The 57299-nt window shown below is 72.3% G+C and carries 48 protein-coding genes and 3 pseudogenes (1 of these 51 only partly in view); 23 read left to right on the forward strand and 28 right to left on the reverse strand.

Annotated features, from left to right (window positions below; translation table 11 throughout):
- Window positions 1–6 precede the first annotated feature (6 nt).
- Window positions 7–672 (reverse strand): TetR/AcrR family transcriptional regulator, encoded by a 666-nt coding sequence (locus QIS96_RS14370; protein ID WP_282542941.1) that lies wholly within the window; start codon window positions 670–672, stop codon window positions 7–9.
- Between the two features lie 68 nt (window positions 673–740).
- Between QIS96_RS14370 and QIS96_RS14375 the strand changes: the two genes are divergently transcribed.
- Window positions 741–2192, forward strand: coding sequence for a purine-cytosine permease family protein (locus tag QIS96_RS14375; RefSeq protein WP_282542942.1), 1452 nt, complete (start codon window positions 741–743; stop codon window positions 2190–2192).
- A gap of 253 nt (window positions 2193–2445) precedes the next feature.
- Entirely contained in the window at window positions 2446–4548 is a 2103-nt protein-coding gene (locus QIS96_RS14380; RefSeq protein WP_282542943.1) for a SpoIIE family protein phosphatase, read from the forward strand.
- Window positions 4549–4585: 37 nt separating this feature from the next.
- Here QIS96_RS14380 and QIS96_RS14385 read toward each other — a convergent pair whose 3' ends face one another.
- Window positions 4586–6607 carry an ATP-binding protein gene (locus QIS96_RS14385; RefSeq protein WP_408907185.1) on the reverse strand — a complete coding sequence of 674 codons (2022 nt, stop codon included), beginning with the start codon at window positions 6605–6607 and terminating at the stop codon, window positions 4586–4588.
- Window positions 6608–7039: 432 nt separating this feature from the next.
- On the opposite strand from QIS96_RS14385, the gene QIS96_RS14390 reads away from it, so the two are divergent.
- Together QIS96_RS14390 and QIS96_RS14395 are read left to right on the forward strand one after the other, a co-directional pair.
- A complete protein-coding gene (locus QIS96_RS14390) occupies window positions 7040–8239 on the forward strand; it encodes an acyltransferase family protein (protein WP_282542945.1) in 1200 nt (399 codons plus the stop codon).
- Window positions 8240–8391: 152 nt separating this feature from the next.
- Window positions 8392–9168: a mechanosensitive ion channel family protein gene (locus QIS96_RS14395; RefSeq protein ID WP_282542946.1), complete on the forward strand. Its 777-nt coding sequence runs from the start codon at window positions 8392–8394 to the stop codon at window positions 9166–9168.
- A 164-nt stretch (window positions 9169–9332) separates the two neighbouring features.
- Here QIS96_RS14395 and QIS96_RS14400 read toward each other — a convergent pair whose 3' ends face one another.
- From QIS96_RS14400 to QIS96_RS14415, 4 genes and pseudogenes are all read right to left on the reverse strand, one after another.
- Window positions 9333–9644 carry a DUF6401 family natural product biosynthesis protein gene (locus QIS96_RS14400; RefSeq protein ID WP_282542947.1) on the reverse strand — a complete coding sequence of 104 codons (312 nt, stop codon included), beginning with the start codon at window positions 9642–9644 and terminating at the stop codon, window positions 9333–9335.
- Window positions 9645–9739: 95 nt separating this feature from the next.
- Window positions 9740–9976: pseudogene (locus QIS96_RS14405) on the reverse strand (RidA family protein); the annotation flags it as partial.
- A 186-nt stretch (window positions 9977–10162) separates the two neighbouring features.
- Window positions 10163–10333: pseudogene (locus QIS96_RS14410) on the reverse strand (RidA family protein); the annotation flags it as partial.
- Window positions 10334–10392: 59 nt separating this feature from the next.
- A complete protein-coding gene (locus tag QIS96_RS14415; protein WP_282542948.1) occupies window positions 10393–10671 on the reverse strand; it encodes a hypothetical protein in 279 nt (92 codons plus the stop codon).
- 194 nt (window positions 10672–10865) lie between these two features.
- Here QIS96_RS14415 and QIS96_RS14420 point away from each other — a divergent pair, with 194 nt between their 5' ends.
- The gene (locus QIS96_RS14420) at window positions 10866–11513 is read left to right on the forward strand and encodes a TetR/AcrR family transcriptional regulator (RefSeq protein WP_282542949.1); all 648 of its coding nucleotides are present in this window, start codon (window positions 10866–10868) and stop codon (window positions 11511–11513) included.
- A gap of 17 nt (window positions 11514–11530) precedes the next feature.
- On the opposite strand, the gene QIS96_RS14425 is transcribed toward QIS96_RS14420, so the two are convergent.
- Both QIS96_RS14425 and QIS96_RS14430 read right to left on the reverse strand, forming a co-directional pair.
- Complete coding sequence (locus tag QIS96_RS14425; RefSeq protein WP_282542950.1) at window positions 11531–12001, reverse strand: hypothetical protein; 471 nt, start codon at window positions 11999–12001, stop codon at window positions 11531–11533.
- Window position 12002: 1 nt separating this feature from the next.
- Complete coding sequence (locus QIS96_RS14430) at window positions 12003–12542, reverse strand: nitroreductase family deazaflavin-dependent oxidoreductase (protein ID WP_282542951.1); 540 nt, start codon at window positions 12540–12542, stop codon at window positions 12003–12005.
- Window positions 12543–12746: 204 nt separating this feature from the next.
- On the opposite strand from QIS96_RS14430, the gene QIS96_RS14435 reads away from it, so the two are divergent.
- From QIS96_RS14435 to xylA, 3 genes are all read left to right on the forward strand, one after another.
- The gene (locus tag QIS96_RS14435; RefSeq protein ID WP_282542952.1) at window positions 12747–13262 is read left to right on the forward strand and encodes a MarR family winged helix-turn-helix transcriptional regulator; all 516 of its coding nucleotides are present in this window, start codon (window positions 12747–12749) and stop codon (window positions 13260–13262) included.
- 47 nt (window positions 13263–13309) lie between these two features.
- The gene (locus QIS96_RS14440; RefSeq protein WP_282542953.1) at window positions 13310–13741 is read left to right on the forward strand and encodes a VOC family protein; all 432 of its coding nucleotides are present in this window, start codon (window positions 13310–13312) and stop codon (window positions 13739–13741) included.
- Window positions 13742–14329: 588 nt separating this feature from the next.
- A complete protein-coding gene (xylA, locus tag QIS96_RS14445) occupies window positions 14330–15499 on the forward strand; it encodes a xylose isomerase (RefSeq protein WP_282542954.1) in 1170 nt (389 codons plus the stop codon).
- Between the two features lie 113 nt (window positions 15500–15612).
- Here xylA and QIS96_RS14450 read toward each other — a convergent pair whose 3' ends face one another.
- Window positions 15613–16923, reverse strand: coding sequence for an ROK family protein (locus tag QIS96_RS14450; protein WP_282542955.1), 1311 nt, complete (start codon window positions 16921–16923; stop codon window positions 15613–15615).
- Between the two features lie 113 nt (window positions 16924–17036).
- Window positions 17037–17471, reverse strand: coding sequence for a MarR family winged helix-turn-helix transcriptional regulator (locus QIS96_RS14455; RefSeq protein ID WP_282542956.1), 435 nt, complete (start codon window positions 17469–17471; stop codon window positions 17037–17039).
- A gap of 87 nt (window positions 17472–17558) precedes the next feature.
- On the opposite strand from QIS96_RS14455, the gene QIS96_RS14460 reads away from it, so the two are divergent.
- Complete coding sequence (locus QIS96_RS14460) at window positions 17559–17924, forward strand: antibiotic biosynthesis monooxygenase family protein (protein WP_282542957.1); 366 nt, start codon at window positions 17559–17561, stop codon at window positions 17922–17924.
- A 34-nt stretch (window positions 17925–17958) separates the two neighbouring features.
- Here the strand turns inward: QIS96_RS14460 and QIS96_RS14465 are convergent, their stop codons facing one another.
- The 4 genes from QIS96_RS14465 to QIS96_RS14480 form a co-directional block, all read right to left on the reverse strand.
- A complete protein-coding gene (locus QIS96_RS14465; protein WP_408907186.1) occupies window positions 17959–18414 on the reverse strand; it encodes a hypothetical protein in 456 nt (151 codons plus the stop codon).
- 113 nt (window positions 18415–18527) lie between these two features.
- The gene (locus tag QIS96_RS14470) at window positions 18528–20399 is read right to left on the reverse strand and encodes a serine/threonine-protein kinase (RefSeq protein WP_282542958.1); all 1872 of its coding nucleotides are present in this window, start codon (window positions 20397–20399) and stop codon (window positions 18528–18530) included.
- Window positions 20400–20471: 72 nt separating this feature from the next.
- Complete coding sequence (locus QIS96_RS14475) at window positions 20472–20909, reverse strand: MerR family transcriptional regulator (RefSeq protein WP_282542959.1); 438 nt, start codon at window positions 20907–20909, stop codon at window positions 20472–20474.
- Window positions 20906–21427: a hypothetical protein gene (locus QIS96_RS14480; protein WP_282542960.1), complete on the reverse strand. Its 522-nt coding sequence runs from the start codon at window positions 21425–21427 to the stop codon at window positions 20906–20908. Before QIS96_RS14480 ends, QIS96_RS14475 begins: the two co-directional genes overlap by 4 nt.
- A 273-nt stretch (window positions 21428–21700) precedes the next feature.
- On the opposite strand from QIS96_RS14480, the gene QIS96_RS14485 reads away from it, so the two are divergent.
- A complete protein-coding gene (locus QIS96_RS14485) occupies window positions 21701–22531 on the forward strand; it encodes an endonuclease I family protein (RefSeq protein ID WP_282542961.1) in 831 nt (276 codons plus the stop codon).
- A 130-nt stretch (window positions 22532–22661) separates the two neighbouring features.
- On the opposite strand, the gene QIS96_RS14490 is transcribed toward QIS96_RS14485, so the two are convergent.
- Entirely contained in the window at window positions 22662–23279 is a 618-nt protein-coding gene (locus tag QIS96_RS14490) for a GNAT family N-acetyltransferase (RefSeq protein ID WP_282542962.1), read from the reverse strand.
- A gap of 144 nt (window positions 23280–23423) precedes the next feature.
- On the opposite strand from QIS96_RS14490, the gene QIS96_RS14495 reads away from it, so the two are divergent.
- Window positions 23424–25460 (forward strand): hypothetical protein, encoded by a 2037-nt coding sequence (locus QIS96_RS14495; protein ID WP_282542963.1) that lies wholly within the window; start codon window positions 23424–23426, stop codon window positions 25458–25460.
- On the forward strand, window positions 25460–27049 hold the full coding sequence (locus QIS96_RS14500; protein WP_282542964.1) for an ABC transporter substrate-binding protein: 1590 nt from the start codon (window positions 25460–25462) through the stop codon (window positions 27047–27049). The genes QIS96_RS14495 and QIS96_RS14500 overlap by 1 nt, the downstream gene beginning before the upstream one ends.
- A 185-nt stretch (window positions 27050–27234) precedes the next feature.
- Here the strand turns inward: QIS96_RS14500 and QIS96_RS14505 are convergent, their stop codons facing one another.
- Window positions 27235–28161: an aminoglycoside phosphotransferase family protein gene (locus QIS96_RS14505; RefSeq protein ID WP_282542965.1), complete on the reverse strand. Its 927-nt coding sequence runs from the start codon at window positions 28159–28161 to the stop codon at window positions 27235–27237.
- A gap of 56 nt (window positions 28162–28217) precedes the next feature.
- Here QIS96_RS14505 and QIS96_RS14510 point away from each other — a divergent pair.
- Window positions 28218–29368 (forward strand): annotated as a pseudogene (locus QIS96_RS14510) (winged helix DNA-binding domain-containing protein).
- A 115-nt stretch (window positions 29369–29483) separates the two neighbouring features.
- Here the strand turns inward: QIS96_RS14510 and QIS96_RS14515 are convergent.
- Window positions 29484–30449 (reverse strand): TIGR01777 family oxidoreductase, encoded by a 966-nt coding sequence (locus QIS96_RS14515; RefSeq protein ID WP_282542966.1) that lies wholly within the window; start codon window positions 30447–30449, stop codon window positions 29484–29486.
- An 87-nt stretch (window positions 30450–30536) separates the two neighbouring features.
- A complete protein-coding gene (locus QIS96_RS14520) occupies window positions 30537–33197 on the reverse strand; it encodes a type 1 periplasmic-binding domain-containing protein (RefSeq protein ID WP_282542967.1) in 2661 nt (886 codons plus the stop codon).
- Between the two features lie 48 nt (window positions 33198–33245).
- On the opposite strand from QIS96_RS14520, the gene QIS96_RS14525 reads away from it, so the two are divergent.
- Entirely contained in the window at window positions 33246–33452 is a 207-nt protein-coding gene (locus QIS96_RS14525) for a hypothetical protein (RefSeq protein WP_282542968.1), read from the forward strand.
- A 225-nt stretch (window positions 33453–33677) separates the two neighbouring features.
- Window positions 33678–35834, forward strand: coding sequence for an NAD-dependent DNA ligase LigA (ligA, locus tag QIS96_RS14530; RefSeq protein WP_282542969.1), 2157 nt, complete (start codon window positions 33678–33680; stop codon window positions 35832–35834).
- Between the two features lie 62 nt (window positions 35835–35896).
- On the opposite strand, the gene QIS96_RS14535 is transcribed toward ligA, so the two are convergent.
- The gene (locus QIS96_RS14535) at window positions 35897–37036 is read right to left on the reverse strand and encodes a PQQ-dependent sugar dehydrogenase (RefSeq protein WP_282542970.1); all 1140 of its coding nucleotides are present in this window, start codon (window positions 37034–37036) and stop codon (window positions 35897–35899) included.
- Between the two features lie 464 nt (window positions 37037–37500).
- Between QIS96_RS14535 and QIS96_RS14540 the strand changes: the two genes are divergently transcribed.
- Window positions 37501–38106 (forward strand): dienelactone hydrolase family protein, encoded by a 606-nt coding sequence (locus QIS96_RS14540; RefSeq protein ID WP_282543048.1) that lies wholly within the window; start codon window positions 37501–37503, stop codon window positions 38104–38106.
- Between the two features lie 102 nt (window positions 38107–38208).
- Here the strand turns inward: QIS96_RS14540 and QIS96_RS14545 are convergent, their stop codons facing one another.
- The 3 genes from QIS96_RS14545 to QIS96_RS14555 are packed head-to-tail and all read right to left on the reverse strand — an operon-like array spanning window position 38209 to window position 41650.
- A complete protein-coding gene (locus QIS96_RS14545; RefSeq protein ID WP_282542971.1) occupies window positions 38209–39114 on the reverse strand; it encodes a polysaccharide deacetylase family protein in 906 nt (301 codons plus the stop codon).
- A 50-nt stretch (window positions 39115–39164) separates the two neighbouring features.
- Window positions 39165–40328 carry a maleate cis-trans isomerase family protein gene (locus QIS96_RS14550; RefSeq protein WP_282542972.1) on the reverse strand — a complete coding sequence of 388 codons (1164 nt, stop codon included), beginning with the start codon at window positions 40326–40328 and terminating at the stop codon, window positions 39165–39167.
- Complete coding sequence (locus QIS96_RS14555) at window positions 40325–41650, reverse strand: MFS transporter (RefSeq protein ID WP_282542973.1); 1326 nt, start codon at window positions 41648–41650, stop codon at window positions 40325–40327. Before QIS96_RS14555 ends, QIS96_RS14550 begins: the two co-directional genes overlap by 4 nt.
- 177 nt (window positions 41651–41827) lie before the next feature.
- Between QIS96_RS14555 and QIS96_RS14560 the strand changes: the two genes are divergently transcribed.
- Complete coding sequence (locus QIS96_RS14560; RefSeq protein ID WP_282542974.1) at window positions 41828–42502, forward strand: GntR family transcriptional regulator; 675 nt, start codon at window positions 41828–41830, stop codon at window positions 42500–42502.
- 73 nt (window positions 42503–42575) lie between these two features.
- Here QIS96_RS14560 and QIS96_RS14565 read toward each other — a convergent pair whose 3' ends face one another.
- Window positions 42576–43610 (reverse strand): questin oxidase family protein, encoded by a 1035-nt coding sequence (locus tag QIS96_RS14565; RefSeq protein WP_282542975.1) that lies wholly within the window; start codon window positions 43608–43610, stop codon window positions 42576–42578.
- A gap of 165 nt (window positions 43611–43775) precedes the next feature.
- Here QIS96_RS14565 and QIS96_RS14570 point away from each other — a divergent pair, with 165 nt between their 5' ends.
- A complete protein-coding gene (locus tag QIS96_RS14570) occupies window positions 43776–44696 on the forward strand; it encodes an MBL fold metallo-hydrolase (RefSeq protein ID WP_282542976.1) in 921 nt (306 codons plus the stop codon).
- A gap of 19 nt (window positions 44697–44715) precedes the next feature.
- Here the strand turns inward: QIS96_RS14570 and QIS96_RS14575 are convergent, their stop codons facing one another.
- A complete protein-coding gene (locus tag QIS96_RS14575; RefSeq protein WP_282542977.1) occupies window positions 44716–45567 on the reverse strand; it encodes a transporter substrate-binding domain-containing protein in 852 nt (283 codons plus the stop codon).
- A 208-nt stretch (window positions 45568–45775) separates the two neighbouring features.
- Here QIS96_RS14575 and QIS96_RS14580 point away from each other — a divergent pair, with 208 nt between their 5' ends.
- The 4 genes from QIS96_RS14580 to QIS96_RS14595 all read left to right on the forward strand — a co-directional run bounded on the left by QIS96_RS14580 (window position 45776) and on the right by QIS96_RS14595 (window position 51094).
- Window positions 45776–46762 (forward strand): LacI family DNA-binding transcriptional regulator, encoded by a 987-nt coding sequence (locus QIS96_RS14580; RefSeq protein WP_282542978.1) that lies wholly within the window; start codon window positions 45776–45778, stop codon window positions 46760–46762.
- Window positions 46763–46856: 94 nt separating this feature from the next.
- Complete coding sequence (locus tag QIS96_RS14585) at window positions 46857–47861, forward strand: 2-hydroxyacid dehydrogenase (protein ID WP_282542979.1); 1005 nt, start codon at window positions 46857–46859, stop codon at window positions 47859–47861.
- Window positions 47862–47953: 92 nt separating this feature from the next.
- Window positions 47954–49381, forward strand: coding sequence for an MFS transporter (locus QIS96_RS14590; RefSeq protein WP_282542980.1), 1428 nt, complete (start codon window positions 47954–47956; stop codon window positions 49379–49381).
- A gap of 327 nt (window positions 49382–49708) precedes the next feature.
- Window positions 49709–51094: an NAD-binding protein gene (locus tag QIS96_RS14595; protein WP_282542981.1), complete on the forward strand. Its 1386-nt coding sequence runs from the start codon at window positions 49709–49711 to the stop codon at window positions 51092–51094.
- A gap of 414 nt (window positions 51095–51508) precedes the next feature.
- Here the strand turns inward: QIS96_RS14595 and menC are convergent, their stop codons facing one another.
- Both menC and QIS96_RS14605 read right to left on the reverse strand, forming a co-directional pair.
- Window positions 51509–52612, reverse strand: coding sequence for an o-succinylbenzoate synthase (gene menC / locus QIS96_RS14600; RefSeq protein WP_282542982.1), 1104 nt, complete (start codon window positions 52610–52612; stop codon window positions 51509–51511).
- A 1-nt stretch (window position 52613) separates the two neighbouring features.
- Window positions 52614–53516, reverse strand: coding sequence for a chorismate synthase (locus tag QIS96_RS14605; protein WP_282542983.1), 903 nt, complete (start codon window positions 53514–53516; stop codon window positions 52614–52616).
- Window positions 53517–53721: 205 nt separating this feature from the next.
- Here QIS96_RS14605 and QIS96_RS14610 point away from each other — a divergent pair, with 205 nt between their 5' ends.
- Window positions 53722–55314 (forward strand): PucR family transcriptional regulator, encoded by a 1593-nt coding sequence (locus QIS96_RS14610; RefSeq protein WP_282542984.1) that lies wholly within the window; start codon window positions 53722–53724, stop codon window positions 55312–55314.
- A 260-nt stretch (window positions 55315–55574) separates the two neighbouring features.
- On the opposite strand, the gene dapE is transcribed toward QIS96_RS14610, so the two are convergent.
- Window positions 55575–56660 carry a succinyl-diaminopimelate desuccinylase gene (gene dapE / locus QIS96_RS14615; protein ID WP_282542985.1) on the reverse strand — a complete coding sequence of 362 codons (1086 nt, stop codon included), beginning with the start codon at window positions 56658–56660 and terminating at the stop codon, window positions 55575–55577.
- On the reverse strand, window positions 56657–57299 hold the final stretch of the coding sequence (locus tag QIS96_RS14620) for an APC family permease (RefSeq protein ID WP_282542986.1). It continues 863 nt past the right edge of the window; the window shows 643 of its 1506 coding nt (coding positions 864–1506); its start codon lies beyond the right edge, outside the window; the stop codon is at window positions 56657–56659. The genes dapE and QIS96_RS14620 overlap by 4 nt, the downstream gene beginning before the upstream one ends.

The raw sequence follows: 57299 nt of genomic DNA on the forward strand, positions 1-57299 counted from the left end.
CACGACCTAGGAGCGAGCCAGGTCGGCCTCGGTCATGGTGTCCGCGAGGTCGCTCAACGTGCCGCTCTCCAGGCCGAGTTCACGCTCGGCCGTCGTCACGGCCATCGACGTCACGGCCTTGGGGCGGTCCACGGTGCCGGTGTTGGCGTGCGCGCCGAGTCCGTCGAGCACGACCAGGATGTGAATGGCCGTCAGAAGCGGGTTGTCGGTGCGGAATCCGTCGTCCCGCACGCCGTCCCCGATGACCGAGGCGAACCGCTCGCGCCAGGCGGCCTCCTGCACCTCGACCCGCTCGCGCAGCGCCGGCCGGTAGCGGCTCAGATGCCGCGCGTTGATCCAGAGCCGGGAGACGTCGTCGTATGCGGAACCGGTCGCGAGCGCGAAGAAACGGGCCAGGTAGTGGGCGGGGGAGCCCTCGGAACGCTGGTCCGGCAGGAGGGCGTCGAGCTCGCGCCCCGCGGCCCGCCCGAAGGCCTCGGCCACCAGTTCCTCGGCCGACGGGAAGTAGTGGCTGATGAGCCCCGGACGTACGTCGAGGTCGTCGGCGATCCGGCGGAGGGTGATCGATTCGAGCCCCTCGGCCAGGGCCACGTGGGCGGCTGCGTCGACGATTTCCGCACGTCGGGCGGCAGGAGATTTTCTGACTCGCTTGCGCTGAACGCTTGACGGCATACCCCGAATACTATTGAGTACCCGACCAATAAGCAAGCAGGTGGGTAGTACGAGCACCCGGAGGGGCCATGGCGTCCACACTTCCCGAACCACAGCCGACCGCGAGCGAGGCCGCTGATCCACCGAGAACCGAGCGCGCCACGCACGTCGAGGCGCACGGCATCGACCACATTCCCGAGGGCGAACGCTACGGCCGGCCACGGCAGTTGTTCTCCGTCTGGGCCGCCGGCGGCGTGACCTATCTGAGCCTTGTGGTCGGCGGCGCTCTCGTCCTCATGGGCCTGAACATCTGGCAGGCCCTCGCGGCGATCGTCGTGGGCAACCTCTTCTGGCTGCTCACCGGATTCCTCGCCGTCTCGGGGCCCGCGGCGGGCGCGCCCAGCGAGGTCATCACCCGCGCCCTCTACGGCGTCCGCGGCAACCGCGTGAACAACGCCGTCACCGGCTGGACGATCTCCGTCTGCTACTTCGCGCTGAACCTGGCCGCCGCCGCGACCGCCGGCTTCGCGCTCGTCGAGTGGGCCGGCATCCGGGCCACGACCGGCGTGCAGATCGCCGTCGTGATCGCCATCGCCGTCCTCACGCTCACCATCAGCGTCTACGGCCACGCCATGATCATGAAGCTCTACCTGCCGATCACCCTGGCCCTCACCGCCGTGTTCGCCGCCGTCGCCATCGCCGTCGTCCAGCACACCGACTTCTCGTACGCCCCCGCCGAACCGCTCACCGGCACACAGCTGTGGGCCGTGCTGCTCGCCGGCGTCACCCTCATCGCCTCCGGCCCGCTCTCGTACACCACCAGCGCGGACTTCTCCCGCTACCTGCCGCGCACCAGCTCCGCCAAGGCCGTGCTCGGCTGGACCGCGCTCGGCGCGTTCGTGCCCGGCGTACTCGTGTCCGGGCTCGGCGCGATGGCCGCCACCACCCTCGACATGAGCGACCCGCAGACCGCCCTCGAATCGATCCTGCCGAACTGGTTCTCGCCCGTCTTCCTCATCGCCCTCGTCCTCGGCACCATCGCCATCAACGCCCTGACCGCCTACAGCGCGGGCCTCGCCCTGCAGGCCGTCGGCATCCGCATCCGCCGCTCGTACAGCGTCGTCGTCGACGGCGCGGCCGCCGTCTCCCTCACCCTCTACGCACTGCTCGTCTCCAACTTCCTCGACACCGTCAGCAACGTCCTGCAGCTCACGGTCGTCCTGCTCGGCCCGAGCATGTCGATCTACGCCGCCGACATCGCGCTGCGCCGCAACCGGTACGACGGCCCCGCCCTCACCGACGAGTCCCGGCAGAGCCCCTTCTGGTACCACGGCGGCGTCAACTGGGCCGGCGCCTGCGCCCTGGCCGGCGGCGTCACCGCGTCCGCCCTCAGCGTCAACACCGTCTACACCGGGCCGATAGCCGAGGCCCTCGACGGCATCGACCTCGCCCTGCCCGCCGGCCTCGTCGTCTCGCCACTCCTCTATGTCCTCCTGATGCGCACCCCGCTCGGCGGCCAGGGCCCCCTCGGCCGGGCCTGACCGACCCGCACTCCCGGACCGGCCGGCGGGGTCCGCCGACACCCCCGCCGACCGGCCCGCACCACGCCCCGCACCGCTCCCGCGCCTCCCACCGGCGGCTCCGCCCGACTTCCCGTACGCGAATGGCGACACCCCCACCCGATGGGGATGATGGAGAGATCTTCGGCCGCGTCGGAGGGCAGACAGAACACGCGACCTCGGGGGAGACTCGGGAGGCCAGGTGCGGCGGCCGACGGGAGAAGGGAGCGCACCGATGAGCGCTGCGGACGCGCTGCCTTCCGGCCTCGACCCCGAAGACCTCGACCCACTCCTGGAACCCGGGGGCCTCCTCGACGTGCTCGGCGTCGCCGCCGTCGTCCTCGACTCCGACGGCCGCATCGCCCTGTGGAGCCCCCAGGCCGAGACCCTCTTCGGCTACACCGCCGCCGAGGCCCTCGGCCGCCCCGCCGCCCGCATCCTCGTCGACGAGGACCACCTCGACCTGGTCCTCTCCCTCTTCACCGAGGTCATGGCCAGCGGCGAACCCTGGGCCGGCGTCTTTCCCGTACGCCACAAGGACAAAGGCACCCGCCTCGCCGAGTTCCGCAACATGCGCCTGGAGGACACCGAGGGCAACATCTACGCCCTCGGGCTCGCCTCCGAACGCGCCACCCTGCAGCGCATGGAACGGGACCTGGCGCTCTCCCTCCGCCTCGTCAGCCAGTCCCCGATCGGCCTCGCCGTGATGGACACCGAGCTGCGGTACGTCATGGTCAACCCCGCCCTGGAACGCATCAACGGCATCCCCGCCGCCGAGCACCTCGGGCGCACCGTCACCGAGGCCCTGCCGTTCCTGAACGCCGAGAGCATCCTGTCCGCGATGCGCGAGGTCCTCGCCACCGGCACCCCCGCACTCGACACCTTCACCGTGGGCCGCACCCCCGCCGACCCGGACAGCGACCACGCCTGGTCCGTCTCCCTCTACCGCCTGGAGGACCCCGGCCAGGAGCGGGTCATCGGCCTCGCCGTGTCCGTCGTCGACATCACCGAACAGCACCGCTCGGCCTCCGCCGCCGCCCGCGCCCAGCGCCGCCTCGCGATGATCGCCGACGCCACCGAGCGCATCGGCACCACCCTCGACCTCGACCGCACCGCCCGCGAACTCGCCGACTGCCTCGTGCCCGAGTTCGCCGACATCGCCGCCGTGGACCTCCTCGACAGCGTCCTGAAGTTCAGCGGTCCGGCCCGGCCGCCCGCCTCCGGAGGCGCCCTGTTCCGCGCGGTCGCCGTCGCCGCCGCCCACCCGGACTTCGCCGAGCGCGCCTCCGAACCCCCGGGCCGGACCTCCCGGTACGAGTCCAGCCGCCTCGTCGCCCAGTGCGTACGGTCCGGCCGGCCCACCCTCATCGCCCACGTCAGGGAGCAGGACCTCGCCAGGATCGGCCGCGACCGCGATGTGTCCGCCCTCCTCGAAGAGGCCGGCACGCACTCGTACATGGCCATCCCGCTGAAGGCGCGCGGCACCGTCCTCGGCGCCCTCACCCTGGCCAGAACCGGCAACCCGCTGCCCTTCGACCACGACGACCTGCTGCTCGCCGGGGAACTCGCCGCCCGCGCCGCCGTCTCCATCGACAACGCCCGCGGCTACCAGCAGCAGAGCCACGCCGCGCTCTCCCTGCAGCGCCATCTGCTGCCGCACCGGCCGGCGAAGCCCCCCGGCCTCGACATCGCGTACCGCTACCAGCCCGCCACCACCGCCGGTGAGGTCGGCGGCGACTGGTTCGACGTGATCCGGCTCGCGGGCGAGCGCTCCGCCCTCGTCGTCGGCGACGTCATGGGCAGCGGCATCAACGCCGCCGCCTCCATGGGCCAACTCCGCACCGCCACCCGCACGTTGGCCGGGCTCGGGCTCGCACCCGCGGACGTCCTCACCCACCTCGACCGGATCGCGAGCGAACTCGACGAGACCCTCGCCACCTGCGTCTACGCCGAGTACGACCCGCACACCGGGCTGTGCCGCATCGCCACCGCGGGCCACCTCCCGCCCGTCAGGTGCCGCCCGGACGAGCGCCCGCAACTGCTCTCCCTGCCCAGTGGCGCGCCCCTCGGCGTGGGCGGAGTGCCGTTCGAGGCCGCCGAGTTCACCCTCACCGACGGCGACGAGCTGCTGCTCTACACCGACGGCCTGGTGGAGACCCGCGACCAGGACATCGGCGACCGTCTCACCACCCTCATCGACATCCTCGACCAGCCCCGCCGCTCCCTCGAGGAGACCTGCGACCTGCTCCTCACCCAACTCCGCCGCCACGGCGACCCGGACGACGTAGCAGTCCTCATCGCCCGCACCCACCCACTGCCTCCGGTGGACGGCAGCTGAGCCTCCACGCTTCCAGCGCACGGACCGCCCACGGGCCTCAACGAGGTCGTGCCGCGCGTCGGGTGAGGGGGTCTTCGCCGCCGAGTTCTGCGTAGCGGGTCGGTGTGGTGGGGCGTTTGCGGGGGATGCGGCGGCGGTCGGGGAGGGGTGGGGCCGAGGCCGGGATGTGCTGGATCTCCGCGAGGAGGCGCTCGACGACCACCGTGCCCAGCGGGTTGCCCAGCGCCTCCGCGTCCCGCAGCGCCCGCCGCGCACGTCGCCAGGCCCGCGCCGGCCGCCCGCCCAGGTGGTCCACGAAAGCGAGCGCGTAGCCCGTCATGCAGCGCGCCCACCGGTCGTCGCGGGTGCGCCGCAGCGCCACCGCCGTACGCACCGAGCGGCGGGCCGCGGCGATGGACGTGTGCGCCTGGTTGCAGGCGAGTACCGCCCAACTGTGCGCCACCGAAGGCCCGTAGAACACGTCCTCGGGAATCAGCTGCACGGCCTCCTCCAGGCAGGCCAGCGCGAGCTCCCGGTCGCCCGCGTACGCGGCGAGCACCCCGGAGGCGTCCGCGACGTGCCCGAGCGTGGTGTCGTCCCCGACGAGCACCGCCACCTCGCCCGCCTCGCGCAGCGCATCCGCCGCGTCGCCCTCACCGCAGCGCACCGCGATCCACCCGGCCAGCCACAGCGCCCGCGCCCGCAGCAGCGAGACCTCGGGGAACAGGGGCAGCAGCCGCTGCAGATACGAGCGGCCCTGGCCGGTGTGCCCGCACACGCCCCACCAGAACCAGAGCGCCACCACGGCGTACAGCGCGGTCTCGGCCTGCGCCGTCGTCTGCGGCGGCCGGACGAGCGCGGCCCGCAGATTCGCCTCTTCGGCGCGTACGAGAGCGATCGCCTGCTGCTGCAGCCCCACCTGCCACAGCCGTTGCGCGGACTCGGCGGCGTCCCGGCACCACAGCAGATGCCGCTCGACCGCCTCCGCCGCCTCGCCCGCGTCCCGCAGCCGCCCGAAGCCGAACTCGCGCGCGGCGGTCGTCATCCGGTACCGGCCCGGCCGTACGCCCCCGGGGTCGCGCACCGGCTCCAGGACCGAGGCGAGCGTGAGCCGGGCCAGGCAGGCAGGGATGTCGAGCGCCCGCAACTGCCCTCCGGCGGCCACGTGCACCGCGGTGTCCTCGTCGAAGTCGCCGCCGAGGACGCTCAGCCGGGCCCAGGCGATGCGGTCGGCCCGCTCGCACAGGGTGTAGCTCGCGCCGAGCGACGCGTGCAGCGAGCGGTGCCGCCACGTCCCGGCGGCCTCCCCGGCGAGGCGGCACTGCGCGGACTCGACGAGCGTCGCCACCTCCGCGAGCGGCCGCCGGCCCACCTGCTCGGCGGCGAGCCGCAGCGCGAGCGGCACGCCCTGGACCCGCGCACAGATGTCGAGCACGGCCCGCCCCGCGGCGCCCGTCCCGACCAGGTGCGCCGAGCGCGCAGGCAGCCGCGACAGGAACATCCGGGCCGCTGCGCTCGGCGTGCCGTCCCCCGACGGCACGAGGGAGAGCGGGCCGAGCCGGAGCACCTGCTCGTCGCCGAGACCGAGCGGCTGCCGGCCCGACGTGAGGACCCGCAGCTCGGGCAGCGTCTGCAGCAGCCGCTGGACCAGGGCGAGGCAGTCGCGGCGTACCGGATCCACGTCGTCGAGGAACAGCAGCCGCGGCCGGGCGCGCAGCTCGTCGACGACCTCCTCGAAGCCGGCTGTGGCCGGCAGGCCGAGCGCCGTGGCCACCCCGGTGAGCGCGTCGGGGCCGCCGGCCGGGCCCTCGGTCCACCAGCGCGCCCGGCTCACCTGCGCGCCCTGCCGCTCCGCCGCGGCACGGGCCAGCCGGCTCTTGCCGATCCCGGCCGCACCGGTCACGGTGACGAGCCGGTGCCGGGCGAGCAGCCCGTCCAGGTGCGCCAACTCCTCCTCCCTGCCGACCAGTTCGCCGGGTCCTGCAGTCGCCGCCGGCCGCTGCCGATGCTGCCTCTGGCCTCGGCCGTGCCGAACGGACGAGCCACGAAGGCGGTCAAACACTGTCCTGCTCCTGATCACATCCGTGCGTCGGCGTGAGACGACCTGCGTCCCCCGGGCCGAATCCGGCTGCAGGAGCGTTCCTGCAGTGACCGACCACAGAGGGAACTAGTTCGGACCGCGTGGGGTAGCGACCCCGAGCCCCCCATCACTCACGACGACGACCCCGGGAACGCGTGTACGGACAACGCCCGCCCCCCGCCCGTCCGTTGGGAGGGTGTACGCGCGCCCCATGGGGGAGGGGCGTGCGCGCGGCCGCGTTGGTGTTTCTGGCGCAATCGGCGTCCGGAACTGAATACGTGTGAGTGATTTCTTACGCATGCGCAGAGCACCGGCGTTCGTACGGCTTGGTTTCGATGACGCTGTGACTTCGCCGTTCCCGGTCGCTCGTGCCTGCGACCCGATGTGTGAGAGGTCGATCCCTTAGTGCGGAGCAGTAACCGTCAGTACCTCGTGTCGGTGGACCACCTGCGGGCCTTCGCCGCCCTCCTCGTGCTCCTGTACCACGGCACGTATGAATTGCTCAACGAGATCGACAAAGGACATGCGGGCAGGCTCTACGCGGACAATCCCTTCGGCGCGCTCGTCGTGGAAGGGCATACCGCGGTCACTCTTTTCATGGTGCTCTCCGGATTCATCTTCACGATCGGCACCCTGGGCAAGGACATCCATTACGGCCGCTTCATCGGCAACCGCGTCCTGCGGATCTTCCCGCTCTATCTGGTCCTGATCGTCATGGGCGTCGGCGCCTACCGGGCGGACGCGGATCTGCTGTCCGTCGTCCAGTCGCTCGTCGGCCTCGGCAATCTGTCGGGCGCATTGCACCTCGGCAGCGTCTCGCACATGTGGTGGGCGATCGCCGTGGAGCTGCAGTTCTATCTGCTGTTCCCGCTGCTCAGCAGGATCCTCACGCGCCGCGGCCCGCTCGCCCTGATCCAGTTGACGGCCGCGGTCGCGGTGATCCGCGCGCTCGTCTGGTTCTCCGGCGGCGGCAAGATCTCCGCGCAGGATCTCGTCTACTACAGCCTCGCCGGCCGTATCGACCAGTTTCTCTTCGGCATGCTGGCCGCCTGGCTCTTCGTCCATCACCGTGAGCGGTTCCGGAGCCCGGCGAAAGTGCTCGTCGCCTCGGCGCTTGCCCTCGTCACGATCTGGGCGTTCAACCGCAGCCACGCCTATGCGGAGGGCCGCACCGTACGGCTCGTCTGGGTCGACGTCGAGGGATTCGTGTGGGCGCTGCTCGTTCTCACTTATGTGGCCACGGTCACGTCGACGTGTCTGGTCTCACGGGCGGTCGCGAAATTCGGCGAGATGAGTTTCTCCGTCTATCTGCTGCACTTTCTCGTCATCACGGTGTTCCTCGCCCGGAACCGCTGGATCGAGCCGACCGGAAATCCCGTATGGGACGCCTTCCTCACGACGGTGCTCGGCGTGCTTCCGGTCAGTCTGGCCATCGCCGTCGTGACCTTCCACGGCATCGAGCGGCCTTTCCTGCGCTGGCGCCGCGCCTATCTGGGTACGGACGACCGGCCGAGGATCGCGGCACAGCCCGACGGCGGCAGGCCCGTCCCGGACGCGGCTCCGCCGGAGCAGCCGGAGCCCGCACTCCGGTCCCGGAGGGCGGCCGGGGCCGTGGAGACCGCCGACCGGTAGGCGCGACGGTGCGGTGCCGAGCGGAGCGGCGGACGAGCCCGTCGAGGGCCTCGGAGCCCGGCCCGTCATCCATATGGGTCACCATCGCGCGGCGCGCGGCGTGGGGGCTTGCTCATGATGTGGGAAGGGGACCGCACCGACGAAGGGCTCCCATGAACACACTCGCCGTAAATTTCACCCAAGGCCTCAATGACGCGTGGTCCAAGATCGCGCAGTTCGTACCGAAACTCCTCGGCTTCGTCATCATTCTGGCGATCGGCTGGTTCGTGTCGAAGCTGATCGTCCGGGTGCTCGACCGGGTCCTGCGCAAGGTGGGCTCGGAACGGCTCGCGGAGCGGGCGGGCGCGGCACGGATGCTCGAAGGGTCGAAGTTCGACCTGACAGGCCTCGTCTGCAAGATCGTGTACTACGCCCTGATGCTGATCACGCTTCAGCTGGCGCTCGGCGTCTTCGGACCCAACCCGGTCAGCGCGATGATCAACGGCATCGTGGCCTGGCTGCCGCGCGCGATCGTCGCGGTCGTCCTGATCGTGGTGGCCATGGCCATCGCCAACGCCGTCCGCTCCATCGTCACCAGCGCCCTGTCCAGGGCCTCGTACGGCGAGACCGTGGGCAAGATCGTCTGGGCCTGCATCGTGGTGCTGGGCGTGATCGCGGCCCTGGGCCAGGCGGGCATCGCCACCTCGGTGAGCCAGCCGATCCTGTACGCGGCGCTCGCGGCGGCCGCCGGCATCCTGATCGTCGGCGTGGGCGGCGGCATGATCACGCCGATGCGGCAGCGCTGGGAGCGGTGGATGGACACCGCAGAGCAGGAGACGGCCCGCGCTCGCGGCGGCGTCTCGGACTACCAGGCCGGGCGGGAGGACGCCATGGCCAACCAGCCGGTGCAGGAGCGCGAACAGCACCGGGGCGGCGGCTCACAGATGTGAGGCGACCGCGCGCCGCGCATCCGTGAGCGCGCGGCCGGCGGAACGACCCGACCCCGTCCGCTTGCGGCCCGGCACAGTGCCGAACCGCGAGCGGACGGGGTCGATCGCGTCTGTCACGTCTGTCACGTCTGTCGCTATGGTGCGTCGGTTGCGTCCGCCGCGTCTCAGTCCCGGACTCCGGGCAGCAGGCCGTGGGAGTGCACCAGCCAGCTGATCGCGGTCAGCCGGCACACCGCATAGTCGTGCCCGACCGGCTCGCGCCAGTCGTTCTCGGCCAGGGCGTCCACGAATCCGAGGGCGTAGTCGGCCAGCCTCTCGGAGTCGGGCGCCGCCGGTTCGAGCTCGGGGCCGTCGGCGTCGAGGCGCGTGCGTACGTCAGCGACATGCTGATCGACCATGGCGACGAACGCGGGCTCGAATGCGAACTCCGCGAACCGCGTCCGGTACGCACTGCTGATCTCGGCCAACGAAAACACCCTTCAACGGTATGCCTGGGCAGGACCGGGAATCACCCAAAACTGCCATGAGGTGCGTCACTTCGGAGAGATAGGGACCTTCGGCCCCCTGCCGGCTAGGGCCGAACGGCCACCGCGTCCACCTCGAACAGCATGCCCGGCAGCGCGAGGGAGGCGACGCCGCTCAGCGTCTGGGCGGGCAGCCGGTCGCCGAAGCGCGCGTGCAGCGCCTTGCCGACGATCTGCAGCTTGTCCAGGTCGTGGTCGACGATGAACGTGCCGAGCCGCACCACGTGCTCGTACCCGAGCCCGACCCCCCCCCGCAGGGCCGAGAGCAGATGGTCGAAGGCTAGGGCCTGTCGTTTGGATCAGGCCGGAACTGGTCGGCGGTGACTGCCGGTCGAGTTGAGCGGGGTGTGGTGCGTGCAGCTGCAAGGCGGAGGAGGGCGTCAACGCGGAGCGTTGGCAACCGACGACAACGCCGCAGATGTGCGTGCCACACCCCGCGACCCCGGCAAGATCCAAACGACAGGCCCTAGCTCCACCTGCTCGGCGAAGGAGCCGTCGACGACGGCGCCGGTGGCGTCGGAGGCGTACTGCCCGCCGATGAAGACGAGCTCGCCGGGGGCGGAGGCGGCGTGGCTGTAGCCGAACAGGGTCGGGTCGTGGAGCGTGGGCGGGTTGGTGAGCGTGCGCTGATCGGTGCTCATGCCGCTCTCAACGCCCGCTTCCGGCCCGGCGATTCCCTCGTGGGCCGATGAGGGGCACCTCAACTCCAGTGTGAACCTGGGGAGTTGGCGGGCCAGATCAGGTGTGTGGCCGCGTTCCTGGCCGTGATGCCGATCCGGCTCGCCGGGATGAGCAGCGCGGTCGCGCCGACGGCCCGCTGCTCGGGCGCTGCCGAGCGCCGGTGCTCCGTCTCGTAGCGGCGGAACGCGGCCTCGTGGTCCGTGCGCGTCGCGGCCGGCGCCTCGGCCGGCGTCGACGCTCCGGCGAGGGCCAGGGACGAGCCGTCCCTTTCCGTGGCCGGGGGGCAGGGCCACGGCACGGCCGGGTGCGTTGTGCTGGAGCACTCGGCGGCGGTCGAGGTCGAGGCCGTCCACGGGCAGGGGGGCGGCCCAGACCCCCAGGTGCCGGGCGTACGCCTGCTCGGGGCCGAGGGCGAGTCGCCGGGTCCGCGACCCCGGCAAGATCCGAACGGCAGGCTCTTGGTCGGACCGGGGCGGCTCGACGGCGTCTCCGGTGGACTGCGTCGGTAACCGGCCCACTTCGCACCGTGAGCGCAAACGCGAACGCACCCGGCAGGCGATCCTGGACGCCGCCGACCTCTTCGAGCGCCGCGGCTACGAGGGGACGACGATCGCCGACATCGCGGCGGGGGCCGAGATCGGGACGCGGACCTTCTTCAGCTACTTCGCGAGCAAGGAGGCCTTGCTCTTCCCGGAGAGCGACGCCCGCGTCGCGGCCGCCGTCGCCGCGATCGACGCGTGCGAGCCGGGGGACCACCCGGCCGACCTGCTGCCGCGGGCGCTGCGGGACGTGCACGAGACCGACACGGAGATGGCCGGCTCGATGGCCCGCCTCCGCCTGCGGTTGGCGCAGTCCGTTCCCGTCGTACGGGGCAGGGCGCTGCGGGAGCAGCTCGACGCGCAGGTGCAGATCGCCGAGCGGCTGCAGGCCGCGTTTCCCGACGAGTTGGACGCGGTGCAGGCGGCCGCCCTGGTCGGGGCATTCATCGGCGCGGTCGCCGGTGCGTCGCAGGTGCTGCTCGCCGAGCCGGACGCGCTGGCCGATCCGCGGCGGCTGCAGCGGCGGATGCGGGAGGCCACGGAGAGGGCGCTGCGCCCCTTCCTCAAGGAGTTCAAGGAGTTCAAGGAGTTCGAGGAGTAGGGCGCTGTGCCCTTTCCTCAAGGAGTGCTGAAGACCGCGGGGGACGGGGACGCCTCGGCCGTGGGCTGTTCCGTCGGAGCGGGCTTCGGTTCCTGCAGGACGATTCCGGGGCGGTCGACCGGCGAGGGCGAGCCGCCGTTCGGCAGGAGCGAGACCAGGGCCAGGGCGGCTGCGAACACCGCCGCCGCGCCCAACACCCGTACGGCGCGGCGGAGTCGGCCCCGGCTGTCGAGGTCGCGCCAGTGCGCCGCCTCGCGTTGCGGGCGGGGGAGCCAGAGTTCGCCGATGGCGTCCGGGTCGGGCGGTGCGGGTTCCGCAGCGCGCGCGGGTTCCGTCGGCGTGAGGGCCGCCGCGCTCGCCGCTGCCTTGGCTGCGCGCTCACGGGCGGAGGGTTCGCGTGGCGCGGTCCGGCGTATCTCGGCCTCGCTGTCCCGCAGGAACTTCTGCCACACGTCGTCCGGCAGGCCCGGCTGCTCGTCGCGGCGCATGTCAGCCGCCCCCGGGGGAGGAGTCGAGCCGTACGAACGGGATGCGGCGGCCCGCGGCGCGGTACGAGTCCGCGCTGCCGTCCACGTCGAAGCCCATGAAGGCGCACAACCGGCGGGCCGTGCGCGGGTGTCGGGGTGCGTACCGGGCGAGGATCTCGCCGCCCTCGTCCGCGGTGAGGAAGTGCGCGGTGACCGCGTGGCGGCGGTTGCCGACCTGGACGGTGGCCGTCGGGGTCCTGCGGAGGTTCTGGTACCAGGCGGCCTTCGGGCCGAAGCCGGAGGCGAGGGTCCAGCTGCCGCGCTCGCGGTCGTGGGCGACGACCTCCAGGACCACGCGCCGGTCGAGCCCGGTGCTGCGGCCGACGTGGTGGAGCAGCAGCAGTCGCCCGCCGAACAGCGGTCCGAGGCCCGCGCGGTAGAGGGCGATGGGCAGCCTGGCGAGCAATCGCCGTACGCCGCGCGGCAGTTGAGGGCGGTTCGGGCCTGCGGCTCGGCTCGGGTCCGCCGGTGGGTTGTGGTCCGCGGGCAGTTCGGGTGCCATCGACGTCCCTTCCCCCGACAGGTCGTTGGCCGGACGGGAACGGGTGACGAGCACCCGGCGTCCGCAATGGTTCCACGCAATCTTTGCATAGTCTAAATGCGGGGGAGGCTGCCCGCCATAGGCGGAGGAACGTGCGTACGGGAGAGATTTCGGGTCCGGTGACGCGTGCTGTCGGGGGTGCGGGGCCGCGAGGTACAAAGAGGTATGGCTGAGCGAAGCGGTGCGGGCGAGGGCGCGGTCGACGTGGACGAGGTCACGCGGGCCGTGCTGACCGCGTCGCGTGTGCTTGTCGCCGTCTCCGCGCGCTCGCTCGCCGCCGTCGAGGACCGGGTGACGCTCCCGCAGTTCCGGATGCTGATGGTGCTGTCGAGCCGCGGGGCCACCAAACTCGTCGACCTGGCCGAGCTGTTGGGGGTCGCGCCCTCGACCGCGATGCGCATGGTGGACCGGCTGATCGCGGCGGGACTCGCGGACCGGCGGGTGAACCCCGACAACCGCCGCGAGACGCTCCTGCAGCTCACCGGCGAGGGAAGCCGCACCGTCGCGGACGTCACCACGCGCCGCCGGCAGGAGATCGCCGCCATCGTCGAGCGCCTCACGCCCGAACGGCGCGCCGACCTCGTCACCGCGCTCACCGCGTTCAGCGAGGCGAGCGGCGAACCGCCCGCCCCGGCGGCCGGCGAGGCGTCCGGCCCGCACCCCTTGGGCTGGGCCCAGTGACGGCTCGCCGCCCCGACCCCGTGACCGGCTCACAGAAAGGCACCGTCATGACCGAACTCGGCGCACGGATCCCGCGGTTCCACCTGGCCATGCCCGTCGACGACCTGACCGCCGCCCGCCACTTCTACGGCGAGGTCCTGGGCCTCGACGAGGGGCGCAGCGCGGACACCTGGGTCGACTGGAACCTGCACGGCCACCAGTTCGTCACCCACCTCGCCCCCGCACGCCCGCAGCGCGTGCACAATCCGGTCGACGGCCACGACGTCCCCGTACCGCACTTCGGGCTGATCCTGACGATCCCCGACTTCCAGAAGCTCGCCCAGCGGCTACGGGACGCGGGCACGCAGTTCGTGATCGAGCCGTACGTCCGTTTCGAGGGGCAGCCGGGCGAGCAGTGGACGATGTTCCTGCTCGACCCTGCGGGCAACGCGCTGGAGTTCAAGGCGTTCGCGGACGACGGGCAGGTCTTCGCGGTGTGAGGCGTGCGCGCCGCGCGCGGACGGCGCCAGCGTGACGACGTTCGCGTGCGGCCCACCGGACACCTCGACGCCGCGCGGCCAACTCGGCCCGCCCTTCGGGACGTTGGCGTCGAGCTGCACCGCGCGCACCGCCTCGCCGTTCTCGCTGAACACCCAGAGGGAGGGGCCGGAGTAGGACGTCGCGGAGACGGTCCACTCGACCGGATCGCCCACCGCGTCGGAGACGTCGCCGCTGTCCGTCCCGTGCGCGAAGACCTGCACCCGGTCCCAGTCGAACCCGGTGAGCCCTGACAGCGGCACGGGCTCCGGTGTGCGCACGGCCGCGTTCAGTTTCGCCTGGAGGGCCTTGTCCAGCGTGCTGGGCAGAGGTTTCTCCCGGAGGAGCAGATAGCAGACGACCGCTGCCGTCAAGGCCATGAGAAGTGCCAACACCCTTGCTGCCGTGGCCCGTCGGACGCCCTGCGACCCGGTCATGCAGTCCCCCTCTTCCGTACCTCATCCTGCCCCGCACTGTTGACGGGAGTGGCTTCCGGAGTATTAGTAAGTGCAGAAAACAAATTGGTCTCGCGCAGCGACGAAGGGGCGATCATGGCGGACCGCTTCATCCCGACCCCCGACGACAAGTTCACCTTCGGCCTGTGGACCGTGGGCTGGCGGGGCGTCGACCCGTTCGGCACGGCCACGCGGCCCGCGCTCGACCCGGTGGAGTCCGTCGAGCGGCTCGCCGGGCTCGGGGCGTACGGGGTGACGTTCCACGACGACGACCTCGTGCCGTTCGGGTCTTCGGACGCCGAGCGCGAGGCGCTCGTCAAGCGGTTCCGCACCGCGCTCGAGGCGACCGGCATGAAGGTGCCGATGGCCACCACCAACCTGTTCACGCACCCCGTGTTCAAGGACGGCGGCTTCACCGCCAACGACCGTGACGTACGCAGGTACGCGCTGCGCAAGACCATCCGCAACATCGACCTCGCCGTCGAACTCGGCGCCACCACCTATGTCGCCTGGGGCGGCCGCGAGGGCGCCGAGTCGGGCGGTGCGAAGGACGTGCGCCTCGCCCTGGACCGGATGAAGGAGGCCTTCGACCTGCTCGGCGAGTACGTCACCGGGCAGGGCTACGACCTGCGCTTCGCCATCGAACCCAAGCCGAACGAGCCGCGCGGCGACATCCTGCTGCCCACCATCGGCCATGCCCTCGCCTTCATCGAGCGCCTCGAACGCCCCGAACTGGTCGGCGTGAACCCGGAGGTGGGCCACGAGCAGATGGCCGGCCTCAACTTCCCGCACGGCATCGCGCAGGCCCTGTGGGCGGGCAAGCTCTTCCACCTCGACCTCAACGGCCAGTCCGGCATCAAGTACGACCAGGACTTCCGCTTCGGGGCGGGCGATCTGCGGCAGGCGTTCTGGCTCGTCGACCTGCTGGAGGACGCCGGGTACGCGGGGCCGCGCCACTTCGACTTCAAGCCGGTCCGCACCGACGGCTTCGACGGGGTGTGGGAGTCCGCGAAGAACTGCATGCGAAACTACCTGATCCTGAAGGAGCGCGCCGCCGCCTTCCGCGCCGACCCGGCCGTGGCGCAGGCGCTGCGCGACTCCCGCCTGCACGAACTCGCCGAACCAACAGCGTCCGACGGCCTTTCGGGGCTGCTCGCCGACCGCGGGGCGTACGAGACGTTCGACGTGCACGCGGCCGCCGAGCGGTCGATGGCCTTCGAGCGGCTCGACCAGCTGGCGATGGAGCATCTGCTCGGGGTGGGGTGAGTCGGCCGTCAGGCAGCGGCCGGCCGGTCCGGGGGCGGGCGGTCCGGGGGTAGGCGGTTCGTGGGTGGGCGGTTCGTGGGCGGGCGGGCAACTCCTCGCAGGCGTACGGCGGTTCAGGGCCGCGCCGTCCGTTCCGCGTACGCCAGCGGGTCCGCGAGGACGTCCCGTACGACGAGGGCCGCCGAGCCTCGGGCCGCGTCGCCGGCCGCGGACGAGGCGTGCAGGCGGCCGCTGCCCTCGGACCACAGGCCGGACACCACGCGCCGCGCCAGGCGCTCGGCGATCGGCGGGCCGAGCCAGGGCAGGAGCGGGCGGTAGGCGCCGCCGAGCACGATCGCGTCCGGGTCGATGAGGTTCACCGCGTTGGCGAGGACCAGGCCGAGCGTGCGCCCCGCGGCGGTGAGGGCGGCCAGGGCGGACTCGTCGCCGTCGCGCGCTCTGCGCTCCAGGTCCGTGACGCCCGGCGGGCCCGCGTCCTCGGGGAGACCGGCGGCGCGCAGCAGCGCCGCCTGGCCTGCGTACTGCTCCAGGCAGCCGTGCGAGCCGCAGCGGCACAGCGGGCCGTCCTCATCCACGACCGTGTGCCCGATCTCGCCCGCGAACCCGTGGGCGCCGGGCAGCAGTTCACCGTCGACTACGAGCGCGCCGCCGATGCCGATCTCGCCCGTCAGATACAGGAAGGTGCGCAGCCCGCGCCCGCCGGTGTCGGTGCGGCCGCCGAACCACAGCTCGGCCAGGGCTGCCGCGTCCGCCTCGTTGCCTGAGCTCACCGGCATCGGGAGGAGTGCCGGGTGCGACGCGTCCCTGGATCTGGGGCGGCCTTGTGTGCCGACCGGTTCGTCCAACTGCACGTCGGACAGGGCCTGTTCGAAGAGCTCAGCCGCGCGCACCTGGGTCCAGCCCAGGTTCGGGGCCTGCCGCACGGTCCCGCCGGACACCAGACCGGGCAGCGCCAGATGCGCACCGGCCGGGTGCAACTCCTGCGCGGCCGCCGACTCCAGGGCGCGCGCCGTGATCCGCGCGGCCCTGGCGAGCACGTCGGCGGGCGGCGCGCCCCGGTTGTCGTGGTGCTCGGTGAGGCGGACGCGGTCGACGCCGGAGAGGTCGACCACGCAGACCGTCGTGCAGTCGACGTTGATCTCCACGCCCACCCCGGCGGGACCCGTCCGCGCCACCTTCAGGACCGTGCCGGGGCGCCCGGCCTGGCCGCTGAACGACTTGCCGGACTCGCTGAGGAACCCGCCCCCGAGCAACTGCTCGACCAGCGAGGACACGGCCGCCCGGGTCAGGCCCGAGCGCGCGGCGACGGCCGCCCGGGTCGTCTCGCCCTCGTCATGCACGGAACGCAGCACAAGGCTCAGGTTGTGCCGCCGCACGGCTGCCTTGTCGGCCTTCGGCTCCAGGGGCGCGAGGTGATTGCTCATCGTGCCGCCGAGCCTAACCGGCGGCTCTGACAACGGAGATGGCCGTGCTTGTCGTGGACCTGGCCGGGCCGCGCGCGCCGGGCACGGTCGCTGTCTGCGGGCCGCCGCCTCCGTCACGTCAACTTGCGCGCGCAGTCCGCGAGCAGGGTCGCGAGCCGGCCTACGTCGTCGGACGGCAGGTCCGCGATCATCCGTTCCTCCACGTCGAGGACGATCCGGTCGGCCCGGTCGAGCAGCGCCCGTCCCTCGGCGGTCAGCGTGACGGGCAGAGCCCGGCCCGACGTGGCCTGTGCGGCGACGGTCACGAGCCCCGCCGCCTCGATGCCGGCGAGCACCCCGCGCAGCGACTGCCGGGTGACGAAGGTACGGCGGGCCAGTTCGGCGGCCGGTGCGCCGGGGGCGTCGGCCAGGGCGCGCAGCAGGGCGTACTGCGCCATGGACAGACCCTGGCCGCGCAGCCGCTCCTCGCATGCCCTGCGGAACGCCTGGTCGACCTGCTTGACGAGATAGCCGATGCGGCGGCCGACGGCTTCCTGGACCTGGTTCATGTAAGGAACCTTACACAGGCCGGCCGTATATGTAAGGTTCCTTACTCAAGGTTCCTCGTGCAGCTTCCCTACTGGAAAGGGCCGCCCATGTCCTCAACTCCCGCCAGTCACAGTGCAGATGGACTCGCCGTCACCACGATCGCGGCCGGTGCGCCGGTGGCCACGCTCATCAATGTCTTCACCGTCGACCCGGGCCGGCAGCAGGAGCTGGTCGACCTGCTCGTGCACGCCACGGAGGAGGTCATGCAGCACATGCCGGGCTTTGTCGCGGCCAACATCCACGTGTCGGACGACGGCACGCGGGTCGTCAACTACGCCCAGTGGGAGTCCGAGTCGGCGTTCCGCGCGATGCTCGACGACCCTGGGGCGCAGGTGCACATGCGCCAGGCGGCCGCCGTCGCGGAGCACTTCGACCCGCATCTGTACAGCGTGGCGTCCGTGCACCACCGCTGAGAGGGGGCGCCAGGCACCCGTACCGCCCCGGCGGTCAGGACGTCAGCCAGCGGTGCAGTGCCTCGTGGACGCTGTGCGGGAGGGCGCTGAGCTGGTCGATGGCCTCGCGGTCGCCGGGCAGCGGTGCGATCCCGGCGGCGGTGAGCGCCGCGTTGAGCTCGATGCGGCGCAGATCGCGCGGGTCGAGCACCGAGGCCGCCGGAGCCTCGGGGTTCGTCGAGTCCGCCGAGTCCGCCGAGCTCGCCGAGGGAACGGAGAGGCCGCAGGGCACCGGCACGGCGGGCATGCACGGGACCGTGGGCGCGTCGGACGAGGCGGACCAGGCGGACCAGGCCGAGGGCGCGGGGGACGCGGAGGCCGAGCGGGACGCGGGCGCGGCGGTCGTGGCGTCCAGGCGGTGCGCCGGGTTCGGCGGCGGGAGGAGGAAGTCGTCCTGCGGCCAGGTGCGGAACGTCGAGTCGGCTACGTGAGGGGTAGTCATCGTGTGCACAACGCTCTCCTTCGCTACGGGGCGCCGTCGTCGACGGCACCGCATGAGAGGCGCTGGAGGACCCTCACGGTTGCAGGATCGGCCGAGGACCACACGGTGGATGCAATCCGGCTTTAATCGCACAGGTCCCGGGCCGTGAGGTCGGTCATCTCCGCCTCGCTGAACCCGAACGGCTCGACCACGCGCAGGAGTTCGCCGCTCTTCTTCAGCCGGCGCAGCTCGACGTTGAACGCGTCCCGCAGCTCCTTCTCCGTGCGCGCGAAGGCGAAGGCGCCCGCGTTGTGCACGGCCTTGCCGTCGACGACCGGCTGCACCGGAGCGCTCGCCTCGAGGCGCGTGTCGCCCTTCGCCAGGTCGCGGACCATGAGATGCGTGCCCACGAACGCGTCCGCACGGCCCGAGTTCAGCGCGGACAGCGCCGCCGCGGCGTCGGGCACGGGCAGGAGTCCCTCGACCTCGTCCTTCGTCGCGTACTGCATGAGCTGACTGTCCGTGAGGCAGGCGACCTTGAGGCCGTCGCGCTGGAGTCGTACGAGAGCGTCGTACGACGTGAGCGACGCGGGGTCGCGCACCTTGCCGGAGCGGAGCAGGAAGCCGTCCTTCAACTCGTGGTCGGGATCGGCGAAGAGGACCTTTCCGCAGCGCTCCGGGGTGATGAAGAGACCAGCGGCGACGACCTGGATCTCACCGGCCACGACCGCGGGGACCAGCGCGTCGAACGCCACCTGCCGAGCCTTGATCTCGGGCACGCCGAGGCGCTCGAAGATCCGGGCGGCGACCGCGGGCCCCGCACCCGTGGGCCTGCCGTTCTTCAGGTAGCCGAAGGGGCGTTCACCCGCGATGCCGAGCGTGACGGCGCCGCGATCCCGCAGCCGGGCGAGGAGTTGACCGCCCGGCTTCTCCTCGGTGCCGCCGGGCTCCTTCCGGGTGCTCAGCGCGTACGTCGTGACGCCGGCCGCCGCGAGAACCGCACCGGCGCCCACGGCCAGGGCCCGCCGACGCGTCGGCGGCACGGGGCGCGCGGGCGAGGCTGGGGGAGGGGCGGCCACCGGGTGTGGGTCCGGCTCGGTCGGTTGGTCCGGCACGGTGGGTCGGTCCGGCAGGGGCGGACGGTCTGCCAGGGGCTGCTGGTCCGGCTCTGCCCGCTGGTTTGGCTCGGTCCGCTGGTCCGGCGCGGCCCCCAGTGACCGCAGCCGCGCCGCCACCTCCTGTGCCGTGGCGGGCCTGTCCCGCGGGGACTTGGCGAGGAGCTCGGCGACCAGGGCGTCGAGGCCGGCCCATACGCCGCTGCGCGTGGCGCCGGGCGGTGTGGGCTCGGTGTGGACCTGCGCGAACATCAGCGCGGGCGCCTCCACGTGCGCGAACGGCGGTTCCCCGGTGAGGAGTTCGGACAGGACGCAGCCGAGCGCGTACAGGTCGCCGCGGGCGTCGCTCGGCTGCCCCAGGAGGCGTTCCGGGGGCATGTACGCGAGGGTGCCGACGACCTGGCTCGCGGTGGTCGTCGTCGTGGCGAAGCGGGCGATGCCGAAGTCGAGGATCTTCACGGTGCCGTCCCGCGTGAGCATCAGGTTGGCGGGCTTGAGGTCGCGGTGGACGACGCCCGCCTCATGGGCGGCGGCGAGCGCGGCGGCGGCCTGGGCGGCCCACTCGACGGCCGTCGCCACGGCGGGCGGGCCCTCCTCGCGCAGCACCTTGCCGAGGTCGCGGCCGCCGACGAGCTCCATCACGAGGTAGAGGGTGCCGTCCCCGTCCCGGCCCAGGTCGTGCACGGTCACGACGCCGGGGTGGCTGAGCCCGCCCGCGGTCTGTGCCTCGCGCAGGAACAGCCGTTCCTCCTCGGCCATGCCCTCGCCGAGCCGCATCAGCTTCACGGCCACCCGGCGGTGCACCACCGGGTCCCAGGCCGCCCACACCTCGCCCATGCCGCCGCGCCCGAGCAGCTCACCGAGCTCGTACCGACCCGCGAGCACGCGGACGTCCGCCATTTTCTCCCCCGACCGGCCGACTCCTGCTGACACACCCCGCCCACGCGGCAGGACCGGCCAGCATAGTGGCGGCTACGACACCCCCGCCCCGTCCCCGACGAGCGCCTCAGCCCCGCCTCCCACGAGCGCCGCCTCGACCGGGCACGCACACGCCCCGTCGCCCCCGTCGCCCCCGTCGCCGTCGGCGAGCGCGGCGAGCGCCGTCCGCATCCTGGTGAGGTCGGCGATGCGCGCGTCCAGGTCGTGCAGCTTGGCGTCGACGACCGTACGCAGCCGCGTGGCCGGCACCGCACCGTCCCGCGCGAGCGCCAGGAACGCGGCCACGTCGCCCATCCCGAACCCCAACTGCTGTGCCCGCTGCACGAATCGCACCCGGCGCACGTCCGCGGCCGTGTACCGCCGGTACCCGGAGTGCGGGTCGCGCGCGGGCGAGAGGAAGCCGCGCCGCTCGTAGTAGCGCAAAGTGCTCTGCGGTACGTCGGCGGCGCGGGCGGCGTCGGCGGAATTCACGGGCTGACCTTCTCCTGATTACGGGTGCGGGTGCGGGTGCGGGCGCTGGTGAGGTTGCGGGAAGGGTGCGAGCTGGTACGTGTACGGGGGCGCCGCGACCGTGTCAACTGCCGGGCCTGCGCCACAAGGAAGCCGAGTTCGAGGACGAGGAACATCCCGAGCACAGGGGTCGCCCCGGCGGCCAGGGCGGTCGTCATGAGCAGGGCGAACGCGGCCCGCCCCACGGTGTCCGCGATCCCGGTCACGGCGTCGGCCCGTACGAGCCGCACCACCGCCCACATCGTCACGAGCACGCCGAAGAACGTGACGAAGAGCAGGTGTTCGGGCCCGAACGCGGGCGGAGGCCCGCCGGGCAGGCCGAGCGCGGTGTGGGCGGAGCGGACGGCGTCGAGCGCGAGTCCCGCGGTCCAGGGAGTGGTGAACGGGAGGGCCACCACCAGGTCGTAGTACGCGCCGACGCGGACGGCGTCGGGCGTGCGGTGGAGGTCGGTGTCGTCGCTGCTGTGCTGTGTGGTCATGCAGGCCACCGTGGACCCTGCACCGCGGTGCAGGGTCAAGTCCCCACGCCTGACGGGTGGTTGAGCCGAGTAACTACACCGGGCGAGGCCCGGCCCGCAAGCACGGGAAGGGGTGTTTACGCGTTCGGCATGGAACAGATATGTCGCGGCTACCCCGGAACGCGGGCGGCGTGGCAGGGTTCGGGGGCCGATGCTTCGTCAACTCCGATACGGGGGACGAGTGTTGGTGACCGAAGCAACGTTGCCGAGTTGGGAGAGGACAACCCCCACGACATGTCCGCTCATTCCGCACGCCGCCGCTGGCGCCGCCCGCTGCTCGTCGCAGCCGCCGTGGCCTCGATAGCCGTACCTTCCGTGGCCTTCGCCACCGACAGCGGGTCCGCCGACGCCGGCGCCCGCACCCCGGTCCAGGCTCTGGACGACACGTACTACAAGGACGCGATCGGCAAGACCGGCCCCGAGTTGAAGGCCGCGCTGCACACGATCATCAGCGACCAGACCAAGCTCTCGTACGACCAGGTCTGGGACGCCCTCAAGAAGACCGACGAGGACCCGGCCGACACGTCCAACGTGATCCTGCTCTACACCGGCCGCTCCCAGGCCAAGGACACCAACGGCGGCGACCCCGACCAGTGGAACCGCGAGCACGTCTGGGCCAAGTCCCACGGCGACTTCGGCACCTCCACGGGGCCGGGCACCGACGTGCACCACCTGCGCCCCACCGACGTGTCGGTCAACAGCACGCGCGGCAGCAAGGACTTCGACAACGGCGGCGAGGAACTCTCCGAGGCGCCGGGCAACTTCACCGACGACGACTCCTTCGAGCCGCGCGACCAGGTCAAGGGCGACGTCGCCCGCATGATCCTCTACATGGCCGTGCGCTACGACGGCGAGGACGGCTTCGCCGACCTGGAGCCCAACGACGAGGTGAACAACGGCTCCGCGCCCGCCATCGGCCGGCTCTCGGTCCTCAAGCAGTGGAACGACGAGGACCCGCCGAACGACTTCGAGAAGCGCCGCAACCAGGTCATCTTCGACGACATCCAGCACAACCGGAACCCGTTCATCGATCACCCCGAATGGGTCGCGGAGATCTGGAAGTAACGATTCACCCCACCCGCGCCTGCAGCCGTGTGTGAACGGGACTCGGACCGGCCCCGCCAGAACGGCCCCGGTCCGAGCCCCGTGCCCTCCGCCGGGCAGCGGGCGAAGTGGTCCCAGGCGCGGGGCGTGCTCAGGCGTCCGTGGCAGTACGTGCTGCGCGGCGCATCGACCACAACGTCGGGCCCCCGCCCGGGAGTTGGCCCTCGCCGAGGGTTTCGAAGCCGAAGTGTTCGTAGAACGGCAGGTTGTCCGGCTTCGAGGACTCCAGGTAGACCGGCAGGCCCGCCGCGTCAGCCTGGGCGAGGCCGGAGCGGAGGAGGGCGGCGCCGTGCCCCTGACCGTGGGCGGACGGGGCGGCGCCGACGACGGCGAGGTACCAGTGCGGCTCCTTCGGCGTGTGCTCGCCCGCTGCCTCGACGGCGGTGCGGAACGCCTCAGCGCGGTCGCCGAGGATGTCCTGCAGCTCCTGGACGGTCTCCGCGTCCGGCACGGCCTTCTCCTGCCCCTCGGGCGGCACCCAGAACGCGGCCGCGGCGTCCGTGCGCTCACACACGCCGTGCAGGCCGTACTGCCGGGTGAAGAGGGTGTGGAAGTAGCGGCGCAGGCCTGCCTCGCGGGTGCTGTCCTCGGGGAAGAACCAGCGCATCATCGGGTCGTCGTCGAAGGCGAGGGCCAGGGTGCGGCTGATCGCTTCGGCGTCGTCGAACGTCGCCTCGGTCGTGACGCTGTTTTTCGGCATACGGACCATTCTGCACAGCTGTCGATCTTCGTCGGCGGCGGGTCCGCGACCGGCGGACGGAACGTCCGGGCGCGACCCGATCAACCGGGTTGCCTCGTGGTGCAGTTGGTACGACGATGAAGCCTCTCCGACGCAGAGGGAGGCCGAGGCCCGGTGGCGTACGAGGAGTGGGCGGGGGCGTCCGGGCGTGACCTGGTCCTCGACGACTGGTTCACCCGGCAGCTCGTGGCCGCGAACGGGCGGCGGCACCAGCGGGACGTCCACGTGCTGCTCGGCGGCCGGGGCAGCGGCAAGACCAGCCTGCTCGCTGCGTTCGAGGAGCGCGCCGCCAACACGTACGTCGCCCACGTCGACTGCGCCGGGCTCCCGGACGGTGTGCGCGACCCCGCGGACGTCCTGGCCCGCATCGCCTTCCAACTCAGCGCCGAGGTACCGGGGTTGCCGCCCATGCAACTCCCCGCGTACGCGGCGCTGCGCCTCGCGCTCGCCGTGCGCACCGACCAGGCCGACCGGGACGCCGCCCTCACGGAGCTGAGCGCCGCGCTCGATGCGGGGCGCGGCCGCGAGCAGTCCCTCGACCTGTTCCTGTCGCTCGCCGAGAAGCTCGGCTCGCTCGCCGGCATGCCCGCCTGGGGGCTCGCCGCCCTGCCGTTCCTCTCCGAAGGCATGCGCCGCCTGCAGGAACACCGGGTCCGGCGCGCCCTCGCCCGGCACGTCAACGCCCCCGCGTCCCCCGAGGACTTCCTCGTCGGCCTCAGCCACGGGCTGCAGCACGGCGACGAGCGGCAGCGGCGGCGCGCCCAGGAAGTGCTCCTGCGCGCCTTCCTCGACGACCTGCGCCGCGCCTACGACACGGCGAAGGGCAGCGAACTGCGCACGCTGCGCTGCCTGTTGCTGCTCGACAACGCCGACGACGACCGCGGCCAGGCCTTCCTCGACACGCTGCGCACCGCCCGCAGGGGCGGCCCGGAGGACGGCGACCCGCTGGTCGTCGTCGCCGCGGCGCGCAGCCGCCCCCGCCTCGTCGAACCCCTCGACGTCCCGGCGGGCCGCCTCCTGACGTGCTGGTCGACGTATGCGGAACGCGCACCTGAGCCGGACCCGTACGGCGGCGGCGAGGAGGAGCGTTTCGAGCCGCTGGAGGTGCGCGGCAAACCGCATGTGCGCGTCGCCCAACTGCGGCCGCTGAGCCGCGCCGAGGTGGCCGAGCAGTGCCGGCCGCTCCTCGCGGAGCTGCCGCCGCCGGGGGTGCGCCGCCCGGCGGAGTGGCTGGCCCGGATCGTGCACGACCTCACCGGCGGACAGCCCTTCGCCACAGCCGCCGTGCTCAGGCAACTCCCGCTGTTCGAGGACGAGTTGAGCATCGTCGACCGGCTGCGGAAGATGTTCACCCTCGACCCGCACCGGCCCTCGGTCGCCGAGGAGGCGTACGAGCGCTGCTTCGGCGATGTACCGGGAGCCGTCCGGACCCGGCTGCCGCGTGTGGCCGCCGCGGCCGTGCCCGTACAGGCCCTGGCGGCCGACGCGTTGTGGGGCCGCCAGAACCATCTCCTGTACCAGGTCACGGAGTTGATCGGGGACGAGCTGCGCTTCGACGTCACGGACCTGGACGGCGGCAGCGTCCTCACCGTGCCGCCGATCGCCCGCCGCCATCTGCTGCAGCGCCTCGCCCGCAGCGAGGACGGCGCCGAGGCCGGGACGTGGGCCGGAGCGCACCGACGGCTGCGCGATGCGATGCGCGGACGGGACGCCGCCTACCACCACCTGGCCCTCGGCGACGTGCCCGCCGCGACCCGCTACCTGCACGGGCTGCTCGAAGACGTCAAGGACGGCGGCGTCGACATGGCCGAGTGGTGCCGGGCCCTGTCGTGGGTGCAGCGCGCCCCGCACCCCCGCCTCACCGCCCCCGACGACGGCATGGAGGAGTACGAGGCCGCCGTGGAACGCCTCGGCAACCGCGTCCCCGCCGGGCAACTCCCCGTCGCCCGGCTCCTGATCGCCGGCCGGCTCACCGTCCATCCGCCGACCGACCCGTACGCCGCCCTCTGGTCGGACCCGCTGTGGGACCCGACGGCGCGGCTGCGCACGGAGATCGCCGAGCAGCTGCAGCAGATCGGCGAGGACGTCCCGCACCTGCGGGGACTCCCGTTGCACCAGCGCATCCAGTCCTACGACAAGGAGCCGTGGTGATGTCCGGATCGCCCGAGCGGGACCGGCCCGACCGGCGCGGCGCCCTGCCCCGCCCCGCACCCGACCCCGTGCCGTGGTGGCGCGACCGGCGCGTCCTCGTCCGGTGCGCGGTCGGGGCCGTCGTCCTCGCGCTCTGCGGCTATCTGGCGCTCGGCTCCGGCTGGGGCTCGATCCGGTACGTGACGCAGCGCTGCGCCGACCGGATCTGGGAGCGCGGGCCCGCCGACGAGTGCACCGGGGTCAGCGACGGCGGCTTCGTCTTCGGCGAGCTCGACGACGTCTCGGCGGCCATTGCGAAGGAGAACCGCCGCGTCACCCGGGGCAGCCTCCCGTATGTCACCGTCGCCCTGCTCATCCCCATGACCACCGACGAGACCGACCCCAACCGCAAGGCCGCCGTCCGGGACCAGATACGGCACGAGGTGCAGGGCGCGTACCTCGCGCAGCGCCGGATGAACGACCGGGGCTCGCCCGCCGTCCGCCTCGTCCTCGCCAACCCGGGACTCGGCAGCGCCCAATACGCGGCGGTGGCCGAGGAGTTGGACGAGATGGCGAAGTCGAAGGAGGACAACCTGCGGGCCGTCGTGGGCTTCGACATGAGCGAGGAGAACACCAAGAAGGCGATCGAGCACCTGACCGGCGACCTGGGCATTCCCGTCGTCGGCGGCCCCATCACCGCCTCCGACCTGACCATGCCGGGGCTCGCCCGGATCGTCCCGCCCAACGAGGACCAGGCCGAGGTGCTCGCGAGCCTGCCCGACGACGCCAACGTGTTCCTGGTCGAGGACACCAGGCCGGGCGACAGCTACGTGGACACGCTGCGCGATGCGTTCAACGAGAAGCGGCCGAGCGGCGCCCTGGAGTCGGAGCAGTACCGCTCGTCCGGCGGCTCCGACGACGACCCGAGCCTCGCCGGAGACTTCGAGAACATCGCCCAGAACATCTGCCAGTCCGGCGCGAAGGACATCTACTTCGCCGGACGGCCGCCCCAACTCCGGATGCTCGTACTGGAGTTGGGCAGCCAGCCGTGCGCGAGGACGAAGAACAGCTTCCGTGTCATCACCGGCTCCGGGGCCTCGACGGTCGACTCGTACGTACCGCGCGGCGACCTCGACGAGTGGCGCCAGGCGCTGGCACGCGTCACCGTCGAGTACGCGGCCGTGGGCCACCCCGAAGCGTGGGCGAACAGCAAGGCCCCGGAGGCCGAGGACGCCCGCACCGAGATGAAGCACCTCAGGTCGGCCGCGGCCGGCCTGAAGGACGCCGACCTCGAGGACTCCCGCCTGATGACGATCTACGACGCGACGCGCACGGCCGTCACCAACATCCGCCGCCAGGCCGAGGGCGGCAAACGCATCCCGCGCCTCGACGAAGTCGCCAGCGGCTGGCACCAGTTGAAGAGCGTCAACAAGATCAAGGGCACGACGGGCTGGATCTGCCTCGACAACCAGGGCAACGCCTTCAACAAGGCCGTGCACCGCGTACGGCTCGACCCGAAGTGGCGCACGGACCAGAAACTCGACTTCGTCGACGTCGCCTGGCCGGAGGGAGAACCCCTCGACCCGACCTGTACGGCACCGCGCCGGTGAGGGGCGCGCTCACACCCCCGAGGCGTGAGCGTGCCCCTTGTGGTGTTTCATGTGGGGCTTCTTGTGGCGTTTCCTGCGGGGCATGGGGAGCTTATCCGATGTGAACGATAGATGCGTGTTGTGCCTGAAATGTGAAGGGGTGTGTCGGGGGCTTCGTTCTGGTGCGGCCTTTGGCGGTCGGCTGCTCAGTCGGTGAGCAGTTCCGCGAAGTGCTCGGCGAAGGCCGTGAGCCGGTGCAGGTCCGGGCCGCCGCGCGCCACCCCGAAACCGTGCCGACGCCCCCAGAACACGGCCTGGACGACGTGGAGTTGGGCCCAGCGGCGGACGCGTACCCGATCGAGCTCTGCGGCCTCCGCGAACACGGCGAGGGAGCGCAGTGCGGCCCGCCGCGGGTCGGCCGCCTCCAGAAGGGCGAGCGCCCGCGACTTGAGGAGCGTGCCGCCGTCGTAGGCCGGGTCGCCGACCTGCCCCTTGGGGTCCACGGCCAGCCAGGGCTCGCGGTCGGCGCGCAGGATGTTGCGCGGGTGGAGGTCGCCGTGGACCAGGACGTCCGGCTGGGACGCGGCCAGTTCGCGGACGGTGGCGACGGCGGCGGCCAGCGCGCGGGACGACAGGCCGTGCGCCAACTCGGCGTGGTCCAGGTGCAGTTGCCCCTCCCATGCGGCTGCCTGGTCCTGCAGCCGGGGCAGTCCCGGCGGCGCGGGGACGGCGAGCCTGCGGCTGATCCGGCCCGCGACCGTCACCACCTCGTCGTCGTCCCCGACTTCCGCGAGCGTGGCCGTCCGGACCCGTTCGAGGAGCAGTGCGAACCGGTCGTCGTCCCGCTCGTACAGGCGGACGGCCCCGCGCCCGTCCCAGGCGGCGAAGGCGTCCGGCTCGTGGACGTTGCCGGGATGCGGGAACGACACCTTCAGGACGGCGGCGGCCCCGGCGCGCGTCCGCACCGGAACGACGACCCCGACGCCCCCGTGCAGCACCGCGCCGTCCCTCGCGCAGCCCCACCGGTCGAACAGCGTGCCGACGATCTTGGGAAGCCGGGCGATCCAGGCGGCCCCCGGCCCGCCCTCGCGCGCGACGGTGGCTCGGGCGAACGTCTCCGGTACGTCGATCACCCGAACCACCTTACGCACGGCGGCCGTTGTCAGACCCGGGTGCAAGAATCCGAAGGGTGACGGTCAGTGCGGGAGAACTCAACCGGGCGACGCTCAGCCGCCAGCTCCTCCTGGAGCGCGCTCCGCTGAGCGTGCCCGAGGGCGTGCGGCGCGTGGTCGCCCTCCAGGCGCAGCACCCGGCCTCGCCCTACGTCGCGCTGTGGAACCGGCTCAGAGACTTCGCCCCCGCCGAGCTGGATGCCGCGTTCACCGCGCGCAGCGTCGTCAAGGCCACGCTGATGCGGATCACGCCGTCCACGCCGTCCACGCCGAGGACTACGCGGCGTTCCGCGCGGCGCTGCAGCCCACGCTGTACGCATCCCGGCTCGGGCCCCGCTTCACCGAGTCCGGCCTCACGGTCGCCGACGCCCACGCGCTCGTGCCGGAGCTCCTCGCCTTCGCCGACCGTCCGCGCACCTCGGCCGAGCTGCAGGCCTGGCTCGCGGAGCGGGTGGGGGAGGAGAAGAAGGACGCCGCCTGGTGGGGCCTGAAGGGGTATGCGCCACTGCACCACGCCCCCACCCGAGCCCCCTGGTCCTTCGGCCACCGACCGTCGTTCGTGCGCGCCGAGCCGGGCATCCTCCCCGGACCCGGGAGGGAGGAGGACGCGGAGGCGCTGCGCACCCTGATCCTGCGGTACCTCGCGGGTTTCGGCCCGGCCTCGGTCGCCGACGTGGCGCAGTTCGCCATGGTCCAGCGCAGATCTGTGCGCGCCGCGCTCCGCGCCCTGGACGGGGCTGTGGAAGAGCTCCAAGGCCCGGACGGCGTCCCGCTGTTCGACCTCCCGGACGCCCCGAGGCCGCCCGCCGACACCCCGGCGCCGCCCCGCCTCATGGCCATGTGGGACAGCACGCTCCTCGCGTACGCCGACCGCAGCCGCCTCATCCCGGCCGCGTACCGTCCCCTGGTGATCCGCAACAACGGGGACGTGCTGCCCACGCTGCTGGTGGACGGCTCGGTCGCCGGCGTGTGGAGACCGACCGACGACGGCATCGAGGCCACGGCGTTCCATCGCTTGCCTCGCCCGACATGGGACGTGCTCACCGAGGAGGCGCACTCCCTGCGCGCCACCGTGCGGGAACGCGAGGCGCGGGTCTACAGCCGGTTCGGCCACTGGTGGCAGAAGTTGGGCGCAGGAGGGGCGGGGGCGGAGGTGCGCATTCTCTGAGCGGGCCTGTGCCTCGGAGCGGGCCTGTGCCTCGCCCGGCGCCCGGTCACGACCAACGGGTGCCGGGTGCCGGGTGCCGGGTGCTGGGGTGCTGGGTGCCGGGGTGCGCCCCTGCTCAGTCGCGTTGTGTCCGTGTCCGTACCCGCGCCCGCGCTCGCCGGACCAGCTCGTCGGCCGCCTTCGGCCAGGTCTCGTACGTGAAGGAGAAGCCCGCGTCGAGCAGGCGGCCGGGGACGACGCGGCGGCTCTTGAGGAGCAGCTCCGTGTCGGACCGCAGGGCGAACGCGCCCGCCTCCGCCATCCACCTCGTCGCCGGAAGCCCCAACGGCATGCGCCAGCTCGTGCGCAGCGCCCGCATGAAGTCGCGCTGCGGCAGCGGAGCGGGCGCGGCCAGGTTGACCGGACCGCTCAACTCCTCGTGGTCGACGAGGAATTGGACGGCCCGTACGAAATCCTGGTCGTGGATCCAGGACACGTACTGCCCGCCGCCCGCGACCGGCCCGCCGAGTCCGAGCCGTGCCATCCGCGAGAGGACGTCGAAGACGCCGCCGCGGTCCGGGCTCATCACCATCGCGGCCCGCAGCGCGACCTTGCGGGTGCGCGGCGTGTCCGCTTCCTCCTGGGCGCGTTCCCAGTTCCGCGTGATGCGGACGCTGTACGCCCAGTAGTCGGGCACGCCCTTCTCCTGGCCGCCGATCACGCCGCTCGCCTCGTCGTTCGCGGCGTCGTGCCGGTGGGCGTACACGGTGGCCGTGCTCATCTGCAGCCACACGCGCGGAGGCGCTGCGGCCGCGGCGATCGCCTCGCCCACCACCCGCGCGGAGTCGACGCGCGAGTCCATCATGGCTCGCAGGTTGGCCTCGGTGTAGCGGCAACTCACGCTGCGCCCGGCCAGGTTGACCACGGCGTCGCAGCCGTCGAGCTCCGCCGCCCAGTCGCCGAGCGACACCCCGTCCCAGGCCACGTCCTGCGGGCGGCGCGGGCGCCGCGTGAGGATCACGACCTGGTGGCCCTCCGCGGTGAACGCCCGCTCCAGGATCGCGCCGACCTGGCCCGTCCCTCCCGGAATCACGATCTTCACGGCTGGTACCCCCTTGCTAGGTGGCACGAGCGTAACCCAGTCGTTGAACGTGTTCAAAAGTAGCTGGGTCCTGTAGTCGGACGGCCTTCAGGGGCGTGACGTGGCGGCCTCCGACGGCGGGCACCACTTCGCGCCCTCGCTGTCGCCCTGCCGCCCGCAGAACCCCATCTGCTCCGGCTGCCGATCTCCGTCCACGCGCTGCACGGAGATCAGCTTGTCCAGCGGAACCTGCTGGTCCACGCCGCCGCCGAAGTCGATCACCCCGCTCTCCCCGTCGAGCGCCGCACGCCCGTGGATCCCGCTGAGGGCGTGCCACACGGCGGACGGGGTCAGCGGAATGCCGGGGGCCGTGTCCTTGAGGCGGGCGATGGCCTTGAGGTACAGGTTCACCGCGTCGAACGCGAGCGCCGCGTGACCGTCGAGCGAGGTGTCCTCGACCCGGGCGCACTCCTCAGGGAACAGTTCCTTCATCGTGCTGTACAGATCGCTGGGCCCGTTGCAGGACGCCGAGCCGACCGTGAAGTCCAGGAACTCGAACGGCACCCGGGGAAAGTGCCGGCGGCCCTCCGGGTCCGCGCCGAGCCGGGCCACGTCGTCGCCGCCGAGCAGCACCGGCGGGTTCGAACCGCAGGTGTCGTTGGTGGCCCCGAGGATCGTCTCGAAGTCCTCGCTGCGCCCCGCGAAGAACACCAACCCCTCGTATCCGCAGGCCTGTTCGCCGATGGCCCGGGTGCCGGGTCCCGTCGGAGTCCGCGGCGAACCGCCCGCCGGTACGTAACCCTCCTCGTCGACGTCGAACCCCGCGGCCCTGAACGACTTCGCCGCGTCCTGCCGCAGGTTCTCGCTGTACTCGTCGGTCGGGTCGAGCGAGTACACGACGCGTACGTCGCGCCGCTTCAGCTTGTCCTCCTCGACGAGGTGGCCCGCGTACGCGGCCGCCACCGCCGCCTCGCGCCGGTTGAGCGGCGACACCTGGTAGTAAAGCGACGACTCGCTCGGCAGGGCGTCCGCCGACAGGGTCGTGGCGACCATGGGAAGGCCGACCTCCGTCAGCTTGTCGATCGTCGTGATGGTCGCCTTACGGCTCTGGTCGAGGCCGGTCACGCCGACGATGCTCGGGTCGGCCGCCTTCAACTTCTCGATGCGGCGGGCCACATCGGCCCCGTGCTGCATGCCGCTGCCCGCACTGGCCGGGAAGATCCGCAGAACGGGCTGCGCGTCACCGGACTTGTCGAGCTGCCGCCGCTGCGCGCTCGCCGCGCCCTGCAGCTGCTCGCGCGCGTACGACTGGGCGGCGTTCTGCTTCCGTGCGGGGGCCGTGAGCAGCGCGGACAGGTGCACGAGCGTGACCAGGGGCCGCTTGGGGTCCTCCTCGTGGATGCGCTCCGCCTCCTCGTTCTGCGAGGCGATGGTCCGCAGCGTCTTACGGACCCGGTCGTCGGTGGAGCGGAACGCGAAGCCGTGCGGTGCGACGCCCACGCACTCGTCGGTCTTCGCCGTCCACACCGTCGCCGCGTCCGGGGCGTCGCGGCTCAGGCCGCAGTGCTTCGCCCGCCAGTCGTCCCGGTCGCCGCGGTGCTCGGCGACGGTGAACCCGACCGAGCCGCCGAGCACCGCGAGCACGACGGCGCCCGCGATCAGCGCCGCGCCCCTGCTGGTCCACGCGGGCGGGCGCGGTACGGCGAGACGGCGCGCTATGGCCGCCCCGTCCCGCTGGATCTCGAACCGCTCGTCGTCCTCCGGGACCGTCGCCGGAATGCGGACCGGCAGATACCAGAACTGCACCGGTCGGCCGCCGCCCGCACTGCGCACGTGCTCGCACCAGACGGCGTACGGCGCGGGATTGTCCGTCAACTCCCGCACCCTCATCGGGGTGTTGCCGGTGTTTCCGGTGGAGTCGGATGCGTTCGGGGAGTTCGACGAGTTCGACGAGTTCGACGAGTTCGGCGAATTCGGGGACGTGTGCGGGGGCTGGGGCGCCCGGTCGTCCGGGGATTCCTCCGGGCTGCTGGTGACGAGCAGCAACGGGTCGAACGCGCCGATGTCATTGCGTACTTCGGCGAAGAGCCGCACCAGTTCCGGACCGTGATTGTGCGCGCTCAGACCCTGCAGAAACGCCACGCAATAGGCCGTTCGACGATGGGCGCGCCGACGCCACGGGCGGCGGCGATACGCGTTCCGCAGATCCTCCAGAAAAGCGTCGATCAGGAGTTTGCTGATCTGCTGTGGATCCTCGCGCCCCCACCGGGGCTGCGTGAGCCGCACCGCGAATCCGATGAACGTGCCCGGATCGGCCGGGGCCATGTACGGCTGGTGCAGCAGCCAGCGGTATTCCCGGCCCAGACCACGCCAGACGCGGAACCAGAAGATCGGCAGCAGATAAAGCCCCAGAATGTACGCCCACCAGGGCACCGACCCCTGAAGGGCCACTTCCGTGCTCGGGCTGCGCATGAATCCGAAGAATCGGCGGCGCTCCAACTCGCGGTCCCGCAGCCGCCGCAGCACCATACGGCCGTGCTGGCTGTCCGGCTCCTGCGCGGTGTCCGTCAACTGCAACAGACAATTGACCAGCCCGAGCCGGCGAAAGCGCACCCGACGGTCGCTCCCGTACCGGTCGGATGAGTACTTGCTGGCCAGTTCGACGAGAATGCGGCGGCAGAGTTCGGCGCGCTGCCACGCCGGGTTCAGATAGTTCTCGGCCTGTTCGTCGCCGCGCTCCGCGACGACCCGGTCCCATTCCTGATCCATGTCGACCGGCTGAAAGGGAACAGCCCTCGGCTGCGCCTCGTTGAGGGCGTGCTCGATCTGTTCCGCGAGGTCGTCCTGATGGTCGCCGGCGAGGCTCAGGATCGGGATTCCGTCCCGGTGTGGAACCTCGCCGGGCAATTCGGTCTTCTTGGGCCGGGAAACGAGTTTCCCCAGCAGTTGGAACAGCAGATCGGCATGCTCGAAGACGGGCGCCACTCTTCCCCCGTTGCGCTCAGAGACCGGCCAACGCCGTAGTTCCGGAGGAGGACACCCTAGTGGTTGACGATGAGGGTGAACACCCTTGTTGTGCTTGCTATTTGGCCACATGAGGGGCCGGCGGGGGAGGGGAGTGCGGCGGTGCGGGTGCGGCGGCCCGCACGGTCCGCGGAGGCCGTCCGGAGGCCGTCCTGAGGTCCTTCGGTGGCCCGTCCCGAGCGGCCGCGAAGGTCGATTGTCAGTGGTGCACGGCAGGATGGGGGCATGACGACGACTTCTGCCGTTCCTGCGGCTGTTCCTGCTGGTCACGCGCCCGCCGAGGCCCCTGCCCTGGACTCGACCGCTGCCTACGCGGCGGCGGTCGACCAGGCGGTCCGCGCGGCCGCCGCGTACTACGACAACGGCAGCTCCACCCTGGACGACGACGCGTACGACCGACTGGTCAGGGCCATCGCCGAGTACGAGGCGGCGCACCCCGAAGACGTCCTGCCCGACTCGCCCTCGGGGAAGGTGGCCGGCGGCGCGATCGAGGGGGACGTGCCGCACACCGTGCCGATGCTGAGCCTCGACAACGCCTTCTCCGACGAGGAGTTCACCACCTGGGCCGCGTCCCTGGAGCGCCGGATCGGCCGCCCGGTCGCCGCCTGGAACGTCCAGCCGAAGCTGGACGGCCTCGCGATCGCCGCCCGCTACCAGGAGGGCCGCCTCACCCGCCTGATCACCCGCGGTGACGGGACGGCCGGGGAGGACGTCTCGCACGCCATCGGCACGATAGAGGGCCTGCCCGCCGAGCTGACCGAGCCCGCCACGGTCGAGGTGCGCGGCGAAGTCCTCATGACCACCGCCCAGTTCGAGTACGCGAACGAGGTGCGCACCCAACACGGCGGCGACCCCTTCGCCAACCCGCGCAACGCCGCCGCCGGCACCCTGCGCGCCAAGGACCGGGCGTACACGGTCCCGATGACGTTCTTCGCGTACGGCCTGCTCCCGCTGCCCGACACCGACGACGGCCTCACCGCAGAGCTCGGCGACTGCGCGCACGGCGACCTCATGGACCGGGCCGTGCGGTACGGCATCAACACCCCGGCCGGCACGCAGGTGCCCGGCACGGTCGTCACCTCGGTCGAAGAGGCCCTGGCCCGCGTGCAGGAGATCGGGTCGCTGCGCGCCCAACTCCCGTTCGGCATCGACGGGATCGTCATCAAGGCCGACTTGGCAGCCGACCAGCAGACGGCCGGAGAGGGCACGCGCGCCCCGCGCTGGGCGCTCGCCTTCAAACTCCCCGCCGTGGAGAAGATCACCAAGCTGCTCGACGTGGAGTGGAACGTCGGCCGCACGGGCATCATCGCGCCCCGAGCCGTCCTCGAACCGGTGGACATCGACGGCTCCACCGTCACCTACGCCACCCTGCACAACCCGGCCGACATCACCCGCCGCGGACTGCGCATCGGGGACCACGTGATGGTCTACAAGGCGGGCGACATCATCCCGCGCGTAGAGGCCCCGGTGGCCCATCTGCGCACGGGCGACGAGCGGGAGATCGAGTTCCCGGCGGCGTGCCCGCAGTGCGGCTCGGGGATCGACACGGGGGAGCAGCGGTGGCGGTGCGAGCGGGGCCGCAACTGCCACCTGGTCGCCTCCGTGGCGTACGCGGCGGGGCGCGACCAGCTCGACATCGAGGGCCTCGGCCACTCCCGTGTCGTGCAGCTCGTCGACGCGGGCCTGGTCACCGCGCTGCCGGACCTGTTCGACCGCCTGACGCGCGACGACCTGCTCGGTCTGGAGCGGATGGGGGAGACCAGCACCCACAACCTCCTCGCGGCGCTCGAAGCCGCGAAGCGGCAGCCCCTGTCGCGCGTGCTGTGCGCCCTCGGCATCCGCGGCACGGGACGCTCCATGTCCCGCCGTATCGCCCGCCACTTCGCCACCATGGACCTGATCCGGACGGCGGACGCCGAGGCGATGCAGCAGGTCGAGGGCATCGGCGGGGAGAAGGCCCCGGTGATCGTCGCCGAACTGGCCGAGCTGGGCGACCAGATCGACCGGCTCGCGGCGGCGGGCCTGTCCATGACGGAGCCGGGGGCGACACCGCCCGCGCCTGCCGCCCCAGGGGATGCGGGCGAGGGCGCCGCGGACGGTGCCTCCGGCGGGGAAACCCCGTTGCCCGCGGGCCCGTTGGCCGGGATGAAGGTCGTGGTGACGGGGGCGATGACCGGCCCCCTTGAGAAGCTCTCCCGCAACGAGATGAACGAACTCGTCGAGCGGGCCGGAGGCAAGGCCTCCGGCAGCGTCTCGAAGAACACCAGCCTGGTCGTCGCGGGCGAGGGTGCGGGCTCCAAGCGCACGAAGGCCGAGACGCTCGGCATACGCCTGGCCACCCCGGACGAGTTCGCCGAGCTGGTGGGGGAGTTCATCGTGTGACGAACGTCTGACACGGCGTGGTGAGGGGTGTCGAGCGCACACCCCTCACCGGCGGAGGGTGCTCAGGCAGGGTCGATGCGCGACACGGTCCCGCCCAGATCGAGCACGTACAGCTCGCCGTTCCCGCCCTGCACGAACGAGACGACCTCGCCGCCGTTGACCCCGAGGTCGTGCTCGCCGGTCACCTGGCCGTTCTCGATCTGCAGGGAGCGCAGGGTGCCGTCGCAGTAGTCGCTGAAGACGTACTGGCCCTTGAGGTCCGGGATCTTCTCGCCGCGGTAGACGTAGCCGCCGGTCACCGAGCAGCCGAGGCCGTTGCGGTCGTACTCGTGGATCGGCGGCACATGGTTCGCGGGCTCGGTGCCGCCCCGGAAGGGATGGTTGCCCTCCATCGCGGACCAGCCGTAGTTCTCGCCGCCCTTGCTGTCCGCCGGCGCCCAGTCGATCTCCTCCCAGGCGCTCTGGCCGACGTCCCCGATCAGCAGATCACCCGTACCGGAGTCGAAGGAGAACTTCCATGGATTGCGCAGCCCGTACGCCCAGATCTCGTCCTTCGCCTTCGGGTCGTCGACGAACGGGTTGTCCGCGGGCACGGCGTACGGATCGCCGCCGGTCGGGTCGATCCGGAGGAGCTTGCCGAGGAGGGTGTCGAGGTTCTGCCCGTTGCCGTGCGGGTCCCCGCCGGAGCCGCCGTCGCCGAGCGCGATGTACAGATACCCGTCGGGGCCGAACCTGAGGTCGCCGCCGTTGTGGTTCGCGTACGGCTGGGTCTGGGTGAGGACGGTGCGCCGGGTGTCGGGCTGCAGCTTGCCGTCCTTGACGGCGAATTCGTCGACGGTGCTGGTGCCTTCGCGGTCGGTGAACGAGATGTAGAAGTGCGCGAAGTCCTTGTCGAAGGCGATGCCGAGGAGCCCGCGCTCCCCGTCGGTGGTGGTCTCGCCCGAGATGTCGAGGACGGGCTCGCCGAGGCCCTGGTCGCCCAGGACCCTTACGGTGCCTGCCCGTTCGGCGATCCAGACGTCGCCGCCGGGCCCTGCGGTCCCGGCGGCCGGGTTCTTGGCGGTGGCCACTTCCTTGAGCGAGACCTGCGCCGCGGCGGTGCCACGGGCGGCGGGCTCTTCGGCGGAGGCCGTGGTCAGGGCGAGGGCGGCGATCAGACAGGCGGCGCCGGCGATCGCCGAGCTTCGGGTGCGAACTTTCACCGTGACCCTCCTAGGGGCGGCGAAGGAGAGGTCGCGCGACTGCCGAGACGAAGGCCGATCCGCAGCGTCGCCCGCGGCGACACGCAACCTGGGTGGGGGGATGGGTGTGTCACTGGCTACGGATGAGGATACGGAGACATGGGGGTGTTGGCATAGACCAATGCGGGGGATTTCGGTGCGACGACCCTTTCAGGCGACCGGCTCCGCCGAAGAATGACGGCGCCCCCAGGGGAACTCCCCGGGGACGCCCCACGCCCCACGCCCCACGCCCCACGCCCTACGCACGCACGGCCGGGCTCTGCCGTTACGCTGTTCGGCGATGACTACCGGGACGGCCGCGCGCCACACACAGATCGGTGACCCGGTGCTCCACTGAGCGCCGCACGGGCCGGCAGGGGCCTCAACGGAAGGCCGGTCAAGGGACTTGCGCTGCTGCGCGGGCCCCGCCTCCGTCGTGTCGATCACTGCGTGCGCTGGCCGAGGAGTTGGCGGGGCACGGGTACTACGTGCTCGTCCCCGACTTCCTCTACCGGCACGGCCGGACGCCGATTCTCGACCTTCCCGAGTACATCGACGAGGAGAACCGGTCGCGGATCGTGGCCGAGCTGCTGCCGTTGCTCGGGGCGCACACCGTGGACCGAACCCTGAGCGACGCCGAGGCGTATCTGGACTTCCTCGCCGAACAGCCCGAGGCGGCCGCCGGTCCGGTCGCCGCGACCGGTTACTGCTTCGGTGGCCTCCTGGCGATGCGCACCGCGGCGGCGCACCCCGGCCGGGTGGCCGCGGTCGCCGCGTTCCACGCGCCCGTGGGTGCCGACGGGCCGGGCCTCTTCGCCGAGTTGACCGCCCGGGTCCACCTGGGTCACGCCGAGGGCGACCTCACACCCGAGGCCCTCGGCGAGCTCAACCGGGCCCTGGACGCGGCAGGGGTCGCGTACACCTCCGAGATCTACCCCGGCACCGTGCACGGCTTCACCATGTCCGACACCGACGCGTTCGACGCCTCAGGGCTCAAGCGCCACTGGGACCGCATGCTGCCCCTGCTGGACAGCACCCTGTCAGTCAAGTGACCGGCGTCCACAGGGGAGTTGGTCGGTAACGCCGCGCGCCGTCGGCACGCTTTCTCAGCGTGCCGACGGCGCAAGTGCGGATCTACGTGGAGCGCAACCAGCTCACCGCATGTCCGCCGGACGCTCCTTCCCCGCGAACGGGAAGCGGGCGCGGAAGTCGTCCGCCACGTCCTCCAACGTGCAGAAGCTGACGCCCTCGTGGCCCGAGACGTACTCGATGAAGCGCTCCAGCATCAGCAGCACCTGCGGGCGGCCGGAGACGTCCGGGTGCAGGGTGACCGGGATGACCGCGTAGTCCAACTCCCGGTGCACCCAGTCGAACTGGTCCTTCCAGTCCTGTTCGAGGGCGCGCGGGCTGACGTAGCCGTGGCTGTTGTGGGAGTGCTTGTTGAACATCATGGGCGGCAGGTCGTCCACGTACCAGTTGCCGCAGAACTCCACCAGGTCCACCTCGTGGCCGTGGACCAGGGGCTTCATCCAGTCCGCGGCGTCCTTGGTGTAGTCGATCTTCGTCCAGCTGTCGCCGACGCGGGCGTAGAACGGAGTGAAGTCCCGGTAGTTCTGCGAATGGTCGTAGGAGAAGCCGTACTTGTGGAGCAGTGCGGCCGTCTGCGCGGACATCTCCCACCAGGGGGCGACGTAGCCGCGCGGCTTGCGGCCCGCGAACGACTCGATCAGCTCGACGCTGCGGGCGAGGACGTCCTCCTCCTGCTGCGGGGTCATCGCGATCGGGTTCTCGTGCGAGTACCCGTGCGCGCCGATCTCGTGACCGGCCTCGATGACCCTCTCGGTCTGGGCCGGGAACGTCTCGATGGAGTGGCCGGGAATGAACCAGGAGGTGCGGATGCCGTAGCGCTCGAAGAGCTTGAGCAGCCGCGGGGTGCCGACCTCGCCTGCGAAGACGCCGCGCTGGATGTCGTTCGGCGAGTCCTCGCCGCCGTACGACCCTAGCCAGCCGGCGACGGCGTCGACGTCCACACCGAGGGCGACCTTGATGTCCTTGGCCATGCGGGTTGCCTTTCCGGGGAGTTGGGGTGGGCTGTCGCCCCGTTCAGCGTTCAGCTCGTCTCGTCGAGCGCCGCGTGGATCCGTGCGACCGCGTCGGCGACGGCCGCGGAGTCCCCGTCGCTCCAGTCGCGTTCGGTCGTGCTGTGCACGGAGATCCAGCCGGCGAGGGCCCCGTCCCGCTCCACCGGTGCGAGGAGCTGCGCGTGGACGCCGTACACGTCGACGAGGGCCTGCGGCGGCTGCGGATCGTCGCGGAAGTGCGGCTGTACGAGCGGCCTGCGGTGCTGCTCCAGCCACTCCACGGTGTTGAGGCGGCGCTGGTCGAGCGAGGCGTCGCGGCGGATCGAGCGGACGCCCTCGCCGAGCGTCTCCCCGGCGGTGCGGTCCACCGTCAGGTCGTGCTCCGGCAGGTCGACGCGGAACGTGGTGCGGTCCGCGCCGGTCGCCGCGCGCAACCCGGAGAGCGCCTCCTGGATGCGGGCCCGCAGGCTGCCGGAGCGCAGCAGCTCGCCGTGGCCGGGCAGCACCGGCTGGGCGCCGGCCAGGTCGAGGGCCTTCCAGAGAGTGGCCGCGACCGAGTCGAACACCGGGATGCCCAGGGCCGGTTCGAGGTCGGCGGCGGGCCTGGCCCCGTACACGTTGGTGCACACCACCGCCACTGCGTGGGCGTCGTCCCCGGAAGCGGCCGCGGCCTCGATCTGCCGGGCGACGTCCGCCTCCGGGACGCGGGCGAAGGCCTCGTTCTCGCTGATGCCGAGCGGCTCGGCGAGCGTGCAGACGACGCCCTCCTTCGCGTACGTCTGCACGATCTTCTCGGCGACGTCCCCGGTGTACGGCAGGGCGAGGCCGAGGCGGGTCACGCCGTACGCGGCGCAGGCGTCGAGCAGTGCCAGCGTGGACGTCGTGGCGGGGATGCCGGTCTCCGCGGTGATGGCCTCGCACAGCGAGCGGTCGCGGTCGACGCCGAGCCACGAGCCGGACGTGCCGTTCCAGGCGATGACGTCGACCTTCGCGTCGGCGAGCTGCCGGGCCGCCGCCAGCATCGGCGCCGGGTCGAACTGGGCGTCGGCCCCCGAGTCGAGCGCGATCCTGGTGACCGTCACCCGCGCGAAGTGCGCGGTGGCTGCGTCGGTGCCGTGCAGCAGGTCGTAAGTGACCGGCTCCAGACAGGTGTTGGAGGACGGGGTGAGCATGCCGATACGGACAGTGCTCATCGGACGGACAGCCTCCTGCTGTAGTCGAGGACGAGGGACGAGGCGGTGAACAGGACGCCGGCGCCGACGAAGTAGAGCAGCGCCCAGGTGTACGAGCCGGTGCCGCCGACGATGAAGCCGACCGCGATGGGCGTGACGATGCCCGCGATGTTCCCGGCGAGATTCATCGCGCCGCCCATCACACCGGCGTTGGCACGGCCGCCGAGCAACGAGGGAAGCGACCAGTAGAGGCCGGCCCAGCGAAGGAAGAACAGCACGCCGGAGAGCAGCAGCACGGCGGTCAGCGCGTCCGGCACCAGGACCACGCCGAGCAGACCGGCGACCACGGCCGTGCCCGCGACGCCCATCAGGGTGCGCATGACCGTGTTGGCGCCCGCGCCCCTGGACCGCCAGTGGTCGGCCAGCCAGCCGCCGATGAGCTCGCCGACGAAGCCCGCGCCGAAGATGACGAGCGTCGACCAGCCGATGGTCTTGATGTCGAAGCCCTTGGTCTCGGAGAGGTACAGCGGACCCCAGGTGAGCAGCCCGTAGAAGACTCCGTTGAAGCCCATCCAGCCCAGGCACATCGCCCAGAACGAGCGGTACTTGAGGTACGGGCGCAGGCCGGTGCGCTCGTCGGCGCTCTCCGCCTCGGCGTCCTCCTCGGCGTGCGCGCGCTCGATGTACGCGGCCTCCGCCTCGTTGACGGCGGGGTGCTCGCGCGGGGTGTCGCGGACGTACCAGTAGGCGAGCAGGCCCACCACGACGGTGGCGACGCCCGCGATGACGAAGCTGGTGCGCCAGCTTCCGGTCCAGGCGATCAGGCTGGAGATGATGATGCCGCCGAGCGCGGCGCCGAGCGGAGCGCCGCCGTCGAGGAGCACCGCGCCGCGGCCGCGCTCCTTCGCGGGCAGCCACTGGGCGTTGAGCTTGCCGCCCGCGGGCATGACGGGCGCCTCGACGGCGCCGAGCAGCAGCCGGTAGCCGAGCAGGGAGCCGACGCCGGTCGAGGCGGCGGTGACGCCCTGGGCGATGCCCCAGCCGACGCAGGCGCCGGAGGCCATCCGGCGCGGGCCGAATTTGTCGATCAGCCAGCCGCCGGGTATCTGCATCAGCGCGTACGACCAGAAGAACGCGCTGAGCACGAAGCCGGTGGTCTCCTTGCTCAGCCCCAGATCCTCGGTGATCAGGGGGAGCGCGACGGAGACCGAGCCGCGGTCGATGTAGTTGAGCGCGACGACGCCGAGCATCAGGACGAACATCTTCCAGCGGACCCGGGTGGGACGGTCCTTCGAGGCTCTTCCGGTGGCGCTCGTGGACGGTGAAGCCGTGGGTGAACTCATGGCATACCCTCAATTCGGGCAGGGGCGGGGGAGTGGACTCAGGCAGGGGTGAGGCAGAGATGGCGCGCCAATGACCAGGGGGTTTCCCGCTATGGCATACCAAAAAATAGGTGTGCCGCTGGGGGCCGTCAAGAGTTTGGTATACCGTAAGTGAAAGATCTTTTACGGGGAGGACACGTGAGTCAGAACCCATCGCAGGCGGCCGCATCCCTCACCAGGACCGCCTGGCTGCGCGACCAGGTCTGCGAGGGCCTGCGCGACCGCATCATCACCGGCAGGCTCGCGCCCGGGGACCGCCTCGTGGAGCGCGAGCTCGCCGAGGAGTTCAGCGTCTCCCGCGTCCCCGTGCGCGAGGCGATCCGCATCCTGATCGCCGAGGGCTTCCTCACCGCCGCGTCCCCGCGCCGCATCGTCGTCAAGGGGTACGACCGCAAGGACGTGGAGAACCTCTTCGACCTCCGCGAGGCCCTGGAGGTCCTCGCCGTCCGCCGCGCCGCCGAACGCTCCGACGCCGCCGGACTCGCCACCCTCAAACGGCTGTTGGAGAACGCCCGCCGCGCGACCCTCTCCGGCAAGCCCGACCGCATCTCGCGCGCCAACGCGGCCTTCCACCACCAGATCATGGAGCTCGCCGACAACGAGCTGCTCGCCTCCACCGTCGAACCCCTGGAAGGCCGACTCCGCTGGCTCTTCCAGCAGGTCGACGAGCCGGGCGTCCTCTGGGAAGAGCGCAACTCCCTTTACCGGGCGATCGCTTCGGGCGACGCGGACGCCTCGGCGGAGGCATCCCTGCGCCACGTCCGCCACTACCGGGAGGTGGCCCTGGGGATGCTGTTCGAGGACGGGGAGTAGGAGGCGGGGAGAGCAGGGGGGGGGCGGCTTACGGTGACGGGGCGTCAGGGCGGCTACCGGCGCAGCGGTTCGCTCAGTGCAGCGGTTCGCTCAGTTCCACGGCGCGCAGGGCCGCCGCCAGGGCCTGCTCGTCGCCGACGTCCAGGGCTGTGTCGGTCAGCTTGATCACGTGCTCGTCGCCGTGCGCGAGGGCGCGTTCCACCACCTCTTCGGGGGTGCATCCGCCGGGCGGGGCGTAGGCCACCGGGGCGTCCGGTGCGTACATCGCCGTCACCGCGGCGGACGCCGTCCAGGCGGCCCGCAGACTCGGCGCCCACAGGCTGGACGGCAGCGCGGGCAGCGTGCGCAGCACGGCGTTCGGGGCCGTGGCCGCATGCACCAGCATCGTCTCCTCGCCGTGCCCGTGAGTGGCGTACCGGTGGGTGGCCGCCCGCACCAGTTCGGCCAGGAGCTGCGACGCCTCGCCGGGGTCCGTGACCTCGGCCGCCCACACCGGCAGGCCCGTGACCCGCCCTAGCCGGTCGGGGAATCCGCCTTCGCGCACGGCGATGGGCTCCACCGCGTCGAGAGCGACGGCAGCTCTTGCCATGCCGGGCTGCGCGTCGGGAAGCGCGTCGGGCAGCGTGTCGAGGGGCCCGATCGGACGGTGCCGGGCGGCCCAGTAGCCGAGGCCGTGGGCGAGTTCGGCGAGCCGCGGTGCGGTGAGCTCGCCGGTCAGCAGGGTGCGCACGGCGTGCCCCACCCGGATCACCGGATGCGTCGAACCGCCGTACATGCCGGGCAGCAGGCGGGGCCACCACTGGGCGAGCACCTCGCGCCAGGGGCGCTCCGCGAGCTCGCGCTCGAAGTGGCGGATCCAGTCGGCGGCGCGGCGCGGATCGCCGAGCGCCGCACGCCAGTCGGCGGCCGTGACCGGTTCGACCGGGGACGGGAACTCCTCCAGCTTGGGCGCGTACAGGTCGAGCCAGCGGTGCACCGCGCCCGCCTGACCGCGCGCCACCAGCGCCTCGGCGGCCATCGGCGCGTGATTGGTCAGCCGCCCGAGCCGCTCGGGCCCCGAACGGTGCAGGCGGTCGAGGGCCTCGTCGAGCGTGCCGGTCGCATCCATGACGGGGACGGTAGCCGGGCGGCGGGGGAGGCGTAACGGGCTGAAGTCCTAGGCCCCGCCCGTGCGTTGGCTTAGGTCCCAGGGGAACCGGACACCGCGCCGTGTGGCGGGAACCTCCCCGCGCAGGGGTCGCCAGGGCCGCCCCGGATGCGATCAACTCTCCCCATGTCTTCTGCCCCCAGGTCTTCGCACACCCCGGAACCGGGATACACGACCGTGGCGTACGGCGGGGTCGACGTGCTCGTCGGCGAGCGGCGCGGGGCCTACCCGTACGGCAACTCGCTGCTCGTGCACGGCTCGACGTCCTCGCTCGTCGTCGACCCCTCGCTGTCGCTCGTGGCCGCGGCGCCGCCGGCCGACGTGGTCCTGGTCAGCCATGCGCACGAGGACCACATCGCCGGGCTCGGCCGCTACGACGACGTGCCGGTGCACGCCCACACCGCGGACCTCGACGGGCTGCGCTCCCGCGAGCAGCTGATCGCCGGGCTCGGCCTCCTGCCGGAAGCGGTTCCCGAGATCGAGAGGCTGCTGCGGGAGAACTTCCACGTACGGGGACGCCCCGACGCGAAGGGCTTCGACGACGGCGTGGTGTTCGACCTGGGCGGCCGGACCGTGACCGTCGTGCACCTGCCCGGTCACACCGCGGGCCACTGCGGTTTCCTGATCGAGCCCGACGGCTTCCTCTTCCTCGCGGACATCGACCTGACGTCCTTCGGCCCGTACTACGGCGACCTCGGCAGCAGCCTCGGCGACTTCGAGGCGTCCATGCGGCTGTGCGCGGAGATCGACGCCCGCTGGTACGGAACGTCCCACCAGAAGGGTGTGATCGAGGGGCCCGAGGAGTTCCGCCGACGGCTCGCCGCCTTCGCCGAGGTGGTGGAACGGCGGGACGCGGCGCTCCTCGCGTACGCCGCCGAACCGCGCACCGTGGCCGAGATCGCCGAGCACCGCCTCGTCTACCGGCCGCACGTCGAAGCCCCACAGGTGCGGTCGGTCGAGCTCAGGACCGCCCGGCAGCACCTCGACCGGCTGCTCGCCGCGGGGCGGGTCGAGGAGGTGGAGCCGGGCCGCTTCCGTTCGCGGTAGCGACCCCGGCCCGGAGTGGTCAGCTGTCGCCCATCCACTCCTTCTCGTACGCCGCGTACGTCCCGTCGTGCGTCGCCAGATGCGTGAACTGGTCGACGTACGCCTTGAATTCGTCGTCGCCGCGGGGGAGCGCGTAGGCCTTCTCGGAGAACGTGAAGGGCTTCTCGGGGTGCAGCGAGCACAGCTCCGGGTTGATCTTCGACTGGTACAGCGTCTCGCTCGCGTCCGTCATCATCACGTCGGCGCGGCCCTCGACGATCTCCTGGAAGATCGTGGTGTTCTCCGGGTGCAGCTTGATCGTCGCCTCGTGAATGTTCGCGCGTGCGAACTCCTCGTTCGTGCCGCCTGGGTTGACGATGACCGTCGTGCCCGCCTTGTCGATGTCCTCAAGCCTGCCCTCCCCGAACCGCTCCTTGTCGGCGCAGCGCACGATCGGCGTCTTGCCGTCCTCGCGGGTCGGCTCGCTGAAGTACACCTGGCGGGCCCGCGGCAGCGTGACGGAGACTCCGCCGACGCCGATGTCGCAGCGGCCCGCCGCGACGTCCTTGGTGAGGTTCGCCCAGGTCGTCGCCACGAACTCCGGCTTCGCATCGAGGCTTTCGGCGAGGTCCTCGGCCATGTTCACGTCGACGCCGCTGTAGGAGCCGTCGGCCGGGTCGAGGTGGGTGAAGGGGCGGTAGTCGCCCGTGGTGCAGACCTTGAGCACACGCGAGCGCGGCACGGCGTCGAGCAGGCTCCCGACCCGGTGACGGGCCCCGCCGTCGCGCCCCGACCCCTCGGCGGCGGTCGCGGCCGTGTCGGGCGAGGCGGGGGCGGCCGCGGTCGCGGCGAGGAGACAGACCAGTGCGGACAGGGTGGCGGCACGCTTCATGACGACAACTCCTCTGTGCGGTTCGCTAGTTCGGCGGGGTGCAGTGAGTGATCTCCAGTGAACGCCATGTGAACCCCGGCGTACGGAAATCTCCGCGGCAAGCATTGACAAGCTTGCGCAAGTCTTCGCAGGATGGGCGCCACCGGTCACCGAGGACCGGTCGTCTCCCGGCGAACCGCCGGGCCAACCGCACTCTGGGGGTGGACCGTTGGCGGCAACGCTCACCGATGTGGCCAAGCGCGCGGAAGTCGCCCTGTCGACCGCGTCCCGCGCCTTCAGCGACCCGGGCCGGCTCGGCCCCGGCACGCTCCGCAAGGTCCTGTCCGCCGCACAGGAGCTCGGCTACGCACCGCCCGCCGCCCGCCCGGCGGCGACGGAAGCGGACGGCGCGACCGTCGCCGTCGTCGTCCCCGACATCGCGCACCCGCTCTTCGGCGTGTTCGTCAAGGCGGCCCAGGCCGCCGGGCGCGGCCGCCGCACGACCGTGGTCCTCGCCGACACCGACTTCAGACCCGAGCGCGAACGCGAGGTCATCGCCCAACTCCGCGACCGCGCCGACGGGTTGCTGCTCTGCACCCCCTGGCTGGAGACCGACGAGCTGCTCGAACTCTGTGGCGCCACACCCGTCGTCCTCGTCAACCGCGAGGCGCCCGGCACGGCCTGCGTGCTCACCGACACGGCCGACGGGCTGCGCCAGGCCTGCGAGCACCTCGCCGCCCTCGGCCACCGGCGGCTCGCGTACGTCCAGGGGGAGCGCCGGTCCCGGCTCAACCGGGAGCGGGTCGAGCAGGCCCGCACCGCCGCGAAGGACGCCGACCTCGAACTGCTCCCGCTCGGCTGGCAGGCCCAGACGTTCGAGGGCGGCAAGGCCGCCGCGGCCGGGGTGCTCGCCACCGGGGCGACTGCGGTGCTCACCCACAACGACCCGATGGCGCTCGGTGTCGTCGAGGGCGCCCGCGCCCTGGGCGCCCGGGTGCCCGAGGACCTCAGCGTCGTCGGCGTGGACGGCATCCCCTTCGCCGAACTCGCCCGGCCCGCCCTGACCACCGTCGCCGTGCCCATGCGGGAGGCGGGCGGCGCGGCGCTCGACCTCCTCGAACTCGCCCTCGGCGCGGCCTCCGCCACACCGCGCACCGTCACCCTCCCGACCCAACTCGTCGTACGCGACACCACGGGGCCGGCGCCGCGCGGTTGAGGCGCCGGGCTCCGACGGCAAGGCCCGGCAAGCCTCGGCAATTTTCGTCAACTGCCCCATGTTTTCCCGTAGTTCAGTCAGAAGGGCCGCACCCGTGAACACCCCTGCCCTGCGCGTTGTCATCGCCGACCCCAGCATCCGGCCCCAGCGGGAGCGCATCGAGGCGCAACTGCCCGAGGGCGCCGTCGCCGACTGGCCCGACCCCCGCGACCACGCCGCCGTCGAGGCCGCGGTCGCCGACGCCGACGTCCTGGTCTCCGGGGTCTGCCCCGCGCCGATCGCCACCGCGGGCAAGCGGCTGCGTCTGGTACACGCCGCAGGGGCCGGCACCGACGGGATCGACGCCGCGGCGCTGCCGCCCGGCACGATCGTCGCCAACACGCACCACCACGAGGAGTCCATCGCCGAGTACGCCGTCGCCTCCGCCGTCCTCCTCCACCGCGGCTTCCTCACCCAGGACGCCGCCCTGCGCCGCGGCGACTGGGACACCCCCGCCTACGACCCCGCGGCCGCCTGGCGGGACTCCCTCGCCGGTTCCACCGTCGGCTTCGTCGGCTTCGGGCACATCGGGCGTACCGCCTGGCAGCGCTTCGCCGCGTTCGGCACCCGTGGCATCGCCGTCACCGGCAGCGGATCAACTCAGGCTGAAGCAGAGGGACTTGAGTGGGCGGGCCGCACCGACGCCCACCTCCACCCCCTCCTCGAAGAGGCGGACACCGTCGTCGTCTCCGCCCCGCACACCCCGGCGACCACCGGCCTCATCGGCGCCGCCGAACTCGCCCGCATGAAGCCCACCGCCGTACTCGTCAACGTCGGCCGCGGACCCGTCGTCGACCAGGACGCCCTCTACGACGCCCTGCGTGAGCACACCATCGGCGCGGCGGCCATCGACGTCTGGTACCGGTACCCGACCGAAGGCCACCACGGCGCGCCCGCCGCACACCCCTTCCACGAGCTCGACAACCTCCTCATGACCCCGCACTCCTCGGCCCTCACCCGGCAGACGTTCCAGCGGCGCGCGGACGACATCGCCGCCAACATCCGCCGCCTCGCCGCAGGCCAGGAGATCGAACGCGTGGTCACGGTCGTCCCCGCCTGACCGCTCGCCGCTCCCGCCTGTATCCCCCTCCCTCAGCGTCACCCCCCACTGCGCCCCCCGTTCCCCCTCATCCACCCGAGGAAGTGTGGACCGTGACCTCCAACTCGCCCTCTGCGAAGGCCCCTTCGGCCGCCCCCTCGCCCCGTAGAGCCGCCTGGGCCGGATTCATCGGCACCGCCCTGGAGCAGTACGACTTCGTCATCTACGGCACGGCGTCGGCCCTGGTCTTCAGCAAACTCTTCTTCCCCAACGTCTCGCCCGCCGTCGGCATCCTCGCCAGCTTCTCCACGTACGCCGTCGGCTTCGCCGCACGCCCCCTCGGCGGGCTCTTCTTCTCCCGCTACGGCGACCGCCTCGGCCGCAAGTGGGTCCTCGTGATGACGCTGCTCCTCATGGGCGGCTCCACCCTCGCCATCGGCTTCCTGCCCACGTACGGGCATGTCGGCATCCTCGCCCCGATCCTGCTGCTGCTCTGCCGCATGGCGCAGGGCCTCGGCGCCGGGGCCGAACAGTCCGGCGGCGCCACCCTGCTGACCGAGACCGCACGGCCCGGACGCCGCGGACGCACCGCCTCGCTCGTGATGTCCGGCGCGGCCCTCGGCACCGCGCTCGGTGCCGTCGCCTGGATCCTCGTCCAACTCCTGCCGCACGACGCCCTGATGAGCTGGGGCTGGCGGCTAGTCTTCGCCAGCAGCCTGCTCGTGACCGTCACCGCGCTGATCCTGCGCCGCAAGCTGCAGGAGAGCCCCGTCTTCGAGGAGATCAAGGAAGAGCGGGAACACCCGCCGGCCCCCGTCAAGGAGGTCTTCACCCGGGGCCGCAAGCCGCTGCTCCTGGTCATCCTGATGAACCTGGGCTCCAACGCGCAGTCGTACACCTTCCAGGTGTTCATGGCGTCCTACCTGATCACCACGGTCGGCGTGGCCGAGGACTTCCCGCCCAAGGCGCTGCTGCTCGGGGCGCTCTGCGGGTCCGCCGCCGCGTTCGGCTTCGGCTGTCTCTCCGACCGGCTCGGCCGACGGCCCGTGTACGCGGCGATCATGGCCACCCTCGTGCTGCTGCCCGTCCCCGCCTTCCTCGCCCTCAACACCGGCTCCGCCGTCGCCATCGTGCTCGTCATCTGCCTGGGCTTCGTCCTCCCCGCGTACGGCGCGGTCGGCGTGCAGACCAGCTTCTTCCCCGAGCTCTTCGGCAGCCGCTACCGCTACGCCGGCGTCACCATGGGCCGTGAGATCTCCGCCGTGCTCGGCGGCGGCATCGCACCGCTCGTCGCGGCGGGGCTGCAGACCGCGTTCGGCGGCTCGTGGATCCCGATCGCCGCGTACATGATGATCGTCGGCGGGGTCAGCACCTGGGCCGCGCTGAAGGCCCCGGAAACCCGCGACCGCGACCTGACCGACCCCCGCGACGCGACGGACCCGCATGCCGCGACGGACCCGCACCCGTCGGCCGCGGCCACCGGCGTCCCGGCGCAAGAAAAGGCACAACCGGCCGGAGCCGAAACCCCGGCCAAGGCCTGAACGCACCTCCCGGCACGACGGCCCCCGTACGAGACAGAGCCGACTGCGCGCATTCGACAGATGCACGTAGTCGGCCGCTCGTTTTTGTACACGCTGACGAATCGGGGCCCATGAGGCGGCTGCTAGAAAGAGATCAGCTTCACCCCCGCCCCCGCCAGGCACCGCTCCTCACCCCACGAGCGCCGGCGAACGGGGCGCGCGCCCCCGGCGGACCGGGCGGCGCCGAAGCGTATGCGCCAGCCTCGATCAGGCACTGCCGCGCCTTCCGGATCGAGGGGGGCCAGGGATCTCGTCCCCGGCCCCCGCAGTCGTAGAGAGGCCGACAGCTTGAGCCCCCAGATAACCCGAGACCCGCGCGGACGCCTTGCTCGCGAACCGGGTCCGCACGTCCCCGCCACCGGCCGGCAGGTCGTGATCATCGAGGACGACGAGACCCTCGGCCGCTCCGCCGCCGCCTGCATCGAACGCTGGGGCAGCACCGCACATCGCCTGCCGCGCCCCGACGACGACGCCCTGCGGCGGCAGTTGAGCGGACCCGTCGACAGCGTCGCCATCGTGTCCCGCGACGACATGGTCGCCCTGCGCTACGCCCTGCTCGCCGAACACCTCAAGCCCGGCGTGCGCCTCGTCGTGACGATCTTCGACCGTACGGTCGCCGAGGAGGTCTCCCGTACGGTCCCCAACTGCACCGCCCTGTCCATGACCGACGCGATCCTGCCCAGCCTCCTGGCCAGCTGCCTCGCTCCCGAGTACGCGATGCTGCAGCCCGTCGGCGACGACCTCGTGGGCGTACGGCGGGAGGGCGTGGCCACGAGGGTCGAGCACCTGCCGCGCCGCGCCCTCGCCGCCGCCTCGGATCCGTGCCCGCGCAGCCCCTTCGGCACCTGGTTCCGCTCCCTCGGCACCTCCGCGAAGGCCCTGGTCTGCAGCCTGATCGCACTGCTCCTCGCCTACTCGGTGGACGTCGCGCTCGGCGTCCTCGTGCTGCACGAGCACTGGACCGAGGCCGTGTGGAACGCGGCCCGCACGCTCACCACGATCGGGTCCTCGCACGCCGCGGAGCACGGGCCCGGCTGGTACAAGGTGTTCTCCGCCGCGTCGATGATCGGCGTGCTCGTCCTGGCCGCGGTGTTCACGGCGGGCGTGGTGGACCGGTTCACCGGGCACCGCATGACGAGCATCCTCGGGGCCCGCTCCATCCCGCGCCGCAACCACGTCATCGTCGTCGGCCTCGGGCAGGTCGGCCTGCGGCTCTCGGCGTGGCTGCGGGACCTCGGCGTGAAGGTCGTCGCCGTCGAGCGGAACCGGCAGGCCGCATGCCTGCCGCTGGCCCGCTCCCTCGACATCCCCGTCGTCATCGGCCGCGGCGGCGACCGCTTCCTCCTCGAACGCCTCTCGGTACGGCGCGCCCGCGCGCTGGCCGCGGTCGCGTCGGACGGCTTGGAGAACATCGCCGTCGCGGTGGCCACGCGGGCGGTGGCGGGCGATCAGCGCATCGTCCTCCGGGCGGGGGGCGACGCGGTCACGACCGAGTCGCAGTCCCTCTTCCGCATCGGCGCGGTCTGCGACTTTCCGCTGATCGTCAGCACGTTCGTCGCGGCGACGGTGCTTGATGCGGAGCTGCGGAGTGTGTTTGTGGCGGAGGGGCGGACTTGTGCGTTGTTCGCGGATGATCGGGTGTTGGATCTGGGGAGTTGGGATGCGGATGCGTGACGCGTGACGCCCAGGGCTGAGCCCCCGGCCCCCACTCCGGGGCTCCGCCCCGGGGCCCGGTCGTTGTTCGGCTGCGGTGCCGCTGGGGTTGCTCGCGCAGTTCCCCGCGCCCCTTTCGGGTCCGGGGACTTCGCCCCCCCCGGATCCCCGTTGTTGTTCGGCTGCCGGCTTCGTTGTGGCTGGTCGCGCAGTTCCCCGCGCTCCTGTGGGGGCTTCGCCCCCGGGGCCCGGTTGTTGTTTGGCTGCTGCGTTCGTTGTGGCTGGTCGGGCAGTTCCTCGCGCGCCTTGAAGACCCGCCCCACCCCGGCAAATTCAGCCCCTCCGGCGTTTGAGGAGCGGGGGGCCGGGGGCGGAGCCCCCGGGGTTGTCCGCAGGACTTTCGGGAAGGGGCGGGGAGGGGAGAAGGAAAGGGCCTCAGCCCACGTCTCGGCGGGCCAGAGTGAACCTCCGCAGGACCTCCGGGATCGGGTCGATGCCGATGCCCGGGGCCTGGGGGACCCGCAGATGCCCGTCCTCGAGGACGAACGGCTCGGTCAGATCCTCCGCGAAGTAGCGCGACGACGCCGACGTGTCGCCGGGCAGCGTGAACCCGGGCAGCGCCGCGAGCGCGAGGTTCGGGGCGCGCCCGATCCCCGTCTCCAGCATGCCGCCGCACCACACCGGCACCCCCGCCGCCCGCGACAGGTCATGGATGCGGCGGGCCTCCAGATAGCCGCCCACCCGCGACGGCTTGATGTTGACGACCCGGCACGCCTCCATCGCGATGGCCGCCGCCGCGTCCCGCGCCGAGTGGATCGACTCGTCCAGGCAGACCGGCGTAGCGATCCGCCGCTGCAGTTGCGCGTGTTGGTACAGGTTGTCCTCGTCCAGCGGCTCCTCGATGAGCAGCAGCCCGAACTCGTCCAGCTTCCGCAGGTGTTCGGCGTCCGACAGACCGTAGGCCGTGTTCGCGTCGACCTGCAGCGGAAGGTCGTCCCCGAACCGCTCCCGTACCGCACGCACCGGCTCCAGGTCCCAGCCCGGCTCGATCTTCAGCTTGATCCGCACGTACCCCTCGTCGAGGTACTGCTGCACGTCGTCGAGGAGTTCGGGGATCGACGGCTTGATGCCGACCGAGACGCCCGACGGCACCCGGTCGTGGACCGAGCCGAGGAACGTCGCGAACGACATTCCCGCCGCCCGGAGTTCGGCGTCGAGCAGCGCCGTCTCCAGGGCCGCCTTCGCCATGTAGTGGCCCTTGATCGCGGCCATCGCAGGACCGGCCTTCGCCGAGGTCAGGTCCCGTACGGCGGCCACCCGCGGCACCAGGAAGTCGCGCAGCACGAGCTCCGCGCCGGCCGTGAACTCCGAGGAGTACAGCGGGTCCGGGTCGCCGCCGAACTCCGCCCAGCCCTCGGCCGCGTCGGTCTCCACCCGCAGCAGGAACGTGTCCTTGCTGTCCATCGTGCCGAACGAGGTTCGGAACGGCTTCACCAACGGCACGGCGATGTGCAGCAGTTCGACGCGCTCGATCTTCATCTCAGGCCTCCTGGCCGGTCGTCGGGGCGCCGCTCCCGGAAGCGGCGCGGGTCAGCAGGTACCAGCCGTCGCGCGACAGGGCGGACGCCTCGTACCCGTCGGTGAACGCCGAGGTGAACACCTCGCGGACCGCGTGCCGCCAGCGCAGCGCGGCCGGCAGGTCCCGCGCGCGCAGCGCGAGCACGTCCTCGGGCACCCGGCACCACAGCCGCTCCCCGGACCGCAGCGCGAGCGGCCCGCCGTCCGGGGCCGGGCACAGCGTCTCGGCGTCGGCCCGGTCGGACGCCCCGTCGTCGACGGCGCGGCGCGGGGTGCGCAGGTCCCAGGTCACGGTCAGGCGGTCGCTCTCGTCGCCGCCGTTGAACCCGTCGTCGAGCGGACCGTAGAAGTCGACGACGTACTCCGTGCCGAGCCCGCCCAGCTTGACCAGGTTGAAGCGGGCGTTCCGGCCGAGCAGCGGGTCGAACGTCCACTGCATGCGCTCGGCGCCCCGCTCCAGGGACCAGAGCCGCTGCCCCTGCTTCACGGCGAGGCCGACGCCCCGGTCGGAGGTCGCCGCCGCGGCGACGAGCGAGTACACGGCCCGCTCCGCCGGCGGTTGGAACACCAGGACGGCCGCCCCCACCAGACGCTCCCCGTCGTACGCGGCGTGCACCGCGCCGCCCGCGTGCACCGCGCTGATGAGGACGTCGGCGGGCAGGGGCGGCGCACCCGGCGGGGTGCCCCATGTCTCGGCGAGGAAGTCGGTCACGGCACGGATTCCGGCCAGGTCGTGGACGGTGCGCACCGTGACACCGGCCGCTGCCGCGGAGTCGGCCGCCGCGCGGGCCGCCCGCTCCAGGTCGTCGCCGCCGACCGGCGCGCCGGGCGCGGCCGCGGCACTTGCTGTCGTAGCACTGATCATGGCTGCCAGTCTGGGCACTGGGACGGCGGCCGTCTTTGCGCATTCGTGCAACGCTCGGCCTGTCTCATGATGCGATCCGATAACCGGGGCCGTTCCACGGGACGCGACAATCATGCGTCGGCGATCACACGCTCGGCGCGATCACTCGTCGCCGATGGGACGTGGCAGGTGGATGGGACGTCGGCGAAGCCGCGGAGGAGGCCCCATGGAAGGCGACTGCACCCTGGAGGCGCTGCTCGACACCCTCGGCGAGCCGGCGCTCCGCCTGGTCACCGCACCCGCCGGCACCGCCGTCCCCGTCACCGACGTGCTCCTCCACGACCCCGGCAGGCCCGTCCCGTACACACCGGGCGGACTTCTGCTCGCCCTCGGCCTGCGCGCCGACGCCGCCGCCGACCTCGTACCGGAGGTGGCCGACGCGGGCCTGACCGGGCTCGTGGTGCGCGGCGAGGGCGGGCCCGCCGAGGCCGCCCGCAGCCACGGGGTCGCGCTGCTCGCCGTCGACGAGGACGCGTCCTGGCACCGGGTCCACCTGCTGATCGCCTCGGCCGTCCAGGCCGGACCCGCACCCGTCGCGCCGGGCTCCGGCACCTCGGCTCTCGGCGACCTGTTCGCCCTGGCCAACGCGATCGCCGCGGCGGGCGGCGGCGCCACCACCGTCGAGGACCCGCGCCAGCGCATCCTCGCCTACTCGACCATCGACGGCCAGGAGATCGACGACAGCCGCCGCCAGGGCATCCTCGGCCGCCAGGTCCCCGGCAGCCGCGAGAACACCGAGCAGTACCGCCAACTGCACGCAGCGGCACACCCGTTGCGGCTCCCCGGCACCGAGCCCGGCGAGATCGAACGGCTCGCCGTCGCCATCCGCGCGGGCGGCGAGATCCTCGGCTCGCTCTGGATGATCGACAACGGCCGGCTCGCGCCCGACGCCGAGGAGATCCTCGCCCAGGGCGCCGCCACCGCCGCCTTCCACCTGCTGCGCGCCCGCGCCGCCGAGGACTTCACCCGCCACCAGTACGGGGATCTGCTCAGGCGGCTCCTCAACGGCACCGCGGCGCCCGCGACCGCCGCCCGCAGGCTCGGCTTCGCCGAGGACGCCCCGGTCCGGGTCGTCGCGCTCGTCCTCGACGCCGCCCCCGGCAGCGCGCGCACCGCCCCCGCGGACAGCGCCCAGGCGACGCTGCGCCTCCTCGACCACGTCCGCCTCCAGTGCGAGGCCCGCTACGGCCGGCATGCGTGTGTGGTCGTAGACGACGTGGTGTACGCGCTGCTGCCCGAGGCGGGGCCGGACGGCGGCCGCCAGCGCCGGCTCATCGAGGACCTCACCCGGCAGGCCGCGCACGCGCTGCGCAGCCCCGTGCGCGCGGGACTCGGCGGCGCGGTCACGGGCCTCGCCGACGTGGCCCGCTCACGGGACGACGCCGACCGCGTCCTCACCGTCCTGGACGGGGACCGCTGCGTCGCCGCCATCGAGGACGTCCGCCCCCGCGTCACGCTGCTGCGGCTCGGCGAGGTGCTCGCCCAGCGCACGGACCTGGCGACCGGACCCTGGCAGCAGGTCCTCGCCCACGACGAGCGCAACGGCACGGACTACGCGGGGACTCTCATCGCGTACTTCGACGCGGGCTGCGACATGGCGGGTGCGGCGCGGCTCCTCGCCGTGCATCCCAACACCTGCCGCTACCGGCTCAAGCAGATCCGGGAGCACCTGGACATCGACCTCGCCGACCCCGACGAACGCCTCGTCCTGTGGCTGCACTTGCGCATCCTCGCGAGACTGCGAGCCGACCGCCCCTGACCGCCGTCGGCACGGGGGCCAGCCCCCGGACCCCCGCTGCTCGAACGCCGCAGGGGCTGATCTTTCAGGGGCGCGGGGAACTGCGCGACCGGCCACGACGGCGGGACAGCTGAACGAGAAGCGCCGCAGCCACGCGGCGGCAGCCGCATATCAGGCACAGTCGGGAAGGGGCGGGGAGGGGAACTGCGCGCGACCAGCCACCACGGCGCAGCAGCCGAAAGACGGCCGGGGGCTGGGGCACAGCCCCAGTTGGGCAAGGTTCAGGAGGTCAGCCAGGACCTCAACGCCGCCCGCACCGCATGCAACTCACCCACCGGCACAAACTCGTCCGGCGTATGCGCAAGCGAAGGATCCCCGGGCCCGAAGTTCAGCGCCGGCACCCCCGCCGCCGCGAACCGCGCCACGTCCGTCCAGCCGAGCTTCGCCCGCGGCGCGCTGCCGAGCCGCGCCAGGAGCGACGCCGCCGCGGGCCGACCGAGCCCCGGCAACGCCCCGGCGACCGCCTCGGTCACCACCACCTCGTACTCCGGGAACAGCGCCCGCACCTGGGCCTCCGCCTCCTCGGGCGAACGGCTGGGCGCGAACCGCAGGTTGACGCTGACCACGCACTCGTCGGGTACGACATTGCTCGCCACACCCGACCGCACGGCCACGGCGCTCAGCGCCTCCCGGTACACGAGACCGTCGATGTGCACGTCCCGTACGGCGTGTTCGTCGAGGCGGCGAAGCACCTCCGCCGCGCGGTGGGCGGCGTTCACGCCCTGCCAGGCGCGTGCGGTGTGCGCCCGCCTGCCCCGTACGATCACGTCCGCGGTGAGGAAGCCCTGGCAGCCGCCCTCGACCAGACCGCCCGACGGTTCGAGGAGGATCGCCAGGTCGCCCGCGAGGAGTTCGGGCCGTTGGGCGGCGATCGTGCCGAGGCCGTTGCGTTCGGCGGCGGCCTCCTCGCACTCGTAGAACACGTATGTCACGTCCCGGGTCGGCGCGGTGACGGTCACGGCGGTCTGCAGGGCCACGGCGACGCCGCCCTTCATGTCGCAGGCACCGAGCCCGTACACCCGCTCGTCCACCAGGCGTGACGGCAGGTTGTCGCAGGCGGGGACGGTGTCCAGGTGTCCGGCGAGCACGACCCGCTCGGCGCGGCCGAGGTCGGTGCGGGCGACGACGGAGTGCCCGATCCGCTCGACCCGCAGATGCGGCGCGGCCCGCAGCGCACGCTCCACGGCGTCGGCGAGCGCGGCCTCGTCGCCGCTCTCCGAGGGCACGTCGACGAGCGCGCGGGTCAACTCGACCAGATCGGCAGCGGGTTGGAGCACGGTCTGCTCCGCGGTGGCGGCGTCCCTCATGCGCCCGCCTCCACGTCCGCGGTGGACGCCTCGGACTCCTTGGACGCCTTGGCAGCCTCGTCCGCGTGCCCGTCCGTGGCCGGACCGTCCCGCAGCGCGGAGTGGCGGCGGCCGAAGCACAGGTAGAGGGCCGCGGCGAGCAGTAGCCAGCAGCCGAACAGGGTCCAGGTCACGCCGGGCAGCAGCCAGGCGAGGTACAGGCAGGACACCGCGGCGAGCACCGGCACCACCGGGTACAGCGGCACCCGGTACGAACGCGGCGCGTCCGGCGCGATCCGCCGCAGCACCATCACCGCGGCCGCGACCGCCACGAACGCGATCAGGGTGCCCATGCTCGTCAGGTCGGCCAGGTACTGCAGCGGCACGAACGCCGCCAGGCCGCCGACCAGGACGCCCACGACCCAGGTGTTGTGCACGGGCGTGTGCCGCTTGCGGTCGACCCGGTGGAACACCTGCGGGACCAGGCCGTCCCGCGCCATCGAGAACACGATGCGGGTCTGCCCGTACAGCGAGACGAGCACGACGCTGAAGATGGAGACCACGACGCCCGCCGAGAGCACGAGCGCCGGCCAGCCCGCGCCCGTCACGTCCCGCAGGATCTGCGCGAGGATGGCCTCGCCGGCCTCCGCCTGCTCGCCG

Origin of the sequence: Streptomyces cavernicola, assembly GCF_029968035.1 — a bacterium.
GTDB lineage: Bacteria > Actinomycetota > Actinomycetes > Streptomycetales > Streptomycetaceae > Streptomyces > Streptomyces cavernicola.

Bases quoted from the DNA above. Each gene is read 5' to 3' on its own strand.
- QIS96_RS14455 (WP_282542956.1), bottom strand. From the start codon at position 17,471: ATGAACCAGGTCCAGGAAGCCGTCGGCCGCCGCATCGGCTATCTCGTC.
- ligA (WP_282542969.1), top strand. From the start codon at position 33,678: ATGACGACGACTTCTGCCGTTCCTGCGGCTGTTCCTGCTGGTCACGCG.
- QIS96_RS14565 (WP_282542975.1), bottom strand. From the start codon at position 43,610: ATGGATGCGACCGGCACGCTCGACGAGGCCCTCGACCGCCTGCACCGT.
- QIS96_RS14550 (WP_282542972.1), bottom strand. From the start codon at position 40,328: ATGAGCACTGTCCGTATCGGCATGCTCACCCCGTCCTCCAACACCTGT.
- QIS96_RS14470 (WP_282542958.1), bottom strand. From the start codon at position 20,399: ATGGCGGACGTCCGCGTGCTCGCGGGTCGGTACGAGCTCGGTGAGCTG.
- QIS96_RS14425 (WP_282542950.1), bottom strand. From the start codon at position 12,001: ATGCGCCGCGACGAGCAGCCGGGCCTGCCGGACGACGTGTGGCAGAAG.
- QIS96_RS14610 (WP_282542984.1), top strand. From the start codon at position 53,722: ATGGAAGGCGACTGCACCCTGGAGGCGCTGCTCGACACCCTCGGCGAG.
- QIS96_RS14545 (WP_282542971.1), bottom strand. From the start codon at position 39,114: ATGGCCAAGGACATCAAGGTCGCCCTCGGTGTGGACGTCGACGCCGTC.
- QIS96_RS14490 (WP_282542962.1), bottom strand. From the start codon at position 23,279: ATGGTCCGTATGCCGAAAAACAGCGTCACGACCGAGGCGACGTTCGAC.
- QIS96_RS14380 (WP_282542943.1), top strand. From the start codon at position 2,446: ATGAGCGCTGCGGACGCGCTGCCTTCCGGCCTCGACCCCGAAGACCTC.
- QIS96_RS14450 (WP_282542955.1), bottom strand. From the start codon at position 16,923: ATGAGCAATCACCTCGCGCCCCTGGAGCCGAAGGCCGACAAGGCAGCC.
- QIS96_RS14440 (WP_282542953.1), top strand. From the start codon at position 13,310: ATGACCGAACTCGGCGCACGGATCCCGCGGTTCCACCTGGCCATGCCC.
- QIS96_RS14395 (WP_282542946.1), top strand. From the start codon at position 8,392: ATGAACACACTCGCCGTAAATTTCACCCAAGGCCTCAATGACGCGTGG.
- QIS96_RS14460 (WP_282542957.1), top strand. From the start codon at position 17,559: ATGTCCTCAACTCCCGCCAGTCACAGTGCAGATGGACTCGCCGTCACC.
- dapE (WP_282542985.1), bottom strand. From the start codon at position 56,660: ATGAGGGACGCCGCCACCGCGGAGCAGACCGTGCTCCAACCCGCTGCC.
- QIS96_RS14555 (WP_282542973.1), bottom strand. From the start codon at position 41,650: ATGAGTTCACCCACGGCTTCACCGTCCACGAGCGCCACCGGAAGAGCC.
- QIS96_RS14375 (WP_282542942.1), top strand. From the start codon at position 741: ATGGCGTCCACACTTCCCGAACCACAGCCGACCGCGAGCGAGGCCGCT.
- QIS96_RS14485 (WP_282542961.1), top strand. From the start codon at position 21,701: ATGTCCGCTCATTCCGCACGCCGCCGCTGGCGCCGCCCGCTGCTCGTC.
- QIS96_RS14430 (WP_282542951.1), bottom strand. From the start codon at position 12,542: ATGGCACCCGAACTGCCCGCGGACCACAACCCACCGGCGGACCCGAGC.
- QIS96_RS14575 (WP_282542977.1), bottom strand. From the start codon at position 45,567: ATGAAGCGTGCCGCCACCCTGTCCGCACTGGTCTGTCTCCTCGCCGCG.
- QIS96_RS14605 (WP_282542983.1), bottom strand. From the start codon at position 53,516: ATGATCAGTGCTACGACAGCAAGTGCCGCGGCCGCGCCCGGCGCGCCG.
- QIS96_RS14570 (WP_282542976.1), top strand. From the start codon at position 43,776: ATGTCTTCTGCCCCCAGGTCTTCGCACACCCCGGAACCGGGATACACG.
- xylA (WP_282542954.1), top strand. From the start codon at position 14,330: ATGGCGGACCGCTTCATCCCGACCCCCGACGACAAGTTCACCTTCGGC.
- QIS96_RS14480 (WP_282542960.1), bottom strand. From the start codon at position 21,427: ATGACCACACAGCACAGCAGCGACGACACCGACCTCCACCGCACGCCC.
- QIS96_RS14435 (WP_282542952.1), top strand. From the start codon at position 12,747: ATGGCTGAGCGAAGCGGTGCGGGCGAGGGCGCGGTCGACGTGGACGAG.
- QIS96_RS14500 (WP_282542964.1), top strand. From the start codon at position 25,460: ATGTCCGGATCGCCCGAGCGGGACCGGCCCGACCGGCGCGGCGCCCTG.
- menC (WP_282542982.1), bottom strand. From the start codon at position 52,612: ATGAAGATCGAGCGCGTCGAACTGCTGCACATCGCCGTGCCGTTGGTG.
- QIS96_RS14520 (WP_282542967.1), bottom strand. From the start codon at position 33,197: ATGGATCAGGAATGGGACCGGGTCGTCGCGGAGCGCGGCGACGAACAG.
- QIS96_RS14370 (WP_282542941.1), bottom strand. From the start codon at position 672: ATGCCGTCAAGCGTTCAGCGCAAGCGAGTCAGAAAATCTCCTGCCGCC.